54 protein-coding genes and 3 tRNA genes (1 of these 57 running past the window's edge) are annotated in these 57,671 nt (G+C 43.6%); 38 read left to right on the top strand and 19 right to left on the bottom strand.

Annotated features, from left to right (window positions below):
• Together U5K35_RS18055 and U5K35_RS18050 are read left to right on the top strand one after the other, a co-directional pair.
• Positions 1–64, top strand: partial view of a response regulator transcription factor gene (locus U5K35_RS18055; RefSeq protein ID WP_322572917.1) — the 3' end only. The gene continues 632 nt to the left of window position 1, outside the view; only the last 64 of its 696 coding nucleotides appear in the window; its start codon lies beyond the left edge, outside the window; it ends in the stop codon at positions 62–64.
• Positions 65–71: 7 nt separating this feature from the next.
• Positions 72–1,463: a HAMP domain-containing sensor histidine kinase gene (locus tag U5K35_RS18050; RefSeq protein WP_322572916.1), complete on the top strand. Its 1,392-nt coding sequence runs from the start codon at positions 72–74 to the stop codon at positions 1,461–1,463.
• Here the strand turns inward: U5K35_RS18050 and U5K35_RS18045 are convergent.
• The gene (locus U5K35_RS18045) at positions 1,455–2,066 is read right to left on the bottom strand and encodes an MIP/aquaporin family protein (RefSeq protein WP_322572915.1); all 612 of its coding nucleotides are present in this window, start codon (positions 2,064–2,066) and stop codon (positions 1,455–1,457) included. The genes U5K35_RS18050 and U5K35_RS18045 overlap by 9 nt on opposite strands.
• Positions 2,067–2,347: 281 nt before the next feature.
• On the opposite strand from U5K35_RS18045, the gene hemH reads away from it, so the two are divergent.
• From hemH to hemF, 6 genes are all read left to right on the top strand, one after another.
• Complete coding sequence (gene hemH / locus U5K35_RS18040) at positions 2,348–3,487, top strand: ferrochelatase (RefSeq protein WP_322572914.1); 1,140 nt, start codon at positions 2,348–2,350, stop codon at positions 3,485–3,487.
• Positions 3,488–3,490: 3 nt separating this feature from the next.
• On the top strand, positions 3,491–4,753 hold the full coding sequence (gene hemA / locus U5K35_RS18035) for a glutamyl-tRNA reductase (RefSeq protein ID WP_322572913.1): 1,263 nt from the start codon (positions 3,491–3,493) through the stop codon (positions 4,751–4,753).
• Positions 4,746–5,660, top strand: coding sequence for a hydroxymethylbilane synthase (hemC, locus tag U5K35_RS18030; protein WP_322572912.1), 915 nt, complete (start codon positions 4,746–4,748; stop codon positions 5,658–5,660). The genes hemA and hemC overlap by 8 nt, the downstream gene beginning before the upstream one ends.
• 27 nt (positions 5,661–5,687) lie before the next feature.
• A complete protein-coding gene (locus tag U5K35_RS18025; RefSeq protein ID WP_322572911.1) occupies positions 5,688–6,425 on the top strand; it encodes a uroporphyrinogen-III synthase in 738 nt (245 codons plus the stop codon).
• A gap of 46 nt (positions 6,426–6,471) precedes the next feature.
• Positions 6,472–7,515, top strand: coding sequence for a uroporphyrinogen decarboxylase (gene hemE, locus U5K35_RS18020; protein ID WP_322572910.1), 1,044 nt, complete (start codon positions 6,472–6,474; stop codon positions 7,513–7,515).
• A 205-nt stretch (positions 7,516–7,720) separates the two neighbouring features.
• On the top strand, positions 7,721–8,629 hold the full coding sequence (hemF, locus tag U5K35_RS18015; RefSeq protein ID WP_416221672.1) for an oxygen-dependent coproporphyrinogen oxidase: 909 nt from the start codon (positions 7,721–7,723) through the stop codon (positions 8,627–8,629).
• A 279-nt stretch (positions 8,630–8,908) separates the two neighbouring features.
• Here hemF and U5K35_RS18010 read toward each other — a convergent pair whose 3' ends face one another.
• The 3 genes from U5K35_RS18010 to cutA all read right to left on the bottom strand — a co-directional run bounded on the left by U5K35_RS18010 (position 8,909) and on the right by cutA (position 10,459).
• Complete coding sequence (locus U5K35_RS18010; protein WP_322572908.1) at positions 8,909–9,271, bottom strand: nuclear transport factor 2 family protein; 363 nt, start codon at positions 9,269–9,271, stop codon at positions 8,909–8,911.
• Positions 9,272–9,363: 92 nt separating this feature from the next.
• The gene (locus U5K35_RS18005; RefSeq protein WP_322572907.1) at positions 9,364–10,095 is read right to left on the bottom strand and encodes an enoyl-CoA hydratase/isomerase family protein; all 732 of its coding nucleotides are present in this window, start codon (positions 10,093–10,095) and stop codon (positions 9,364–9,366) included.
• A 1-nt stretch (position 10,096) separates the two neighbouring features.
• A complete protein-coding gene (gene cutA / locus U5K35_RS18000) occupies positions 10,097–10,459 on the bottom strand; it encodes a divalent-cation tolerance protein CutA (protein ID WP_322572906.1) in 363 nt (120 codons plus the stop codon).
• A 164-nt stretch (positions 10,460–10,623) separates the two neighbouring features.
• On the opposite strand from cutA, the gene U5K35_RS17995 reads away from it, so the two are divergent.
• The 5 genes from U5K35_RS17995 (at position 10,624) to U5K35_RS17975 (ending at position 15,380) form a co-directional block, all read left to right on the top strand.
• Positions 10,624–10,707 (top strand) — tRNA-Leu (locus U5K35_RS17995).
• A 43-nt stretch (positions 10,708–10,750) separates the two neighbouring features.
• Positions 10,751–12,049, top strand: a complete 1,299-nt coding sequence (gene tig, locus U5K35_RS17990; protein WP_322572905.1) for a trigger factor — start codon at positions 10,751–10,753, stop codon at positions 12,047–12,049.
• Positions 12,050–12,100: 51 nt separating this feature from the next.
• A complete protein-coding gene (clpP, locus tag U5K35_RS17985; RefSeq protein ID WP_416221671.1) occupies positions 12,101–12,715 on the top strand; it encodes an ATP-dependent Clp endopeptidase proteolytic subunit ClpP in 615 nt (204 codons plus the stop codon).
• Between the two features lie 30 nt (positions 12,716–12,745).
• Positions 12,746–13,996: an ATP-dependent Clp protease ATP-binding subunit ClpX gene (gene clpX, locus U5K35_RS17980; RefSeq protein ID WP_322572903.1), complete on the top strand. Its 1,251-nt coding sequence runs from the start codon at positions 12,746–12,748 to the stop codon at positions 13,994–13,996.
• Between the two features lie 91 nt (positions 13,997–14,087).
• Complete coding sequence (locus U5K35_RS17975) at positions 14,088–15,380, top strand: HAMP domain-containing sensor histidine kinase (RefSeq protein ID WP_322572902.1); 1,293 nt, start codon at positions 14,088–14,090, stop codon at positions 15,378–15,380.
• On the opposite strand, the gene U5K35_RS17970 is transcribed toward U5K35_RS17975, so the two are convergent.
• From U5K35_RS17970 to aroC, 5 genes are all read right to left on the bottom strand, one after another.
• Positions 15,371–15,946: a sigma-70 family RNA polymerase sigma factor gene (locus U5K35_RS17970; protein WP_322572901.1), complete on the bottom strand. Its 576-nt coding sequence runs from the start codon at positions 15,944–15,946 to the stop codon at positions 15,371–15,373. The genes U5K35_RS17975 and U5K35_RS17970 overlap by 10 nt on opposite strands.
• Before the next feature lie 177 nt (positions 15,947–16,123).
• Complete coding sequence (locus tag U5K35_RS17965) at positions 16,124–16,831, bottom strand: CPBP family intramembrane glutamic endopeptidase (RefSeq protein ID WP_322572900.1); 708 nt, start codon at positions 16,829–16,831, stop codon at positions 16,124–16,126.
• Positions 16,832–16,854: 23 nt separating this feature from the next.
• Positions 16,855–18,027 carry a LysM peptidoglycan-binding domain-containing protein gene (locus U5K35_RS17960; RefSeq protein ID WP_322572899.1) on the bottom strand — a complete coding sequence of 391 codons (1,173 nt, stop codon included), beginning with the start codon at positions 18,025–18,027 and terminating at the stop codon, positions 16,855–16,857.
• Positions 18,017–18,358, bottom strand: coding sequence for a tetratricopeptide repeat protein (locus U5K35_RS17955; protein ID WP_322572898.1), 342 nt, complete (start codon positions 18,356–18,358; stop codon positions 18,017–18,019). Before U5K35_RS17955 ends, U5K35_RS17960 begins: the two co-directional genes overlap by 11 nt.
• Entirely contained in the window at positions 18,355–19,536 is a 1,182-nt protein-coding gene (gene aroC, locus U5K35_RS17950) for a chorismate synthase (RefSeq protein ID WP_322572897.1), read from the bottom strand. The genes U5K35_RS17955 and aroC overlap by 4 nt, the downstream gene beginning before the upstream one ends.
• Positions 19,537–19,776: 240 nt before the next feature.
• Between aroC and U5K35_RS17945 the strand changes: the two genes are divergently transcribed.
• The 6 genes from U5K35_RS17945 (at position 19,777) to U5K35_RS17920 (ending at position 25,910) form a co-directional block, all read left to right on the top strand.
• A complete protein-coding gene (locus tag U5K35_RS17945) occupies positions 19,777–20,514 on the top strand; it encodes an ABC transporter permease (RefSeq protein WP_322572896.1) in 738 nt (245 codons plus the stop codon).
• Positions 20,511–21,245: an ABC transporter ATP-binding protein gene (locus U5K35_RS17940; protein ID WP_322572895.1), complete on the top strand. Its 735-nt coding sequence runs from the start codon at positions 20,511–20,513 to the stop codon at positions 21,243–21,245. The genes U5K35_RS17945 and U5K35_RS17940 overlap by 4 nt, the downstream gene beginning before the upstream one ends.
• A gap of 23 nt (positions 21,246–21,268) precedes the next feature.
• A complete protein-coding gene (locus U5K35_RS17935) occupies positions 21,269–22,192 on the top strand; it encodes an MlaD family protein (RefSeq protein WP_322572894.1) in 924 nt (307 codons plus the stop codon).
• A 145-nt stretch (positions 22,193–22,337) separates the two neighbouring features.
• Entirely contained in the window at positions 22,338–24,092 is a 1,755-nt protein-coding gene (locus U5K35_RS17930) for a peptidylprolyl isomerase (RefSeq protein WP_322572893.1), read from the top strand.
• A gap of 95 nt (positions 24,093–24,187) precedes the next feature.
• Positions 24,188–25,309 carry a bifunctional diaminohydroxyphosphoribosylaminopyrimidine deaminase/5-amino-6-(5-phosphoribosylamino)uracil reductase RibD gene (gene ribD / locus U5K35_RS17925; RefSeq protein ID WP_322572892.1) on the top strand — a complete coding sequence of 374 codons (1,122 nt, stop codon included), beginning with the start codon at positions 24,188–24,190 and terminating at the stop codon, positions 25,307–25,309.
• 4 nt (positions 25,310–25,313) lie between these two features.
• Positions 25,314–25,910: a riboflavin synthase gene (locus U5K35_RS17920; protein ID WP_322572891.1), complete on the top strand. Its 597-nt coding sequence runs from the start codon at positions 25,314–25,316 to the stop codon at positions 25,908–25,910.
• Positions 25,911–25,933: 23 nt separating this feature from the next.
• Here the strand turns inward: U5K35_RS17920 and U5K35_RS17915 are convergent, their stop codons facing one another.
• The 4 genes from U5K35_RS17915 to U5K35_RS17900 all read right to left on the bottom strand — a co-directional run bounded on the left by U5K35_RS17915 (position 25,934) and on the right by U5K35_RS17900 (position 30,414).
• The gene (locus U5K35_RS17915; protein WP_322572890.1) at positions 25,934–28,705 is read right to left on the bottom strand and encodes a putative LPS assembly protein LptD; all 2,772 of its coding nucleotides are present in this window, start codon (positions 28,703–28,705) and stop codon (positions 25,934–25,936) included.
• A 12-nt stretch (positions 28,706–28,717) separates the two neighbouring features.
• Entirely contained in the window at positions 28,718–29,668 is a 951-nt protein-coding gene (locus U5K35_RS17910; RefSeq protein ID WP_322572889.1) for an ROK family protein, read from the bottom strand.
• A 63-nt stretch (positions 29,669–29,731) separates the two neighbouring features.
• The gene (locus U5K35_RS17905; RefSeq protein ID WP_322572888.1) at positions 29,732–30,037 is read right to left on the bottom strand and encodes a septum formation initiator family protein; all 306 of its coding nucleotides are present in this window, start codon (positions 30,035–30,037) and stop codon (positions 29,732–29,734) included.
• 304 nt (positions 30,038–30,341) lie between these two features.
• Positions 30,342–30,414 (bottom strand) — tRNA-Lys (locus tag U5K35_RS17900).
• 212 nt (positions 30,415–30,626) lie between these two features.
• On the opposite strand from U5K35_RS17900, the gene U5K35_RS17895 reads away from it, so the two are divergent.
• From U5K35_RS17895 to U5K35_RS17865, 7 genes are all read left to right on the top strand, one after another.
• On the top strand, positions 30,627–31,025 hold the full coding sequence (locus tag U5K35_RS17895) for an HIT family protein (protein WP_322572887.1): 399 nt from the start codon (positions 30,627–30,629) through the stop codon (positions 31,023–31,025).
• A gap of 3 nt (positions 31,026–31,028) precedes the next feature.
• Positions 31,029–31,463 (top strand): type II 3-dehydroquinate dehydratase, encoded by a 435-nt coding sequence (gene aroQ / locus U5K35_RS17890; protein WP_322572886.1) that lies wholly within the window; start codon positions 31,029–31,031, stop codon positions 31,461–31,463.
• A gap of 3 nt (positions 31,464–31,466) precedes the next feature.
• Positions 31,467–32,948: a lipopolysaccharide biosynthesis protein gene (locus tag U5K35_RS17885; RefSeq protein WP_322572885.1), complete on the top strand. Its 1,482-nt coding sequence runs from the start codon at positions 31,467–31,469 to the stop codon at positions 32,946–32,948.
• Between the two features lie 85 nt (positions 32,949–33,033).
• Positions 33,034–33,390 (top strand): four helix bundle protein, encoded by a 357-nt coding sequence (locus U5K35_RS17880; protein WP_322572884.1) that lies wholly within the window; start codon positions 33,034–33,036, stop codon positions 33,388–33,390.
• Between the two features lie 40 nt (positions 33,391–33,430).
• On the top strand, positions 33,431–35,137 hold the full coding sequence (gene recN / locus U5K35_RS17875; protein WP_322572883.1) for a DNA repair protein RecN: 1,707 nt from the start codon (positions 33,431–33,433) through the stop codon (positions 35,135–35,137).
• Between the two features lie 49 nt (positions 35,138–35,186).
• Complete coding sequence (locus U5K35_RS17870) at positions 35,187–36,128, top strand: hypothetical protein (RefSeq protein WP_322572882.1); 942 nt, start codon at positions 35,187–35,189, stop codon at positions 36,126–36,128.
• A 61-nt stretch (positions 36,129–36,189) separates the two neighbouring features.
• Positions 36,190–36,768, top strand: a complete 579-nt coding sequence (locus tag U5K35_RS17865) for a flavodoxin family protein (protein WP_322572881.1) — start codon at positions 36,190–36,192, stop codon at positions 36,766–36,768.
• A gap of 84 nt (positions 36,769–36,852) precedes the next feature.
• On the opposite strand, the gene U5K35_RS17860 is transcribed toward U5K35_RS17865, so the two are convergent.
• The 3 genes from U5K35_RS17860 to lhgO form a co-directional block, all read right to left on the bottom strand.
• Positions 36,853–37,173, bottom strand: coding sequence for a hypothetical protein (locus U5K35_RS17860; RefSeq protein WP_322572880.1), 321 nt, complete (start codon positions 37,171–37,173; stop codon positions 36,853–36,855).
• Positions 37,174–37,195: 22 nt separating this feature from the next.
• A complete protein-coding gene (locus tag U5K35_RS17855; protein ID WP_322572879.1) occupies positions 37,196–39,877 on the bottom strand; it encodes an FAD-binding and (Fe-S)-binding domain-containing protein in 2,682 nt (893 codons plus the stop codon).
• A gap of 362 nt (positions 39,878–40,239) precedes the next feature.
• Positions 40,240–41,442, bottom strand: coding sequence for an L-2-hydroxyglutarate oxidase (gene lhgO / locus U5K35_RS17850; protein WP_416221670.1), 1,203 nt, complete (start codon positions 41,440–41,442; stop codon positions 40,240–40,242).
• A 218-nt stretch (positions 41,443–41,660) separates the two neighbouring features.
• Between lhgO and U5K35_RS17845 the strand changes: the two genes are divergently transcribed.
• Positions 41,661–42,170, top strand: coding sequence for a TlpA disulfide reductase family protein (locus tag U5K35_RS17845; protein WP_322572877.1), 510 nt, complete (start codon positions 41,661–41,663; stop codon positions 42,168–42,170).
• Between the two features lie 76 nt (positions 42,171–42,246).
• Positions 42,247–43,557: an adenosylhomocysteinase gene (gene ahcY / locus U5K35_RS17840; RefSeq protein WP_322572876.1), complete on the top strand. Its 1,311-nt coding sequence runs from the start codon at positions 42,247–42,249 to the stop codon at positions 43,555–43,557.
• 532 nt (positions 43,558–44,089) lie between these two features.
• Here the strand turns inward: ahcY and U5K35_RS17835 are convergent.
• Positions 44,090–44,629: a YceI family protein gene (locus U5K35_RS17835; protein WP_322572875.1), complete on the bottom strand. Its 540-nt coding sequence runs from the start codon at positions 44,627–44,629 to the stop codon at positions 44,090–44,092.
• A 265-nt stretch (positions 44,630–44,894) separates the two neighbouring features.
• On the opposite strand from U5K35_RS17835, the gene U5K35_RS17830 reads away from it, so the two are divergent.
• Positions 44,895–45,137 carry a hypothetical protein gene (locus U5K35_RS17830; RefSeq protein ID WP_322572874.1) on the top strand — a complete coding sequence of 81 codons (243 nt, stop codon included), beginning with the start codon at positions 44,895–44,897 and terminating at the stop codon, positions 45,135–45,137.
• Positions 45,138–45,172: 35 nt separating this feature from the next.
• On the top strand, positions 45,173–46,204 hold the full coding sequence (locus tag U5K35_RS17825) for a universal stress protein (RefSeq protein ID WP_322572873.1): 1,032 nt from the start codon (positions 45,173–45,175) through the stop codon (positions 46,202–46,204).
• A 103-nt stretch (positions 46,205–46,307) separates the two neighbouring features.
• Here U5K35_RS17825 and U5K35_RS17820 read toward each other — a convergent pair whose 3' ends face one another.
• The gene (locus U5K35_RS17820; protein ID WP_322572872.1) at positions 46,308–47,231 is read right to left on the bottom strand and encodes an alpha/beta hydrolase; all 924 of its coding nucleotides are present in this window, start codon (positions 47,229–47,231) and stop codon (positions 46,308–46,310) included.
• Between the two features lie 351 nt (positions 47,232–47,582).
• Between U5K35_RS17820 and U5K35_RS17815 the strand changes: the two genes are divergently transcribed.
• The 8 genes from U5K35_RS17815 (at position 47,583) to U5K35_RS17780 (ending at position 56,824) form a co-directional block, all read left to right on the top strand.
• Positions 47,583–47,656, top strand: a tRNA-Arg gene (locus U5K35_RS17815).
• Positions 47,657–47,957: 301 nt separating this feature from the next.
• Positions 47,958–48,398: a hypothetical protein gene (locus U5K35_RS17810; RefSeq protein ID WP_322572871.1), complete on the top strand. Its 441-nt coding sequence runs from the start codon at positions 47,958–47,960 to the stop codon at positions 48,396–48,398.
• Positions 48,399–48,514: 116 nt separating this feature from the next.
• The gene (locus tag U5K35_RS17805) at positions 48,515–48,856 is read left to right on the top strand and encodes an efflux RND transporter permease subunit (protein WP_322572870.1); all 342 of its coding nucleotides are present in this window, start codon (positions 48,515–48,517) and stop codon (positions 48,854–48,856) included.
• A 29-nt stretch (positions 48,857–48,885) separates the two neighbouring features.
• Positions 48,886–49,935 carry an efflux RND transporter permease subunit gene (locus U5K35_RS17800; protein ID WP_322572869.1) on the top strand — a complete coding sequence of 350 codons (1,050 nt, stop codon included), beginning with the start codon at positions 48,886–48,888 and terminating at the stop codon, positions 49,933–49,935.
• A complete protein-coding gene (locus U5K35_RS17795) occupies positions 49,886–52,873 on the top strand; it encodes a CusA/CzcA family heavy metal efflux RND transporter (RefSeq protein WP_322572968.1) in 2,988 nt (995 codons plus the stop codon). The genes U5K35_RS17800 and U5K35_RS17795 overlap by 50 nt, the downstream gene beginning before the upstream one ends.
• A gap of 32 nt (positions 52,874–52,905) precedes the next feature.
• A complete protein-coding gene (locus tag U5K35_RS17790; RefSeq protein WP_322572868.1) occupies positions 52,906–54,138 on the top strand; it encodes an efflux RND transporter periplasmic adaptor subunit in 1,233 nt (410 codons plus the stop codon).
• A gap of 642 nt (positions 54,139–54,780) precedes the next feature.
• A complete protein-coding gene (locus U5K35_RS17785) occupies positions 54,781–55,533 on the top strand; it encodes a sulfite exporter TauE/SafE family protein (protein ID WP_322572867.1) in 753 nt (250 codons plus the stop codon).
• 520 nt (positions 55,534–56,053) lie between these two features.
• Positions 56,054–56,824, top strand: a complete 771-nt coding sequence (locus U5K35_RS17780) for a formate/nitrite transporter family protein (RefSeq protein WP_322572866.1) — start codon at positions 56,054–56,056, stop codon at positions 56,822–56,824.
• A gap of 392 nt (positions 56,825–57,216) precedes the next feature.
• On the opposite strand, the gene U5K35_RS17775 is transcribed toward U5K35_RS17780, so the two are convergent.
• Positions 57,217–57,671: rhodanese-like domain-containing protein (locus U5K35_RS17775; protein WP_322572865.1), on the bottom strand; the 455-nt coding region annotated here is incomplete at its 5' end.

Raw genomic sequence — 57,671 nt, 5'->3', positions numbered from 1 at the left:
AGCATCAGATATGATTAAAACCTACAGAGGACTTGGCTACGGGATGAACCGTGAAATGCTATAACTGAACAATGAGTATTCGCTCTAAACTTGCCTGGACGTTTATACTGCTGCTTATTTTCGGAATTACAGCAATAAGCAGCTATTCCATTCTTTTTATTCGTAACTATTTGTTGAGTGAGGGGGAATTACAGATTGTAAACGATACCGAATGGCTGGCCATAACCATTCAAAATCTTCGTATTGACGAGGACTTTGAGACGAACTTAAACGAAGCAGCCCGCACATCCGGCTATCAAATTGCAGTTTACGATGAGGACGGCCAACTCTTTGCTGAAGTACCCTATTTCACCGAGCGAACGGCTCCCGGGCTTATTGATGGTTTGACATCATCGTTTGAGCAGGCTCAGAACGGTGTGCTTCTTCAAAATCAGGCAGAAAATGATTACCTAAGAGCTTTTTTTGAATTAAACAGCGACCTCAATCCGGCGAGCTATTTACTGGTTAGTATCCAGAAAGATCAGATCTATGAGCCTATCAAAACGATTCGGTGGATTATCTACACCGGTATGTTTATTTCGATCGCGTTGGTCATTCTAGTAAGCATTCTTTTTTCACGCTACATTTCAAGGCCTATACTTCAACTTGAGTCGGCCGCCCGCGATATCGCCGAAGGTAATGTGGAGCGTACGCTGAATTTGGACAGAAAAGATGAGTTTGGTCAGCTTGCCGATTCCTTGAATCGAATGGCCGAGAGATTCAGGGCTGATAATGAAGAGATGAAAAAGCTCTACGAAAAGCAGAGCCAGTTTTTTGCTGATATTACCCACGAAATCAGGAATCCGCTCCATACAATTACGGGATCGCTTGAAATGCTGGAGATGGATTCGCTGTCGGAAGAGAAGAAAGAGCACTACTTAAAAACAGCTGCCCGTCAGGCCGAGAGAATTAATAGGCTCTTTGTAGATTTGAAAACTCTTCAGCACTACGATTCCGACTCCTATTTTATCGAAAAGCAGTCTTTCGATATCCAAAAAGTTATCAATCAGGTGATAAGCATTTACCGGCCTCAGGCGGATAAAAAGAGCATTGAGATTAACTATGATGGAAAATCAGGGGTTGTTTATGCCGATCCCGATAAAATTGAACAAGTGCTGGAGAATCTGATTTCCAACGCTGTGAAATACACAAATGAGGGGAGCATTGATGTGAAAGTTGAAGAGGCTGAGAATGGATATCAAATTCACGTTATTGATTCCGGAATCGGGATTTCAGAAGAGCATTTAAGCAGGCTGTTTGATCGATTTTACAGAACCGATAAAGCGCGTTCTAGAGATAAAGGCGGTACCGGCTTAGGTCTGTCCGTGGTGAAAAGCATACTCAGCGCCCATAACTCAGATATATTTGTAAAAAGCACACCCGGCTCAGGTTCAGATTTTTGGTTTACGCTGCCATCAGGTTGAAAGCTTGCGATGCACAAAAGCAGCTGAGAGCCCGCCTAACAAAGGCGTTAATAAATAAACCGGCAAATGGTAATAAGAGTAACCGTGGTTAATTGTATCCGCGGTGATATAACCGAGATTCAAGGCCGGATTAAGGCCAACTCCGGTATAAGGTTCGGTAATGTAGTAACAGGCTGCAAGTACCCCGCCTGCAATAATGCCGTAAATTGGATTTCTTCTGCGTCTGTTTGGATAGATGAAGTACAAAAAGACCAGGATAAAAAAGAAAGAGAAGATAAACTCCACTGCAATAAATCCGCTTAATGTTGTGCTGGGATCAGGTTGTGTTACGAAAGTAGTTCCGGAAATCCACCAGACAAATGCAGAGGCTGCCAGAGCTCCAACTACCTGGGAAAATATATTAGCTGAAATTTTTGAGGAAGGAATTTCATCCGCTGCCCACGCCGCAAGTGTAACAGCCGGGTTGAAATGTCCGCCGGTAAGATCCGCTCCGATATATATGAAAGCAGCCAAAATGAGTCCAATGGCAATTGGATCACCCGAAATACCTAAAGCTACTACCAATAAGAAGGTGCCGAAAAACTCTATGAAATATTTGAGCATGCAATGGGGTTTATTAGACCTACGTCCGAATCTACTTGATAGATGCCCAACATAGCAAATAAAAACTGTTCTTATTTGTTAAAAAATTGTTGGAGAATGCGATACAACTAAGTGTAGTAGCAGACCAAGGCAGCTTTTTTTGGAATAATACCGTCAGTAAAAACAGTAAAGTAATTGAAAAACAGAGGCTTCAGGTCAAAAGGGGGATAGCTTCGAATGATTGACTCTTCACGAACGCTTCACAAAAAAACAGTTATTTTGATGATTGTAACCCCCCATAAATGATAACAACAGGTAAAATGCGTATTGGTGTAGTTTTAATGAACTTGGGTGGACCAACCCATGAAAACAACGTGAGAATCTTTCTCCGGAATCTGTTTAAAGACGAAGATATAATAAAATTAGGGGGTGGAGTTGCTCAAAACCTGTTTGCCAATGTAATTTCAAAGTTTCGCGCACCATCCGTTGCAGAAGATTATAAAGAGATAAACGGTTGTCCAAATGGATGTACCGGAAATGAGCACTGTTTTAACAGGAAAAATAAAGAAGTTTCCAATTGCTGCTCACCTATTAACGGACTAACTGAGGCTCAGAGACGCGGACTGGAAAAATATTTCAAGAATATATTACCGGAGCATGAGGTGAAGGTTTATACCTGTATGAGGTATTGGCTGCCGTTTGCCGATCAGATTATGGATGATATGGTTGAAGACGGAATCACACATACGGTTCTTATGCCGCTATATCCACAGTTTTCCTGGACAACCACGGGAAGCAGTTTCCGTGATTGGGAAGACACCCTCAAGGAAAAATTTCCGGATGGAGAAAAACCCTGGAAAGAGTTTCATGTCAAAAATTATTACAAGAATGAATCTTATCTGAGTGCCATCAATGAACGTATTGATGAGGCTTTGGATGAGATGGATGATGAGACACGCCGAAAAACGCATATTATTTTCAGCGCGCACGGAACTCCGCTGTTAGAGGTACGGAGCGGAGATCCTTACACTGTTGAAATCAAAGAGACGATGGAAGCCTTGATGGAGCGCAGGGAAGAGAAACACTCTTACTGGCTTGGTTTTCAGTCTAAGGTAGGTCCTCAAAAATGGACTCAGCCTAATACTGAAGAGCTGGTGAGACGACATCTGGAATATGGCATTAAAAATTTTCTGATGGTGCCTATTGCATTCGTAACAGATCATATCGAAACTCTATATGAGCTTGGCGTAGAATTGGTAGAAGATCTTGAAGAAGAAGGTTTTGAATTTGAAAACCTGAAGGTTATGAAAGGTTTGAACGATCATCCGGGCTTTATAAAAGCACTGGCAGAAGAGACGCTGAATTCATTAAAGCATGAGATCTCTCCGGATGCGGTTCAATGGGATAGTGAAGAAAAATCAAAGGTTGAAGTAACAAAATAGAGGATGATTCATCCAACGGTTCAGGATTTTGTAGTAGTCGGGATAAATCACTGGGATGCTCCGGTCGAGATACGGGAGAAGTTTAGCCTCAGCAATAAGGGGAAGGAACTTCTGCTTGAAGGAGCTCATCGCGAGGGAATAGATAGCCTGTTTTTAGTCTCAACGTGTAACCGTACAGAGATTTTTGCTCAAAATGTATCTACGCGGGAGTTGATTCGATTGCTCACCAACTACTCTAACGGCACACTCGATGAGTTTCATCGCTACGGCTTTGAGCATGAGGGCGATAGGGCAGTGCTGCATCTTTTTAAAGTGGCCACGGGGCTCGATTCACAAATTTTGGGTGACCTCCAAATTGTAAAACAGGTTAAGGAAGGGTATGAGTATGCGGCTAAGCAGGCAATGGTATCCGGTGAATTTCACCGTTTGATGCAGCATGTTTTTAGAGCGCACAAACGATCCCGAAACGAAACGACTCTTGGACAGGGTGCAGCTACTGTAGCTTATGCGGCAGTTCAGTTTGCAATGAGGACATTTGAGAATCTCAAGAATAAAAATATTCTGCTGGTAGGGACCGGTAAAATTGGAAAAGTGACCTGTAAGAATCTAGTAAACCTGGGTGCAAGCAAGCTGACGCTGATCAACAGGACAAGAGACCGGGCTGAATTTGTGGCAGACAGGTTTAATCTGGAGGTGGCAGATATGGATCGTCTGCCTGAACAGATTGCGGATGCTGACCTTGTTATTGTTGCTACAGGCGCGGATGCCCCCATCATACGTCCGGAGCACATGCAGCCTTCGATGGAGAATCCGAAATTTAAGGTGATGCTGGACCTCTCTGTGCCAAGAAATATCGACCCTAACGTTGCAACACTCGACTTTGTGGATGTAGCGAATATGGATATGCTGGGTGATGTTACCGATGAGGCGTATAAAAAACGGGAGCAACAGGTTCCGTCTGTTAAAAAAATCATCAACGAAGAGCTTTCTGATTACAAGCTGTGGCTGAATGAACAGCGCGTTGTGCCAACAATAAAGGCGCTTACCAAAAAATTTGACTCAATCCGTGAAGACGAGCTGAACTTTTTCAGGAATAAAATTTCCACGGGCGACTACGATAAGATTGAGAATATGACTCGCCGAATCGTCAACAAAATTGCGGCGTACAGTATAGAGCATTTACGAGATCACCACGAATCAGAAGAGGTTGCTGAAATGGTAGCTGAGATGTTTAAGCTCAAAGCCAAAAACGGCAATCATGAGTGATAAGATTCGAATTGGTACAAGAGACAGTGAACTGGCAACCTGGCAGGCAAAACAGGTTCAGACTAAGCTGCAAGAATTTGGACATGAAGCTGAACTGATTTTTGTAAAGTCGGAAGGAGATCTCGATTTGACGACTCCGCTGACGGAAATGGGTGGTAAAGGTGTTTTTACCAAAGCATTGGATGATGCACTGCTTGAGAACCGGATCGATATTGCGGTTCACTCGTTTAAAGATCTGCCTACCGAAAATCCATTGCCGCTTATCGTCAGTGCAGTGATGGAGAGAGAAGACCCGCGCGATGCATTGGTTGCTCCCCGGGGAATTGAATTTTTAGATGACGAAGTGGCCGGTGCCGTAATTGCAACCAGCAGTAACCGCAGGAGAGCTCAGTGGCTGCACCGCTATCCAAACCACGAGATAACGAATATTCGAGGCAACGTAAATACACGCCTTCGTAAAGTGAACGAGCATGGTTGGAATGGAGCAATCTTTGCAGCGGCCGGTTTGAAACGAATTGGCCTGGATAACAATATTTCTGAGTATCTGGATTGGATGGTTCCGGCTCCGGCGCAAGGTGCTATGGCCGTTATGATCCGGGAAGAGGATAAAAACATGATGGAGGTCACTTCTCAGCTCAATCACGAGGCGACGGCATTATGCACGGGTATTGAACGAGAGCTGCTCAATGAGATGGAAGCAGGATGCAGCGCTCCGGTAGGTGCATTTGCGGAAATAATTGATGGAAATGTACATCTTTCAGCGATTGCGCTAAAAACAGATGGATCCGTTCAATATGATATTGAAATGTCGGCACCGGTAAGCGATGCGAAAGGGATAGGCAGAGAAGCCGGGAGAAAATTACTCGAAATGGGTGCATCTGAAATTGTAGCCGAACTTCGCTCTTAATTGCATTCATCTGAAACGGCAAATCCTATGAAAAAGCGTCATAAGATTTTAGTTACTCGGGAGCTGACAGATGAGCAGCTACATCTTGCCGATGATTTGGGTTTAGAGGTAACTGTTGAACCTGCCATTCGTTTTGAATTTCGGAAGAATTGGAGCTCTGTTGTGAGCTCCATCGAAGAAGCTGAATCACCGATCTTTGCATTTACCAGTCAGAACGGAGTGAAAGCTCTGCAAAAATTGATGGAGCAAGGTTACACACCCCCGGCCAATGTTGTATTCTATTCTGTGGGTGAAAAGACGGCATCCGCTCTGCAAGAGTTGGGATTCACTGCTGTTGTTCCGGAATTGAACTATGGAGAACAGCTTGGCGAAAAGATTGCTTCTGATTTGAATCAATCCGGTTTGAAAGGAGCCGTTGTTTTTCATTTTTGTGGAAATCGCAGGCGTGAAGAGATGCGACAGACTTTGGAAGAATCCGGTATCGATGTGAAAGACCTGGTTGTCTATGAGACAATTTTAAATCGCATGAACATTAATGGAATTAACGCAGAGGGTGTTCTTTTTTACAGTCCCAGCGCCGTTGAGGCGTTTCGAAAAAGTGGCGGGTTTAGAAGTGAAAATCTGCCGGAACTGTTTGCGATTGGCCATACAACGGCGCAAGAACTGAGTATCGAATCGGGACGCAATGTCCACGTATCACCAGAAACAAATACCGAAGATTTTCTGACATTTACATCCAGAGTTTTAAATGAAATTAGAAATTGACCATTGATTAGGTTGATTAATAGTAATCCAGTAACAAATTAAATTCATGTCTCACAGTTTCCCTGAACTTAAAAACGACCTTTTTCTCAGAGCACTTAAAGGAGAAGAAGTTGAACGGCCTCCGGTTTGGATGATGCGGCAAGCCGGCCGCTATCTGCCACAGTATATGGTTTTGAGAAAGAAGCATACGTTTTTTGAGCGGGTTGAGACTCCGGAATTGGCGTGCGAAATTACCATTCAGCCGATTGATGAGCTGGAGCCGGATGCTGCCATCATATTTTCCGATATTCTCACTATCCCACAGGCACTCGGCATTGACGTGGATCTTGTAAAAGGAAAGGGACCGGTGCTGGAAAACAATATCCAGACTGTGGATCACGCATTTTCAATCTTAGCTGAAGATGTGCCACAAAAGCTCGATCACGTAATGAAGGCGATTACGCTGACCCGCCATGAGCTGAATGGAAGAGTTCCGCTGATTGGCTTTGGCGGTGCACCGTGGACTCTTTTCTGCTACATGGTTCAGGGTGAAGGCTCCAAGAATTTTGATAAGGCGAAATCATTTCTCTATCAGCATCCCGACGCATCCAGGCATGTAATGAAGGAGCTTACAAAAGCTACAATCGACTATTTGCAGGCGCAGGTTAAAGCCGGCGCACAGGCAGTTCAGGTTTTTGATTCCTGGAGCGGCCTGCTAAGTCCGGATGATTTTAATGAGTGGGCGTTACCCTATTTGATGGAGATCACTCAGTCGATCAAGGATGTGCCTGTGATACTGTTCGCAAAAGGTTCCTGGTATGCACTGGAGAGGCTGAGTTATAAAAGCGGTGCTTCTGCACTTGGGATCGACTGGACGATTTCACCCGAGTATGCACGAGAAAAAACCCGAAATGAAATCACGTTACAGGGCAATTTCGATCCCACTCAACTACTGGCACCTATTCCGGAAATTAAGAAACAGACGAAGCGCATGATTGATCGATTTGGCGTTCAGAAATATATCGCGAACCTGGGACACGGAATTCTGCCTCACGTACCCGTTGATCACGCCCGCGCTTTCGTAGATACCGTTAAAGAGTATCAACGATGAGTTTTTTATTGGTGAAAATCCAAAAGTCCCCTCTTGAGAGGGGATTGAGGGGTGTGTTGGTTGAGTTTAGATATTTGAAATAACCTGTGATTAAATCAACGCCTCGTGTACATCCCCCCAGTGAAAATGCTGAACGCATTTCCACATACCCCCTTCAAAGGGGGACTTATTAAATCCCGAATTAATAATGTCACAAATGTCCTCAATCAAACAATCCTTCACCAAATACATTTACAATCTCCAGGACGAAATCTGTTCTGCGTTGGAAGAAGTGGATGGTGTAGCTAATTTCCGGGAAGACAAATGGAACCGGGAGGGTGGTGGCGGAGGCCGAACCCGTGTGATTGAAAAGGGAGATGTTTTTGAAAAGGGAGGAGTGAATATTTCAACGGTTTATGGAGAGCTGCCTGATCCAATTAAAAAGCATTTTAATGTTGAGAGCGGCTGGTTTTGGGCCGGTGGAATCTCGCTGGTTATTCACCCCAAAAACCCGATGGTTCCAACCGTACACGCTAACTTTCGATACTTTGAGCTTTATGAAGACGAAGATATGGACAAGCCGGTGGATGGCTGGTTTGGCGGCGGGGCGGATCTGACACCGTACTATCTGTTTGAAGAGGATGCGGTTCACTTTCATACTGAACTTAAAAAAGCCTGTGACAGGCACGGTGAGGATCTCTATCCAAAGTTTAAAAAGCAGTGTGATGAATATTTTTATAACTCACATCGGGGCGAAGCCCGTGGAGTGGGTGGGTTATTCTTTGACTATCTCCGGGAGGATGAAGAGCGATCCTTGAAAGATTGGCACTCATTTACCGAAGATGCCGGCTCAGCTTTTTTGGATGCCTACCTTCCGATTTTGAAAGACAGAATTAAAGAGCCCTTTAATCGTGCGCAACGGTACTGGCAGGAGGTCCGAAGAGGCAGGTATGTTGAGTTTAACTTAATTCATGACCGTGGGACACTGTTCGGTTTAAAAACCGATGGCAGAATTGAGTCGATACTAATGAGTTTGCCGCCCCAGGTACGATGGGATTATGATCATTCACCAAAGCCGGGCTCTAAAGAGGCTGAACTGTTGGATGTTTTGGAAAATCCGAGAGATTGGGTGTGAGAAAGAAAGTTCTCTCTTGTGGAAGTAGTGTCGAGAGTGCAGGCGCGTTTGATCTAAATGTACATCGCGGGAGTACTCCTGAAGCTTTAGCGAAGGAGGGAGTACAGTCCTCCCCAGCCTAAAGTGAACTGGTACTCCACCTCATAGGGTAATTGAATTCGTAAACATCCCCCTTAGTCAACCACTGAACGTGTTTGACTACTGCCCCCTTCGAAGGGGGACTTTAAATAAAAAAAGCCCTCCATTTCTGAAGGGCTCTTGAAATTAATTCAGCAGTAATTAATTCTGCTGTGTTCCGTAGAAACGTTCTCTCACAATTTTGCCGTTTTCCCAATCCTGGGTGGCAACTTGTTCGAGTTTCATTCTGTTTCCGCCTTTAAACGTTACGTCCATCCAGCTTTCCACCGATGTTTTTCCGGATTCTTCGTTAGCGGTAATTCCAACTACTTCCATTCCGTTGAAAGATTCAACGCTGTCGAAAAACTCATTTTCACGCTTTCTGTTTGCGTCTTTTCCTTCAACGGCGGTTCCGTCTTCCAGAATCATGGTCACATCATCCGCGTAATATTTTTCAAATGCGTCTAATGCGGTTCCGCTTTGTACATGCTTATATACGTCTTTAATTTTTTCTTTAACACTCATAGTATTTATTTAGTTTAATGTAAAATTGTTTACAACTAAAACAACTAAAATGAGTGGCAGGAAGTTCAGGCAGTTCGTAAAAATTTTGAAAATTACTGCTTCCGCTTCAGGAAATCTGTTACCCTTGAAATATGCTCCTCACTTTCCCAAAATTGAGTAAAGGGTTCCAGCTCATCCGTAATTTTACGGTGATCCTTCCGCTTCATGTATTCAATAAATGTCCTGTCGTTGAGGGTCAGCTTTTCAACCAAATCGTTTAATGATGTCTCAAACTCATCATCGGCAAAGATATCCTGAATCAGTCCGGATTGCAGGGCTTCATTTGAATCAATGACTTTCTGAGAGGCGAGCCAGTAATCAGCCATACTTTTGCCAACTACTTCACTTAAGCGGGTTAATCCACCCCATCCGGGCGGGAGGTAGAACTTTCCCTGAGTGAACCCAAAACGGGCAGAAGCTTTGGCAATCCGGAAGTCAAAACTGAGCATGGTTTCCCAACCTCCGCCATATGCATGTCCGTTTACGGCGGCAAGGGTCCAGCATTTCAGATGTTCAAATCTGTGCAAAATTTCGAGCATTCGGGAAGACATCTTTCTGGCGCCTTCAGCATCATCAATGCTGTGAAATTCTTTTAGGTCGCCTCCCGAAATAAAACGGTTATCTTTTCCGGTTAAAATAAACAGACGGAGATTATCATCTTGTTCAATTTCATCAAGGATAGACTCGAGCCGGTCCATGACTTCAAAGTTGATGGCGTTCATCGCCTCGGGACGGTCTATCTTAGCGGTAGCTGTAAACTTTTCCTTAATAAATGTTACGGGCATTTCAGGAGTTTTTGAGTTTTTCCTCGGAAGAGAGAGGGGGTTTTACTGAGTTTGTCAGCCAGTCAATGTAGTCCTGATTTCCTTCCTGCTCGGAAATTTTCAATGAAATAACGCATGGCACTTCATATGAATGAATCTCCTTCACTCGTTGAGTGAGTAATTGCACATTGCTGTAACTTGTTTTTACAATGAGTATGCATTCACGTTCTGTAACCACTTTATCCTTCCATCTGTAAACGGAGCTCATGTTGTCGATAATATTTCCACAAGCAGCAAGTTTTTCTTCAACCAGGGTACGGGCAATTTGTTCAGCCTCACTGCGATCTTTGGTGGTGATATAAATAAAACGAAGGTTTTTAAACATGATGAAAGTAATCTTAAACTGAGTTTTACTTAAGCTATAAAAACGGGTAAAACTGTACCCGTTAGAACAATTAATAAAGTACTTCGAAATTGTTGAATTCAGAAGAAAAAAACGTTAACTTTTTAGGCTCTGATTCAAAATCATATTTAATCAGAAAGTTAGTTGCGAGAGTGGCGGAATTGGTAGACGCGCTAGATTTAGGATCTAGTACTTTAACCGGTGTGGGGGTTCGAGTCCCCCCTCTCGTACTTCCAATCTTACAAATTATCTGAAAACTAAATCATACAACACGTGGACATTTCTGTTCAGGATATTACATCCGTAGACAAAGAGATTATCGTAAAAGCAACAAGGGACGATCTCTCTTCTAAATTTGACAAAGCTTATAAAAAATACCAAAAACAGATCCAGATGCCCGGATTTCGACCCGGTCGTGTGCCTCTCGGTCTTGTGAAAAAGCGATTTGGCAAAGAGATTGAGATGGAGGAGATCAACTCATACGTACAAGAAGTGTATGAGAAAGAGATTGTTCCGGAACATGAGCCGGTCGGTGAGACCAAGATGCTCGATATGAACTGGGAAAATGATGAGCTTGAAGTAAAATTCCAGGTTGGAAAAAAACCTGAGTTTGAGTTAACCGAACTCGAGAAGGTTGAAGTGGACAAGATGGTTCACGATGTAACAGACGAAGAAGTTGAAGAGGAGATTGAAAGAACGCTCGAGCGCCAAGGCAACTGGAAGGAGACAGACGAAGAAATTACCGAAGAGTGCCAGGTAACCGTAGATGCCGTTTCATTGGATGAAGATGGCAATCCTGTTGAGGGCGAAAAAGATGAAGATCAAAAACTAGATCTGAGACAGGAAGGCGCAAAGGACTTTCGCGAAAAACTGGTTGGCAAAAAGAAAGGCGACGTCGTTAAAATGGAAATTGGCGAAGACGATGAAGTCGACCGTTTTGAAATCCATGTCAAAAAAGTGGAAGTAATGGATAAGGCTGAACTCACGGATGAGTTTGTGAAGGAGCAGTCTAACGGCGAAGCGAAAAATGTAGACGAGTTTAAGAGCTTCATCAAAAGTAAGATGCAGGAGTACTACGATCAGTCAGCTGAAGATATGTTTAAGCAGGATGCGATCGATGCTTTAACTGAAAAGCACGACATTGAAGTGCCTGAAGTGATGCAGGATCAAATTCTGGACTCTTACGTTGAGTATGCCAAGCAACAATCCGGAGGGCAGCTGCCTGAAGATTTTGACTTTAGCGAGTACAAGGAAAATATGCGTGAGCAGGCAGTTCGCGAAGGTAAATGGGCGTTTATCAGCGAGAAGCTTCAGAGCAAATTTGATGATATCGAGATCAAACCGGAAGACATTGATGAGTTTATCGGTATGGAAGCCGCTAAGCACGGAATGTCAGCTGATCAGTTGAAAGGATATTATGCTCAAAACCCGAATCAGCTCGAAAGTCTGCGTACAAGCATTCGGGAAAATAAAGTTTTTGATAAATTAAATGATGTCGTTAAAATAAATGAACTCTCTAAAGACGAATTTCGTAAGAAGAGAGAAGAGAAACAGGAAAAAGACGACAAATAAATTCACGACTAAATCATGAGTACCAAACAACCCCTTTTTGAAATTCCCGATATGAGTCATTCAACTCCGGTACAGAATAATCTAATACCCATGGTTGTGGAAACAACCAACCGCGGTGAGCGTGCTTATGATATCTATTCTCGTCTGTTAAAAGACAGAATCGTTATTCTTGGAACGCCTGTCAACGATGCAGTAGCAAGTACGATTGTTGCTCAGCTTCTGTTTTTGGAATCACAGGATCCCGAAAAGGATATTAATCTCTACATCAATAGCCCCGGTGGGGTAGTTTCTGCGGGGATGGCAATTTACGACACCATGCAGTATATCAAGTGCGATGTGGCTACTACTTGTGTGGGAATGGCCGCTTCTATGGGAGCCGTCCTGTTAACTGCCGGAGCAAAAGGGAAAAGAAATGTACTTCCTCACTCCAGAATTATGATCCACCAGCCATTAGGAGGAGTGCAGGGGCAGGCAAGTGATATCGAAATTGAGGCACAGGAAATTCTTCGCTTAAAGAAAGAGCTTACCGGAATCATAGCTCATCATTCGGGTCAATCAGCAGAGAAGGTTGAAAAAGATTCAGATCGTAACAAATGGATGACCGCCAATGAGGCACAAGAATACGGCTTGGTTGACCGTGTCATGAAAAGAGAAGAGAAGAAGTAGTTAAGGTTTTAATTAAACGTTGCAGCGGCCATGAGTAAAAAGAATAAAGATCAAGTTACCTGTTCATTCTGCGGAAGAACGAACAACGAGGTGAGCTCCATGGTTGCAGGACCTGATGTTTACATCTGCAATCACTGTGTTGAAGATGCTTCCAGTATTATAGAAAGTGATCTGGCAGCTCTGAACAAGCGAAGAGAGAAGAAGTATAAGCCGATGCTCAAGCCGCTGGAGATTAAAGCAAAGCTTGACGACTATGTGATTGGTCAGGATGATGCAAAGAAAGCTCTTTCCGTGGCGGTTTATAATCACTACAAGCGAATTTCTGCCGGCGCAGATGCAGGTTATGACGACACTCGCATCGAAAAAAGTAACATTTGTCTTTTGGGTCCTACGGGATCAGGGAAGACGCTACTGGCCAGGACTTTGGCTGATGTCATTGATGTGCCTTTTACTATCGCTGATGCCACCGTTCTTACGGAGGCAGGTTATGTGGGTGAAGATGTTGAAAGCATATTGAGTAATCTATTGCAGGCGGCTGACTATGATGTAGACAAAGCAAAACGTGGAATCGTTTATATAGATGAAATTGACAAGGTTTCCCGGAAAAGTGATAATCCATCCATCACAAGAGACGTATCAGGTGAGGGTGTACAACAGGCTCTTCTCAAAATTTTAGAAGGAACTACCGCGAATATTCCGCCAAAAGGAGGCCGAAAGCATCCGGAGCAGAGCTTCATTCAGTTGGATACATCTGATATTCTTTTTGTATGCGGTGGCGCATTTAGTGGTTTGGAAGAGATTATCTCCAGAAGGTTATCCGTCAGTTCCATGGGTTTTCATTCTGAAGATCAGGTTATAATTGATAAGGATGATCCAAAGATATTTACCAAAATTGAGCCTGAAGATCTTCAGAAGTTTGGCCTTATTCCGGAACTGATAGGACGACTGCCAATTATCTGCGGTTTGGAACATCTATCTGACGATGCGATGATAGAAATTCTGCTTAAACCAAAAAATGCCATCACCAAGCAGTACAAAAAACTGTTTGACATGGAAGATGTTGAATTGGTTTTTGAGGATGATGCTCTTCAGGCAATCGTGGAGCGTGCAAGAGATCGTAAAACCGGCGCACGTGGTCTCAGGTCCATTTTAGAGGATGCTATGCTGGATGTGATGTTCACCTTGCCTTCCATGAAAAATGTGAAAAGGTGTATTGTTACGAGAGAGACCATCGAGAAGAAAGCTCCACCGGTGTACGAAAAGCAGAAGGCATCTGCGTAAGTTTTACTGCTAATTCTTCTGTGGTTGGTTTGGGAGTGTTCTTTTTTAGATATTGAGGCCTGTTACTTAAAACCCTGCACTCAGCATTTTAATGCGAAAATTGCTTCCCTTAAACCGACTCAAGCTTATCCTGGTTGTACTGCTTATTATTTTGGCAGGGGTTTCCTTTTTTTATAACCAGTTTCTGCTTAATAAAATTATGGAGCAGGAGAGAACCAGTATCGAGTTGTGGTCTAAAGCTTTTGAATTCTACAACCTACCTTCTCATGATCGAGCCAGTAATGATCTATTTACAGTAGCTGACGAGCTGGAAAGATATCAAAATGTGCCGGATAGCCTTTCCCGGATGATTCTGGAAGCTGAGGCGAATGAGTCGAATGCAGGATTCGTGTTTTCGCAAATCATCAGACCCGATCTGTTTAACATACCGGTGATTGTTGTAGATGAGCCGAACTTTATCGTATATGCAAGAAATCTGGATGACCCGGACATTTCAGTTACAGAGTTTATTGATAGATACTCTGTGAGTACTCCTCCAATTCCCATCTCGTTTGGAGAGGAGCCTAAAATCAGAAGAAGATATGTTTACTACGGTGAAAGCCCGACCATACAGTACCTTCGATACTTTCCCTATGTTCAATTTGGTATACTGGCTTTGTTAATGGGTATGGGTTTTACAACCTATCGAAGCATTACCCGGTCTGAACAGTCAAATTTATGGGTGGGAATGGCCAAGGAAGCTGCTCATCAGCTTGGCACGCCTTTGTCGAGCATGTATGGATGGTTACAGCTACTGAAGGATCGTCACCAGGAAGATGAACAGACCCTGTCCATAGCATATGAAGTAGAAAAAGATGTGAGCCGTTTAAGGGGAATTGCGGAGCGATTTAATAAAATTGGTTCACACCCAGAGTTGAAGCGCGTGAGTATAGATCCGATCATTGATGAGGTAATTGCCTACATGGAAAAACGTCTGCCTCAGCTCGGGAAAAATATAGAGGTAAAAAAATCAATAGAGACCAATGCGAAAGCGAATCTCAATCCTGAAATATTTCAGTGGGCGATTGAGAACCTTATTAAAAATGCTATGGACGCCATTAAATCAAGCACAGAAAACGCTTATGTTTCTATTGTAGTTACTCAGGACGGAACTCAGCTATATATCGACATAGAAGATTCGGGTACGGGAATAGATAAAAAGAATTTAAGTGATGTTTTTAAACCCGGATTCAGTACAAAGAAGAGAGGGTGGGGATTGGGTTTAAGCCTGACAAAAAGAATTATCGAGGATTATCACAATGGGAAAGTGTTTGTGCTAAACTCAGAAATCAATAAGGGAACAACAATCAGGATTGTCATTCCAGTTTCTGAAAATCAGTCTTGAGTGTAACCCCTTTTAGTAGCGTAATCCATTAGTTGGGCCTTGAGCAAATTTCTGCCCCTGTGAAGTCTGGACCGGATAGTTCCAATCGGAACGTCGAGCATGTTTGCGATCTCTTCGTAGGTAAAATCTTCTACATCACACAAGAGAACAACTGTTCTGAAGTCTTCAGGTATTTCATCCAAAGCGTTTGAAATATCATCATCAATCAGCTCGCGGAACATTTTGTCTTCCATGTCGGAAGTTTCTGTTCGCTCAGCTCTGATGGACTCATAAAATGAGGCGACCTCGTCGTAATCCACTTCCTGAGGTTTCTTGGATTTTTTCCGGTAGTTGTTAATGTAGGAGTTTTTCAGGATCCGGAATAGCCAGGCTTTTGCATTCGTGCCCTTTTCATAGCTATCGAAAAAACGGTAGGCTTTTACAATAGTATCTTGCACAAGATCTTCTGCATCGTTGGGATCAGAGGTGAGCCTTAATCCAAAATTGTACAAGGCATCAAGATGAGGGATAATCTCCTCATTGAAATCGTCTTGTTTTCTTAATTCTTGCTTTGTAAGTGAAGACATCCCTTCCTCGACAGAACGAGTCTGAATTAATTGAAAATTGTGTTTCTACCCGAGTGATCCAAACCCCAGATATTAATATAACTCTTTTAAAATAGATTCTCTCAAGGATTCATTCCAATTGAAAGAATTGATCGACCGTGTAAATTAATCTTAAGACCCGTGGGTATTTTTTATTGATCACAAATTAATTACAACGATTAAATCATAAATTGCATGAGTCCATGCAGCCAATCCAAATCCTCTAATAACATAAATAAGATTTAGCGCTAAGCCAAACAGAAACCTAAATAAAAAGGAGCTTAACAGCCATGAATCGGCAAAATCACCTACATAGTGTACTCCGCTAAATATTAACGCAGCAGCGACTATAGAAACACCTGTTGAGTAATTTTTATTTTTAAATATTTTATCAAATACGAAAATCAAAAAGCTAACGAGAATAACTCTGAAAAATAACTCTTCGTATAGACCCGCTCCAAGTGACAGGGCTATGAGTTGGAGCTTATTAAAATCAGCGGTGAGACCGTTTGCGGATTGCAGTAAAATAAAATCAACAACACTAGATACAATTATGGCCACAAGAATGGCGTAAAATGCAGCCTCTCCAATCATCAGCAGAAAGTAATTTTTTCGTACCGATTTTAGTTCATCTCTTTTTTTATAGACAATGATACCACCGATTATTGCTGCCGCGATCAGGGTTGTAGAGATGGCATCCCATCCGAAATATGTAAAAAATGATTTGAACCAAACATCCACGGATATTCTGGCAATGTTTCCCCGTGGTTGAGAGATAAGAATCAATATCTCATAAAGCAGCAACAATGGAATTGAAATTAAATAACTGTATAGAAGTCCGTTGGTCTGTATAAAGTATTTTTTCATAAATACAGAGAGGTAGAAATGAGTTACTGATCCAGATAAATTGTAACTCTTGCCTGTTCAATAGAGCTAAAGTTTAACATTTCGTAGGCTGCAGACGAAAGTTTCAACCCGTCACCGGAGTGGCGATCATTTATCTTCACAAAAATCCCATGATTGTTCGTAGGGTTTTCGATGTAAATAACCTTGCCTAACGCTATGTTTGGATGAGCGGCGGTCAACTGATTCGGGTTGTAAAGCTCACCGCTTGTGGTTGGATTGGCTATATCGCTATTTGAATATCTAAACACGGAGACACTGCCCAGGTTTTCGAGATCCGTTTCGGTTCGATAAGGATTCTGGAATGACCTTGTTGGGGGAAACAGGACTGTTACACGCTGTCCGGGACCAATCTGGCTCATGCTAAGAGTTGGGTTTAATACCGAGAGCTCACCTTCGCTCATATCAAATTTTTCAAGAAGCGTTTCACCTGTTTCGCCGGATTGAACACGGTACTGCACAAATTTTCCCTGCGGTGTCGATTCAGTATCACCTTCAGTTACGGAGGGTGCAGAAGAGCGGTCGGATGGAACCGTAAGTCGCTGGCCCACCCTCAGCATATCACTTTCAAGATTATTTAACTGTTTGAGTTCTTCTACCGTTAAACCGTGCTGATTGGCAATTCTGTAAAGTGAATCACCGCTGCGAACAGTATAATAGGTGTTGAGTGAGGAGTCGTCACCTTGCCGAACAATAGATTCGCGCTCCTCATCCAGAGGTTCGGTTTGGGTTAATTCTTCAGATTCAAGCTCCTGATCTTCTTCAGGCAAATATATTGTAAGCTCACTTCCGAGAGAAAGATTTGTTGTTTGAAGATCATTCCACTGCTGAATTTCGGCAATGGTTACACCGTATTGTCTTGAAATCGAGAATAGAGTTTCTTCAGTTTTAACGGTATGAGTGATCTGATTTTCAGCTTTAGGAGGTGCAATCCTCAGTACCTGACCAACCGAAAGATTGTCACTGTCAAGGTTGTTCCAGCGCCGTAAATCACCAACTGTAAGATCGTATTGACGTGCTACACTAAAAAGTGTTTCTCCGGCTTGAACGGTATGAGTTGTAGCCGGCTGTTGAGCTTGTGCAGCATCAGGCAAAAGAAGAAAAGAGAAAATAAAAATCGTAAGGATTACAAAAAACGTTGATTGAAGTCTAACTGTCATAGTCCGTTTCGATCTTAAGGGTTTCAAAAGCTTCCAATAATTCAGATTTTGTTCTGCTGTTATTTTTTTCTTCAGCCAGCTGTATGCCTTGTGTAAATAACTCGCCTGCTTTTTGAACATTGCCTGTCTGCTGATATAGTTTACCTAAATGATAGTAAACGCCCAAGTAGTCAGGTTCTTGTTTTAAAATCGATTCAAATAGCAGAATCGCTTTTGTTACCTGATCTCGTTTCAAGAGTTCCAGCGCCAGGGCAAACTTGGAAAAGGAATCTTTAGGATTCTTCTTAATGTTTAACGCCAGCCTTTTGATTTTTTGCTGTTCGTCACTCATGCATTCATTTTTTTGAAACGGGATTGAATTTCTTCCATTGAATCACCGCCATACTTTTGGAGTATAGCGTTGGCAAGAACCGGTGCTATAACACTTTCTGCTACAACAACAGCACGTGGCAAGGCACAGACGTCTGAGCGTTCGTACCGTGTTTCCTGTTCCTCTTTTGTATCTAAATCCGCTGTTTTCAGCGGTTTGATCATGGTTGGAATCGGCTTCATCACACCTCTTAAAATGATGGGCATTCCGGTAGTCATTCCGCCTTCTATACCGCCGGCACGATTTGTTCGTCTTGAGAAGTGATCCTCGTAGATAATTTCATCGTGTACTTCATGACCTCTGCTTCGTCCTGCTTCAAATCCCAGACCAATTTCAACTCCTTTCATTGCCTGAGTGCTTACAATTGCCTGGGCGAGCTGGCCGTCAATTTTTCTGTCCCAGTGAACATAGCTGCCCAATCCTGCAGGCAAACCGGTTACAATGATTTCGTAAATCCCGCCAAGAGAAGTGCCTTCTTTTCTGCGATGTTTGATCTCTTCTCTCATCTCACCGCTCAATGTATCATCGAGGCAGCGGACATCTGATTTATCAGCTTCTTTGTAAATATTTTCTGCGCCCTGGGATATGAGCGGGTCCGCGATGGATCGAATTTCATCCCAGCCTTTATAACCGACAGATCCTATTTGAATGACATGTCCGCCAATTTCTATTCCAAGCTCTTTTAAAAATGCGCGGGCTACAGAGCAGCAGGCTACACGCATGGCTGTTTCGCGGGCGCTGGACCGTTCGATTACCGGACGGATATCGTCAAACCCGTATTTTTGTACTCCAACTAAATCAGCATGACCCGGACGGGGGAGGGTAATTCTCTCAACATCTCCGCGGCTTCCATCTTTAGCCATAACTTTTGGCCAGTTGCTGTCATCCTTTTCAAATGCCCGGTTTATCATTGAAAGAGCGATGGGTGCTCCCGTGGTTTTTCCAAAACGAACACCGGATTGAATGATGGCTTTATCTTTTTCAAAAGCCATTCTTCCACCTCTGCCGTATCCTTTCTGGCGGCGAACAAGATGTTGTTCTATAAATTCTTCGCTGAGTTGAAGGCCGGCGGGTGCCCCTTCTAAAATTCCTGTTAGTCCGGGTCCGTGAGATTCACCGGCTGTAAAGTATCGAAACATCTATTGTAGGGGTTAATCAGTTAAAATCAGTTGCCTGAAGATACAATTTTTTTAGTACTAAGTGTTCTGCTGTACAACTTCAGTTTCTGTAATTGTTGTTCCTCATTATATTATAAACGAGTGAACATGGTCTGAAATAACAGCACATTTGGAGTAAAAGTTTTGTAATATTAGTGCCTTTAAAACTTATCATGTGAAGCCGGCTTTAATTCTGCCGGTTAATGTTAGTTAAGAGTATAAATGCACTATCTCAATGAACTGGGAAAATATAGTTCACTGCTTTATCAAGCACTAAGGTCTTCTACTGAGTTTAGCACCTATCGTAAGAATCTATTTCAGGAGCTTGTAAAAGTCGGTTACGATTCTGTTCCCATTATAATGCTTACGGGTATTTTTACAGGATCGGTGATGACGCTGCAGTCAGCTTACCAGCTGCAATCTGCGTTTATACCCCTTTCCACTATTGGTGCAATTGTATCAGAATCCATTTTAATCGAATTGGCTGCAGTTATTTCCAGTCTGGTATTGGCAGGTAAAGTAGGTGCCAGGGTAGCTACTGAACTTGGAACGATGCGAGTGAGTGAACAGATTGATGCATTGGAATCGATGGGCTTTAATTCGGTTTCTTTTTTAGTGGTACCACGAGTTCTGGCCGGTATCTTAATGTTTCCGATTCTATATATAGTGGCAAGTGTTTGTGGTATAACCGGCGGTGTGGCTGCAGGGTTTTTCTCGGGCCAGGTTCCTCCTGCCGACTTTTTGCAGGGTGCGAGAATGTATTTTTACCCGTGGAACGTGGCCTTCGGGTTTACCAAAATGATTGTTTTTGGGTTTATTATTACTTCTGTTGCTTGTTATAAGGGATATTTTGCACGTGGTGGAGCAGAAGGAGTTGGGAAAAGTACAACAGACGCCACAGTTTTGGGGTGTATTCTTGTTCTGCTGGCAGACTTCATATTAGCGGCACTGTTATTATGATCGAAATTCAACAACTTAAAAAGTCATTTGGCGATCTTCTGGTATGGCAAGATGTCTCATTCAAGATTCATGATGGTGAGACTGTTGCCATAATTGGCCGGTCGGGTTGCGGGAAATCCGTGCTCCTTAAGCATATAAATGCTTTGTTAGAACCGGATGCAGGTGAAGTTCTTATTGACGGGAAAAATATTTTTGATCTGGACTATGTGGATAAGCGAATAATGCGACAGAAATTTGGCGTATTGTTCCAGGGTTCGGCACTTTTCGACTCCATCAATACGTTCGAAAATGTAGCTTTTCCACTTCGGTATTTTACGAAACAAACCGAAGAGGAAATCAGGGACAACGTTATGCAGTCTTTGGAATATGTAAATCTTGAAAGTGCAGCCGATAAGCAGACTGCGGAATTATCCGGCGGTATGAGAAAGAGAGTGGGTATTGCCCGCGCTATCGTTCTCAAACCGGAATATATCATGTATGATGAGCCAACCTCGGGACTGGACCCGAAAACGGCCGAAGAAATTAATGAGTTGATTAATAGTATGTCGGATACTTTAGATATCACTTCAATAGTGGTGACACACGATATGCATAGCGTATTGGAAGTAGCTGACAGGGTTGCTTTTCTGGACGAAGGGAAGTTAAGTTGGTCTGGTTCCGTTCAAGAAATGAAAACCAGTGATCACCGCGAGTTGATGAGCTTCATAAGAGCGAGTGAGTACCAAATTTAAGTTATGAATAAAAGGAATGAAGAATGAAGAATGAAGTAAAAATTGGACTCACGGTCTTGCTGGCGATTATTGTTGCGATCGTGGGTTTTCGGTTTATGAGAGATGTTCCCGTTTTCAGGCAAACTCTTGAGATATCAGCTGTTTTTGACAGGGTAGACGGTATCAACAGGGGGAGTTTGGTAAATTTAAAAGGGGTTAAAGTCGGATCGGTTAGCAGGGTTCGTTTAACGCCCGAAAATCGTGTCAGGGTAACCATGCAGCTAAACGAAGATTTGCAGATACCTGAGGATTCAGAAGCTCATCTTACTTCACTCGGTATTGTAGAGGGTAAGTCGATTGTTATTCAATTAGGGGATTCAGAAAGTAATGTTAAATATGGAGGTGAAGTTGACGGAGTCTACATCGAAGGGGTGACCGAAGTATTGGGCAGCAAGGGAGAACAGCTTGCAGGTGATGTCTCCGAGTCGCTATCTGAACTGAATCAATTTTTACGTCAGCTTAACGCTACACTGGATGATGAAACCAGAACTTCTGTAGATCAAACCCTGAGAAATGCAGATGAAACAATGAAAATTCTCTCCGAAACATTGGAAAACAATCAGAAAGATATTGACAATGCGATAAAGTCTGCTTCACGAACCATGATGCAGCTCGATACACTTACGACAGATAATCGTCCCCGCGTTGATAGTTTGTTGGTATCATTGGAAGAGAATGTAAGTGAACTGCATAAAGTACGAACCGAATTAGAACAAGCAACAGCCAATCTGAACCAAATACTGGATAAGGTGAATCGTGGCGAGGGTACAATGGGCAAACTTGTAAACGATCCGTCTTTATATGAAAACCTGGACCAGTTGACGAAGGAAATGAATGATTTGATGAAGGGAATTAATGAAGATCCCGGCCGTTATTTGAAACACATGAGCATCATCGAAGTATTTTAGAGCCGGTCAATTTGATATTACAATCTTAGCAATGAATTGCGGTTCGTAATGTGTTATCGTATATTTTCAGGCTCAAAAAAATGTTTTTTTCACATAAATTTAAATTGAAGATTTAGAGGTTTTTCGCATGGGTGTAATGGAAAAAATGAGGAACAGTACAGCGTCTATTTTATGGATACTGATTTTCTCGTTTGGAATATTGTGGGTTTTGGCAGATACGCAGGTATTTGATGCGATGGCTGTAGGCCCCAGAAATTTAGGAACGGTAAATGGTGATGAGATCTCGCTTGATGAATACAATCAGCGTGTAAGCTTTTACACGGATCAATTCAGCCAACAGTCCAACCGGCCAATGTCACCCGAAATGAGAGCGATGTATGAAAATCAGGCGTGGGAAGATCTGGTTGCTGCTCGTCTTATTGAACAGAAAATTTCTGAACTTGGGATTACTGTTACAGACAGTGAGCTCATGGATATGGTTACCGGTGAAAACCCCGCTCCGTTTATCCGCCAACAGTTTCAGCAGGAAGACGGTACGATAGACCGCATTGCTCTGAGAGCTGCGATTGAAGCACCTGAAAACAGCGAAATCTGGATTATGATTGAGCAGCAGCTGCGTGAAAACAGACGACAGGAAAAACTTAATAACTTCATCTCTTCTGGTATGCAGGTTAGCTCACTGGATATCCGCAATGAATATATCCGTGCAAATTCATTTGCAGATATTGAATTTGTGAGATTTCCCTACAGCGAAGTCTCGAACGATGAAATTACTGTTACCGACGATGAGCTTAGAAATTATTACAACAATAACTCTTCTCGTTTTCAAAGAAGCGAGACCTATAGCTTTCAATTTGTAAGCTGGGATAAAACTCCGACTTCTCAAGATACTACGAATACGATACAAGAAATTGAGGACTTAAGACCGGCTTTTGAAGACGCCATGAATGACTCACTTTTTGTTTTGCGGTATCAATCAGCTATACCATACAGAGGTGGTTATGTAGCTATCGAAGACATTCGCGAAGACTATAGTCCGGTTATTGACCTGGAAGTTGGAGAAGTATCGGATGTAGTTATGATCAACGGAGATCCATTCGTATTTAAGAAAGTAGATCAGCGTGGAAATGAGATTAAATTTGCCGTGCTTTCCTACAGAGTTCAAGCTGATCCTATCGCGACAATTGATAGATTGGCTGAACAGGCAGAAGAGTTTAAATTTTACGCTTCTTCAGAAGGCTTTGAGGAAGAAGCTGAACGCCGTGGTCTAGAGGTCAGGCAGGCTACTGCAACGAAAGACAATCCATTTATTCCGGGCTTGGGAGCCAGTCAGCAAACACTAAGAGCATTGGAAAGTCTCGGTGTTGACAGAATTTCAGACCCGATTGAGTTGGATGATGTATTTATTGTTGCTCGACTTGTTGAAAAAACACCCGAAGGAACCCGGCCATTTGAAGAAGTTCGGCCACAGGTTGAAAATGCTGTACGTACTCAGAAACGCAAGGAAGTAATGGCCAATCGAGTTAGTGAGATGTTGCAATCAAATCAGGATTTAGAATCACTGGCTTCAGCGTCTGAAAAAGATATTCAATCGGCGAATGATCTGCGAATGAATGGATCGACCATTCCCGGAGCTGGACGTGAATTGCGCGTAATCGGAGCTATTTTTGCAATGGAGCCCGGTCAGACTTCCGGTGCCATTGAAGGTGAAAATGCAGTCTTTGTTGTTCGGGTTGTTGATCTTGATAAAGCTGATCCCGCAAATATGACCGCTGCAGATCGAGCCGAAATTAGAAACAGATTGGAGCAGGAAAAATTTATGGCATTTAATGAAGTGTTTATCGATAGATTGCGTGAAAATGCAAGTATCAAAGACAATCGCAGTCAGATTCTTCGTTAAGAGTTAACATTTATTATTGATCTTAAAAGGGTAGGGGAATTTCTCTTACCCTTTTTTTATTGATAGATTATTCAGTTGATAAATAAACGATAGTAATGGCTACCCAACAGGATAAAGTTTTTATGCAGCGTGCGCTCAGTTTAGCTGAAAAAGGATTGGGCTTTGTTTCACCCAACCCTATGGTGGGCTGTGTAATTGCTTCAAAAGAAGGGGACATTATCGGTGAAGGTTTTCATGAGAGATATGGGAAAGCGCATGCTGAGGTTAACGCAGTCCGTTCTGTTGAAGACTCTGATAAGCTTAAGGGTGCAACCGTATACGTAACGCTGGAACCCTGCTCTCATCACGGCAAAACTCCTCCGTGTGCAGATATGCTTGCAAAACTTCCCATCTCAAAAGTTGTGGTTGCGATGAAAGATCCCAATCCGAATGTAAACGGGAAAGGGCTGGAAATCCTGCAAGAGAATGACATCCAAGTGGAGGTTGGCCTGTTACAGAAAGAGGCGGAAAAGCTGAATGAAAAGTGGCTGCACGCCTTGGAGGTCTCAATGCCTTTCATAACACTCAAGATAGCTCAAACGGCGGACGGTTATGTGGCCGCACCGAATGGGGATTCGAAATGGATATCATGCAAGGAGTCGAGAGCTTTGGTTCATCGATGGAGGAGTCAGGATGATGCCGTACTTGTTGGCAGAAATACTGCTTTATACGATAATCCACAACTTACCGTGCGACTGGTTGAGGGAAGACAGCCAAAAAGAGTGGTATTGGATGGGCCTTTTGAGCTTCCGAAGAATTTAAATCTTTTTTCAGACTCTTTTGAGGAGAAAACAGTAATTGTTACTCACAATAAAAAGAAGGCGAAAGAGGATGCCGATCCTATGCTGAAAATGCTTCAAAGTAATTATTTCCGGGGTGAGATCGTGACTGTAGAGAAGAATGATTCAGGACATGTGAACCTAAGGGAAGCATTCCATAAGCTCTATGATTCAGGCATCCATTCCGTTTTAGTTGAAGGCGGCCAGCAACTATCCAGTGCGTTGCTCGGGCAGGGACTTGTAGATCGTTTACAACTGTTTATCGCTCCAAAGATTTTGGGCGGAGGAACCAAGTCCATTATTAATTTAAACATCAACAGAATGGAAGATATTCGGCCATTCCGAGACTTTGTCTGGCATCAGTCAGGTAAGGATATGTTATTAACAGCAAATTTATAGATTTATGTTTACAGGAATTGTATCAGAAATTGGTGACGTTACAGAAATAAAAAAGATTAAAGGCGGACAAGAACTTTCCATTAAATGCTCATTTGCCAAAGATGTGCATGTGGATGAAAGCATTGCCATAAACGGGGTTTGCCATACAGTTGTATCTCACACGGATAAAGTGTTTAAAGTTCAAAGTGTGGAGGAAACACTGCGGAAAACAAACTTAGGTGATCTTATTGAAGGCGGTCCCGTTAATCTGGAGAGATCTTTAACTCTTGAGAAAGCCATTGAGGGACACATTGTTCAGGGACATGTGGATACAACAGGCACCATCAAAAAAATAGAACAGGACGGGGCAGATTTACTCATTACCATCGATTTTCCTGAAGAGCACAAAGATTATATTGTAGGCAGGGGAAGCATTTCTATTGATGGCATCAGCTTAACAATAGCCCGTAACGAAGGCAATGAGTTTACGGTTGCCATTATACCTTACACGTGGGATGAAACCAATCTCCACGCCAAAAATGTGGGCGACCGTGTAAACCTCGAGTTTGATATATTCGGCAAATATATCGTTCAGTATCTTCGGAACCGGGAAGGGAAGTAAACTGCAACTAAATCTCTGTTCTGTTAAAACCGTGGACTTCTTCCGGTAGGCGATGAACTTCTCTCCAAGTTGTTTAACAGGGGCAGTTTCTGGAACAGTCCCTGAATTTGTGAGCTGGAAAGCGATAGCCTGAAGAAGTAGTACTGAAAATCTCCGAATGGATTAAACTGGAATGACAGGTTCCAGCAAATCATATCTCTCTGTAGGCTGAACTGAGATGGAGTCAACTCCTTTTCGATAAAGTCATATCCAATTCTTGTACTTACATTCCATTTAGGAGTTAGGTTAAATTGAATATTATTTGCATTCAAAACGGCACTTTTTCTGGCATCCTCCCCAAACCGGTAGGTCCACCGATAACTAAAGTCGAGCCCGACGCTCCAGGGTGTGTCGGTTCTCTGTATAGGCTGTAAGTTAAAACGAGAGTCTACCGGGCTGAAAAAAGTTTGATCCAAAGGATCGTAGGGACGATAGGCAGGTGTGGTAATTCTCGGGCCTCTGCTTCCTCCATTAAAACTGGTTGAGAGGTTCAGGCTGTAACTCAACGGCTGCAGAAATTTGTTACTGTCTTCCCAAATAAACGTGTTGATCTCCCTTCCATTTTCATCCCTGGTGTAGACAGAATAGTTGGCATTGGCTGAAATTCGAAGGCCGTCAATTACTCTTGACGAGAGAGACATGTTAACTCTACCAAAGTTCAGGCTGTCTGCTGCAAAGTTATAACTGGAATTGGCTGATAAATTGTCGATCAGCCGTAAACTTGTGGATTGGACTTCTCCGGTAGAGTCTCGCTTAACCTGCTTGGTTTCAAAAATATTGGTAATCCTAAAAGACATGGTCCGCTGTTCTCCTGATCCGGGACCTCTAAATATTTCATCTTCAAAGATGGAATAGGTCTGAGTATTGCCTTCAGCATCAGATTGAACCTCCCGATAGTAACCCCAAAAATCATCGGAGAAATCCGGACTGAAACTAAAACTGATATCCGGTCTCACCGTGTGCCTCAGTCCCTCAAAGTTACCAATGCTCAATTGGGATACACCATAAAATGTTGTGTTGAAGCTAAGAGATGTGGAAAAATCGCGTGCAGCTTCAAATCCTCTCACACGTTCCGTCTCAATACGATTTTCCTGCTCATTCCACTCTTTTCTGATTGTGGTTGGATACCAGTATTCAGTCAGGTTTATGTTAGCATTAATATTCAAAAATTGACTGGGAACAATCTGGCTTGCCGTGATTCCTGCTCGCTGTTCAAATCCATACTGGACATGCCGGTCATTATCGGTGGCCTCTCTGTATTTTGATGGATCAAACAGAGCTTCCAGCCAATTTATATCAGTTGAATCAGCATCTTCAGGTGTAAAGTCAAACTCAGATTTGAAGTTATTTCTATAGCTGATTGAGATTCGTTCGTACCATTGCTCTTCTTGAAGTCCGGGTTGATCAGACTTAAATGGAGCGAACTGGCGGGCTGAAAAGGTGAACTCCGGCCCTGTCAAACGAGTTTGATTTGTGGCGAATTGCTGATTCAGATTAGAAGTGGCACTAAAATTGTAGATATTTTCAGGATGACTGTACCGATAGGATAAGCGCGAAGTGGTGCTGGTTCTCGCTCGTTCATCCGGATCAAAAGAGTTTCGCTTGAAGTAATTCGAAGTTTGCAGGTTTATGTTTGCCGTCAGGTTTGCATAGGGCGATAGCTGCTGATTGTGCGACAGAGATAGCCGTTTACTTGTGGTTTCTGTAAAATCGGGATCGGTGGGCTCGAGTCCTCTTTCACGAGAATAACCAAGAGTCAGGGATCCATCGTACTGTCCGGTATTTCTGTATTGAAGACGAGTCTCATTAAAAAAGGTGCCGGATGTAAACAGGTCAAAAGATGTCTGGGCTGTAAAATAGTCGTTGAAATATTGAAACCAGCCTAGATTTTGCAAGCCGATACCGCGGGCAGAAGTGTTTTGATAAACATAAGTGGGTTCCAAAAGGCCGGATTCCCTGCTTTCGATACCGGCCGGCACATACCCAAAAGGAAATACGAGCGGATATGGAATATCCAGGATGAATAATCTGGCGTTGGTAAAGAATACCTCCTCTTCATCAACAACCTTCATGCGGTCAGCCTGTATGTAATAGTACATGTGATCGGGCGGACAGGTGGAGTAGATTCCATCTTCGATAAAGACCTCATTGCGCGATACATTTTTAACTTTTGTACCAATCAGGTATCCATCATCAACTTCTATTTCAGCTACCTCAAATTTACCGCGCTCTGTTTCATAGTTGAAGAGAACCCGTGTACTTCGTATTTCATCCTGTTGTCTTCGAAGTACAGGATATGAGAGGGTATCCTGAGGGTTCTCAGCCCTGGCTTCAACCTGATTCAGATTTAAATTAAGCTCTATTTCACCTGCACTCAGCTCACCATTTGTATGCTTTACGTTACTCGAGCCGTACAAATTGGCGATACGCTGGTCTCCGAATTTAAATGTAAGTGAATCCTGGGCCTGAAAGTTGACGGCATCAGGGGCTGACTGCCGGTCGGCTTGACGGTTTTGCGGAGATTGTGGGGTTGCTTCTCCCGGAACTCCTTCACGTGCATCATGGATCAGCGTAGTGTCTCTTTCAGCCGCTGTTCTTGTCGTGTCGGTAATTGCAGGAGGGATGGTGTCTCGAATGGCTGTTTGCAATGTGTCAGAAACAGCCTGAGCAGATACGTCAATCCAAAGCGGCAGGATAATTAGAAGGATTACCCCGAACCGAACAAGCTTGTGATTTGTAAGTGGGCTGTTTTGCATGCATAAAGCTAATCAACGGAGTTCTTCGAATGCAAGACTGGCTGCTCCCAGCAAAGCCGCATCGTTACCGAGTGATTCGTGGATAATTTCAAAATCTTCCCGGAATGGTGGCATTAAATATTTAAGGGCCGTTTGCTTAGCCGGTTCAAGAAGCCATTTTCCTGCTTGTGAAACTCCACCGCTTACGATGATTTTTCGAATGTCTAAAATATGAATGTAATTGACGATTGCATATCCAAGTTTTTCACCTGCCTGCCTCAAAATGTCAATTCCCAGCTCATTTCCATCTTCTGCGGCGTAGTAAAGATCAACGGGCTCAAGTTTCGAAAAATTTTTCTTAAACTTTTTATATAGCGGATTTTCCGGATTTTGCCGAATCGTATCTGCGGCAAAGCGGCTCAAAAATCTCTGTCCGAGATATGCTTCTACGCCTCCGCGAGTATTGCTATTGGATAGCGGGCCGTGATAATTGATAATTACATGCCCCAGCTCAGCGGCCATTCCTGTAGTGCCACGGTAAATTTTGTTATCGATAATAATACCACCGCCAACTCCTGTACCAAGCGTTACCATAATGAAATGGTTGAAAGGTTTGCCCGCACCAAAATGTGCTGAACCTAAAGCGGCCAGGTTAGCATCATTTTCAATCACACAATTAAGGCCCGTTCTGTTCTTAATTTCATTGGATACGTTTTCTACTTTCCATCCGGGCAGGTTTGGCGGGTTCTTTACAGTTTTACGGTCCAGACTTACCATGCCGGGCAATCCCATGCCAACTCCAATTGGCTCGGTGTCTTGGTCTTCAATTAAATCTTTAATGGCCAGGGCAATTCGGTCAAAAACATGCTCTTTGCCCAATTCTGCATGAGTAGGAATAGAGCTGGTTTTCAGAAATCCTTTGTTTTCGTCAACCAGTGCTGTCTTGATGTTAGTGCCTCCTAAGTCAATCCCGATGGATGTCATAAAACCTTATTTTTTGAATGAGAGGAAAGCTTAAAAATAGTGAAAAATGAGCAAAGGAATAGCCTATTCAGCTGATTTTATACGGTAAACTTTTTCATCCGGTTTTCTCATGCCGTACTCTTCCCTGGCAATTTTTTCAAGCAGGTCAGGATTTTTTTCCAGCTCTTCTATTTTCTTCTCCAGCTCAGCAGTTTGTTGCCTGTATTCTTCTGTTTTTTCAATGAGTTCATCTTTTTTCAAATTGAGCTGAACTCTTGTAAACACACTGTATGTGTCTATAAAAAGAAACCAGATAGCAATAAAGCCAACAAATGCTCCGGCTAAAATAGAGCGTTTCCAGCGAAGTGGATTTAAATAATGGGTTTTCATAGCATTAGATAGATATTTAAATCAAATTAGGTTAAATATCGTGCAGATACAAAAAGTTTGAATTACCACTCTAAAAGATTAGCTCAAAATTTACTGCAATGGATCTAAACTTTGTTTGGTGGGGCTTTTTAGGGATTGAAAAGTTGGACAACGCGCGGGAATAGGATAATAATGCACTCACCCGCTGGACTCTTTTTTGTTATAGATGGAAATTAAAGCCAAAAAAATAACCCCAGCCGGGTATCAGCCGACTGAGGTTAATCAAGAGAGAGTCATTAAAAAATTTGTAACTCATAAAGAGTCGTGAATCGGGAGGGGCTCGAACCCTCGACCCACGGCTTAAAAGGCCGTTGCTCTACCAACTGAGCTACCGATTCAGCAAATGTTGCAAGACTTCAAAGATAAGGATTCAAGGAAGATAAAATCAAACCAAATCGTAAACTTTTAAGTAAAAAAATATATTGCGTGAATACGGCTTTTCAAGAGAGCTAAGATCGTCTCTTTAATTGTGGAATGAAGTTGTTACATTTGTGTAAACAGAACATGAAGATTGAATAATTCGTTTTATTTTCAAAAAAGGGAATAAACTATGGCTACCATTTTTACAAAGATTATCAACGGTGAGATTCCGTGTTATAAAATAGCCGAAAATGATTCGCATATTGCTTTTTTAGATATTAATCCCATAGCTGAAGGTCACACGCTAGTGGTTCCAAAAAAAGAGATCGACTACATTTTTGATCTGCCTGATGAGCTTTTGGCCGATACTATGCTCTTCGCTAAAAAAGTTGCAGCGGGTATTGACAAAGCGTTAAACCCTATTAGAACGGGCGTGATTGTAGAGGGGCTTGAAGTTCCCCATGCACATATTCATCTGGTGCCGATCTATAAAGAGTCGCAGGAAGTTTCCCTGAAGAGGAAAGTGGATGTGTCGGAAAACAGAATGAAAGAGCTGGCCAAGCTGATTTCAAAAGCGGTGGAGATCTGACGGATGAAAATTCTTGTATTGAACGGTCCGAATCTGAATCTGCTTGGAAAACGCGATCCGGCCGTATATGGATCTGAAACGCTGACCGATATTGAGAATAGGCTTAACGAACAATTCCCGGATATAAAATTTGAGTTCATTCAAAGCAATCACGAAGGTGAGTTGATCGATGCGATTCATGAAGCCAGGGACGGATCTGTTGATGCACTGATCGCCAACTGGGGCGGATTCACACACTCATCGGTTGCCATTCACGATGCGCTGGAACTTCTGGAAATTCCCAAAGTGGAAGTACACCTGTCAAACATCCATGCGCGTGAGGAATTTCGCGAGCGATCCATCACCGGAAAAGCAATGGATGGAATTATCACCGGGTTTGGAGTGGACAGCTACCTTCTGGGCGTGGAAGCCACTCTGAAAATCCTGGCAAAAAAATAAACTGTGCAGAAGCTAAAGGAACTCTTTTCCGATACTCTCATCTACGGCATCAGCAGCGTGCTGGCGCGGTTCATCAACTATCTGCTTGTACCGCTTCATACCGGTGTTTTCAATACAGCACAGTACGGAGTGATCGGTCTGGTATATGCCGCCATTGCGTTTCTGAATGTGGTATTTACTTTTGGAATGGAGTCTGCCTACCTGCGATATGCGGAAAAACGCGAAGAAGCTCCTGCCGTATTTAAAACACTACAGACCGGCCTGTTAATTTTCGCCTCTCTTCTTTGTCTGGGCCTCTACCTGGCTATGCCGGCGTTGCTGCCTCTGCTTAATCTCGGAGAGGAGACATCGGTTATCTTTTTGATGATGCTCGGGATTCTCTGGTTTGATACGCTCTCGATTGTACCAATGGCGGAGCTTCGTCTTACCAGAAGAGCCTATCTTTTTGCGGTTTTGAAGACGCTTAATGTGCTGATAAACCTTGCTCTTAATTTCTATCTGATTCTTTCCCTTGGCTGGGGAATAGAGGCAGTTTTCTTTGCAAATCTGGCCGGGTCGTTTGTAATGACCGTTCTGGTCTGGATTTTCACGGCTGATCTGCTGAAGGGATCGTTCAGCAAGAAGTGGATGAAAGTTGCCTTTGAATTTGGGTGGCCGTTTGTTCCTTCAGGAATTGGGTTTGTAGTTAACGAAATGCTCGACCGGTTTTTGCTGAATGGAATGGATCCGGCTAATGCTGAGCGACTGTATGGAGTGGGGACAACCCCCGAGGATATTGTTGGAATCTACAATGCGTGCTACAAACTGGCCGTGTTTATGCTGCTGCTCGTTCAGATGTACCGGATGGCGTGGCAGCCGTTTTTTATGCGTCACGCAAAGGATGGAGAGTCACGTGAATTGTTTGGTCAGGCGTTTATCTGGTATAATGCATTTTCAGCCTTGCTCTTTCTGGGAGTTGCTCTGCTCAAAGAACAGATTGTAGCGATCCCTATTCCCGGAACGGAAGCGACACTGATTGACAGCGCGTATTGGGGCGGACTTGAGATTGTGCCCTTTCTGTTGCTGGCCTACTGGTTTCATGGGTGGTATATCAACTTTTCATCGGGAGTGTTTATCAAGGAGAAAACCCGGGTGTTCTACAAAATCACCCTGATGGGTGCGGCGATTACGATCATTGCCAACCTGATTTTGATCCCATATTTCGGTATGACGGGTTCGGCGGTCGCAACGCTATTCAGTTATGGGGCGATGGCAATCACACTCGGGCTCTACAGTAAACGAGTAATGGAGGTGCCGTATCGCCTGCCGGAGAGCTTTGGGTTGATGGCGGTGATGGCGGGGCTTGTCTTTCTCGAGCCGGTGGTCATGGATCTCATCAACGATGGCTGGCTGCTGTCAAAAATACTCATCACATTCATCGGCCTTATTTTTATTGCGATCTATTTGAAAGTTCTGCTTCCGGGTTCTGAAAGAGATTCATTGTAAGGATTTCTAAAAATTCACCTCTTATAAATAGAGCATTCAAAAATTTTGAATGTTGAATTTTGAGATTTGAATTAATGGAGATCAAATGGGAAAATCAGAAAACATCATCGTAGATAAGTCATTTAAATTTTCACTCATGGTTATTAAACTGTACAGTGAACTCAAAAGAATTAAAGAGTTCGATATTGCAAGACAGTTGTTGAGGTCAGGTACGAGTATTGGTGCAAATGTTGAAGAGTCAACCGCAGCCTTTTCTAAAAATGATTTTAATTATAAAATGGGTATTGCTTCCAGAGAGGCGAGGGAGACACGTTATTGGTTGAGACTCATTCATAAAAGCAAAATCTTTGAAGTGCCCAATGAATATTTTAACGAAATCAATGAAATAAACTCTATTTTAACCTCGATTGTTAAAACTACTTCTGAATCTCTCAGAAAGTAAATTCAACATTCATCATTCCTCATTCAAAATTCTTTAGGCCATGATCAAATCCCTATACATAAAAGATTTTGCCCTGATCGACGAACTCGATGTTCAGTTTGAAAAAGGCCTCAATATTATGACCGGTCAGACCGGTGCGGGTAAGTCGATTATTATTGGTGCCCTGAATATGATTCTGGGAGAACGCGCCGATACCGAAGTGATTCGGCAGGGAGCACAAAAGGCGATTGCTGAGGCCACCATCTTTGTAGGGGAGAATGAAGAGTTGTTTGAGCTGCTGGAAGAGAGTGCCGTAGAAGTTTCCAAGGAGTTGATATTACGCCGTGAAATTCGTCAAGCCGGCAGCCGGGCATTTATTAACGATACACCGGTAAACATCTCAGTGCTGAAGGAGGTGGGAGATCAGCTTGTGGATCTTCATGGCCAGCACGATCATCAGATGCTGTTAAAAGAGGAGAATCATCAGGGTGTGATCGATCAGTTTGATTTAGTGCGTCCGGTGTTGAAAGCATACCGTGCTGAATACAAGAGAATGTCGGAGTTGCAGAAAGAGCTTCGGGATTTGAAACGACGGGAGCGGGATCTGAATGAAAAGATGGAGCTCTACCAGTTTCAGGTGAAAGAGCTGGAGGCTGCTGAGCTGGATGCTCACGAAGAAGAAGAGCTGGAATCGGAGATGAATCTGCTGGATAATGCAGAAGACCTGGATCAAAAAGCTGCCGCTATCTCTGAAATTGGGAATGGAGATGATGTAAGTCTGATGAATTTGCTCAATACGGTCAAGCTTCATCTGGAGGATATGGCACGAATTGAGCCCGAATTCCAAACGTATCTGGATGAGGTGGCCACGGCCCGAATCAGCATTCAGGAGGCCGTGCAGTTTGCTGAGCGTTACCGGGATGGAATTGAGTTTAATCCGAAGCGTCTGGAGACTCTGCGACAGCGTCAGTCAGAATTGAACCGGCTTCAGAAAAAATATCAGCGGGATATATCAGGACTGATTAAGTATTACAACGAAATCAAGGCTGAACTGAATGTAGCTGAAAATTTTGATCTGGAGATCGAGCGAATTCAGAAGAAAATATTTGATCAGGCTGAAATTTTGAAAGAGAAGGCGGTGGATCTGCATGAGATCAGAATTCAGGTGGGCAATCAGCTTTCAAAAGATATTGCGGATGCGCTGAAGAATCTGGGAATTGAGCACGGACGGTTTCAGGTAAGCGTGGATTGGATGGAGTCGGGTTCCGGCTGGATTGAGATAGGTGGGGCTCAGGTTGATTGCACATCTAACGGTTGTGATGAGGTTACTTTCTACATTTCCACCAACAAGGGCGAGTCTCCAAAACCGTTGGCTAAGATTGCATCGGGCGGTGAGATCAGCCGGGTAATGTTGTCGCTGAAGTCGATTCTGGCGAAGGAGCACCATCTGCCTGTGATGATCTTTGATGAGATCGATACGGGAATCAGCGGGCACATCTCTGAAAAGGTCGGGCGCGAAATGAGGAAACTGTCGGAGTATTGCCAGATTGTGGCGATCACGCATCAGCCTCAGATTGCGAGTCAGGCGCACAAGCACTACAGAGTGGAAAAAGTGGAAGAGGGAGAGAGGACTATCACGAAAATTATTTCACTTTCTGAGGAGGAGCATATCCGTGAAGTGGCCGGTTTGATGAGCGGAGAGGAGATTACCGAGTCGGCACTGAGCAGCGCTAAGGAACTGATCGATCGAAGCGGGATGCGGAATTGAATTGTGGAGTGATAAGTGAGAAGTGAAAACGCAAAAGTGAAAAGTGAAAATGGGAAGAAATCGAATCTCAATATTTAAGATAACTTCAGCTTTAGTTTTAATTGTACTATTGGCAGGTACACTGTCAGAAGTATCCGCACAAAATCATCCAAGTATTATTGAGGTGGGTGAGTTTCGTTATGGATTGCCAAAAGCATTAATTGAAAACACGGATGCCTTAGTTGAGCTTCAGACTATTGAAGCAGAAGATGGTACTGTGCGAAAGTTTTATTTATTGGATGAAGAGACCGAAACATACGTGGGGTTTACGTATCCACCTTTCAGAAATGAGTATGTACATGGAGTTCAGGTGACAGGTTATGATGAAAATGAAGAACTGTTCGGCGGAATAAAGTTAGGCATGCCAAAACATGAAGTATTTGAGAATATTGGTCCTGCTACAGATTCAAGTTTTGTAGAAGTAACAGGGGGTACCTTTTATCGTTTTGAAGGAAAAAATTACTCAATTGAAGTAGATAGCGAAGATAGACTCTACAGCGTGGCTTTGCAGGGTATCGATAGCTATTTAATTGAACAAGGTTGGCCAAGAAATTGGTTTAGGTATCAAATCAATACAATTGAGAATGTAACATCAACTTATATGACGGATGTTTCTGAAACAGATCCAACAATATTTGCGAACACAGATCCATTTCGTCCAAGAGTTGAATTTACAGGGGCAATTAGGGAGGTGCCTGACAGGAGGAAAGAAATTATCGATATTTGGTTAACTCAGATGGGACAAACTGAGCAGGTAAAAAAACTATTTCAAAATGAGTTCGAAGTTCGTGAAAACGGTGAAAACTATTGGGTTGCAATTCAAAATAGTTTAATTCAACCTCTACTTAAAGAAACGGAAAGGGGCAAGTATCCAACGGACCTTTTCTTAAATATGATTGGTGAACTTGATGGTGAGCCGGTGTTTGTCTGTAATGAGTTTGTTGTCTTGTAGGATTCTTTTATAAACTTTGGACTTGAGTTTTGGTGTCTTCGTGGCATCTAATAAAACTATCATGATTCGACTGACTATCACATCTATTCTGTTCTTTTTTGTTACACAGACTGCATTGTCTCAGCAGGTTCTGATTGTTTACCATTCTGAAACAGGGAATACCGAACGGATGGCTCGGTCGGTTGCTGAGGGCGCACGTTCTGTTGAGGGAGCTGAGGTTTTACTGTTATCTGTGGATGAAGTGACAAACGATGATATGATTGAATCGGATGCCATCATCGTGGGGAGCCCTGTCTACAATGCGAATGTAACTCCGGAAATATCAAAGTTTATAGCATCCTGGCCGTTTGAGGGTCAACCGTTAAAAGATAAAATTGGTGCTGCGTTTGTGACCGCTGGCGGGATATCGGCAGGCGAGGAGCTCGTTCAAATGAATATACTGCAGAGTATGCTGATATTCGGGATGATTGTGGTTGGCGGACCTGATTGGACGCAGCCTTTTGGGGCTTCTGCCGTAACCGGAGAGTCGCCATTTGAAGTAAGTGAACCGGATGAAATTGCAGATCAGTTTAAGGAAAAAGGATTTCTGCTGGGCGAACGGATTGCAAAGATAGTGTTGAAGATGAGAGAAATGGAGTAGAATGGGTTCTCGCAGAGTTTCGCAGATTTAGGTCGCTGAGTTGCGCAGATAATTTCCGTGTTTTTCCGTGCTTCCGTGGCTACATCAGTTCATTAAAGAGTATTTCACAATGATTAAAGACACCGCCCTTAGTACTGCTGGATTTTGTTTATCGAGAAGACATCTTGAATCACTCATTAAAAGGCTGTGACTTTCAGTATTCGGACAATCTTTAACTTGAATCAGTTTGAAAACATCAGAAATGTTCGTATGTATCGCTTCCCACATAATCACGGCCGGATGTTTTGCCTTTTTTCCAACTCCGTCGGCAATCTGATGGCGGCAGGAAAAACCTTCTGAACAAATTTCATATTCGCCATCCAAATCCCTGAGTTGTGGGAATAGTGTCTGCTCGCCCACTTCCATAGACACCTCATATTTATCTTTTTCATATCCAAAGCTTCCCGGCCATTCCGCAGCATCCGGTTTGTAACTCCACCGGATCAAATCCGAGCAGCTTAAAACTTTGAATGAGCGGCTCATTCCCAACCAGCGCCTTGGTATGGCAGTGTCCGTGGATGAGTACTTTTTTATCTTTTCCCGGCTTGTCAAACTCTTCTGCAACGAGCTCCGTTGCCAGAAACTCCTCCCACAAAAAAGTGTGGTCAGAGATAAGCTTAGCATTCGGGAGTAAGTCATCACTGCAGAGGTCGGTATACTCATCACGGAGAGTCAGTATTTCACTTGGCTCCAATCCAACAATGGGTATTTTTTGGTCCGCAAATGTAGTAAGCCGATGAATATTCTCCTCACAAATCTCTTTCGCTTCATCCAGAAACCCTTTGGAGATCTGCGGGCGACCGGTCGGAAAAATTCCCGGCACAATCACGCTGTACCCAAGCCGATTCAAAACATGACACGCGGCTTTTGCAATCTCCGGTTCATGATAGTTTGAGAAAAGATCGACCAGCAACACCACCTGTTTTCTGCCCGGCTGAACAAATTCGTTTTCTCTTTTCTGATACCATCTGTAAAAAGTCTGAGATGCAAACTCCGGCAGATTCCGACGTTCATCAATCCCGGCCACTTTTTGAAGCAGCTTCTTCACCGGTTTCTGGCGATTTATGAAGTTGGTCAGCGGGGCAAAGAAGGAGGCGAGTGGATAGAACTTCTCCGGGTGACCAAAAAATGTTTCGCCCAGTGAAGATCCATTTTCTTTATGCCAGCCGTTCATGAACTCAGCTTTCATCTTGGCCATATCCACATTGGCAGGACACTCGCTCTTGCACGCCTTGCAGCTGAGGCAAAGACTCAAAGCCTCCTTCAACTCCTCAGATTTAAATGCATCCTGTTGCTTCCCGGAGAACAACTGACGAAATAGGTTTGCTCGTCCACGTGTGGTCTCTTTCTCATTGCGTGTTGCATGGTAGGAAGGGCACATGGTTCCTCCACTTTCCGCCAGCTTTCGACAGACACCCGCGCCGTTGCAGAGTTCTACGGCCGAATCAAATCCATTCTCTTTTCTCCAGTTAAACGTTGTTTCAACACCCGGCTTTTTGTACTTCGGTGAAAATCGAAGATCGGTATCGATCGGTTTGGGATCGAGAATTTTGCCGGGATTGAAGCGGTAGTCGGGATCCCACAACTCTTTCACCTGACGCAGCAGCGGCATCATCTCCTTACCTAAAACCGTTTCGATGTAAGGAGCCCGAGCCCGGCCATCGCCGTGTTCCCCGGAAAGGGATCCCCGATATTTCTTCACCAAATCCGCCACTTCCTGTGCGATCGACTTGAGTGTTTTCAAACCTTCCTCAGTCATGGTATCCACAACAGGCCTTAGGTGCAGTTCTCCTACCGATGCATGAGCATAAAAGACGCAGGAGGTGTTGTGGCGCTCCAGAATTTCCTGAAACTCTTTCACATATTCCGGGAGATCCTCAACCCGGACGGCAGTGTCTTCCACAAATGTAGGTGATCGGTTTTCAGAACCAAGCCCCATCAACAGGCCGAGACCCGCTTTTCGCAGATCCCAAACCCGGCGCATTTTATCTTCATCTGTAACGATGGGATGTGTATAGCCAAACTCAGATTTCTTGAGATTCTCAGCCAGTTTCGCAGCTCTCTTTTGCAGCTCGTCGGGATCATCTCCTTCAAACTGAATGATCAGAATACATTTCGGATCACCCTTCAGGAAGAAACGGTTTTTGCGCTGTTCGATATTTCCTTTTGTTGCGTCCAGGATGATGTCATCCACCAGTTCAACTGCAGCGGGTTCATGTTTCACCGCTTCTACCGTGGTAAGCATCGCTTCATGCAGAGTTTCAAACTGTGGAATAACCACAATTTTGTATTTGGGCAAGGGAACCAGGTTCACTTTTGCAGATTCGGTCATGGCCAGGGTTCCTTCACTTCCGCAGAGCAGTTCGGCGAGATTAAACGGCCGGCCTCCGGGCGTAATCGGATCCATCTCACAGATGCGATCGAGAGCGTATCCCGTGTTTCTCCGAATGATATCCGGATGAGGGTAGTGCTTCAGGATTTCTTCCTTATGCTTTTTCAAAAGCTCCAGCATGCCCCGGTAGATCTCCCCCTCAAGCGTATCGAGCTTCAGCTTTTGGTTGAGTTGTTCATCAGATAACGGTTTGAAAGTGACCGCTGAGCCGTCACTTAGCACGGTATCTATTTCAAGGATATGCTCGCGTGTGGTTTTATGTTTGATGGAGAATGAACCGCATGAGTTGTTACCGATCATCCCGCCCAGCATACAGCGATTGGTTGTGGCTGTATCGGGTCCGAATTGGAGGCCATGTTTTGCGGCTTCCCTGTTGAGCGTGTCGCGAATAACTCCCGGCCGGACTCTTGCAAAACTCTCCTCCGGGTTGATTTCCAGAATGTTGTGCATGTGGCGGGAGGTGTCCATAATGACGCCCGCTCCGGTTGTCTGACCGGCAAGGCTTGTCCCGGCACTGCGCGCGGTGATTGTAAAGTTTTCTGCTTTTGATCTGCGAACCAAAGTCTGAATATCATCCAGGGATTTTGGGAAGTAGACTCCTTTTGGAATCTCTTCATAAAGGGAGGCATCGTTTGCGTAGAGGCGACGGGTGAGGGAGTCGGTTTGAATAGTCGGCAAAATGGTACTCTTTTCGAATGAGATTTACATTTGAGCAGGAAGCGGATTGTTCCTGATTTTGAGTGTACACGGAAATTGGATGCTATTCAACTATAAGTTGTCAAGGAGTATTGGAATCAAGTGTAATTATTGCTATCCCCTCCTGTGTAAGGAGGGGCAAGGGGAGGTAGCTTTTCAGTCTTTAAAACGATATGGATTATGAAAATCAGCTACTGTTGGTAAGACTATAAAATATATACTTGTTTGAATCTATTTTTTGGAAAATGTGAGAAAAAATCCGGCTTTCAACCACCCCTCAATCCCCTCCTTACACAGGAGGGGAAACATACTTCAATTATCTGATGTCTGAAAGATAACAGGTATCAAACCAGCTCAAAATTTTCCTGCACTTTTTTCACGATCTCATCTCCGATGGACAATCCCGCTGTTGCTGCCGGGCTCGGAGCATTCAGGACGTGCACTTCGCGATCGGTTGTTTCGAAGTAGAAATCATCCAGGATATCACCGTTGGGTTTGAGCGCCATGGCCCGAACGCCGGACGGAGAACCGGTCAAATCCTGAAGTTCAATAGAGGGAATCAGTTTTTGAAGATTTTTGAGAAATCCGCGTTTTGAATAGGATCTGTACATTTCATCCAGCCCCATCTTCCAGTGCTGTGATGCAAGTTTCCAGAATCCCGGGAAGTTCGCAACGTCAATGGTGTCCTGAAAATCGAATGAGCCTTTTGTGTAGCCTTCACGTTTGAATGCAAATACCGCGTTGGGTCCACACTCCACACCGCCAAGCACCATTTTGGTAAAGTGAACACCGAGAAAAGGAAACTCAGGATTGGGCAACGGGTAGATCAACCCTTTTACTTTATGTTCTGCGTCAGGTGTGAGTTCATAGTACTCACCGCGAAACGGGACGATTTTAATCGGACTCTGAACCCCGGTCGAACGAGCCACCCGATCTGAGTGAAGTCCGGCGCAATTTATCAAATAATGGGTTTGGTATCTGCCGGAAGAGGTTTGGACATTAAGAGTACCGTTTTTTCTTGATACGTTTTCTACACGGCTGTTAAGTTTTACCTGATTTCCACTCTCTGTAACTTTATCTGCAAGCTTTCGGCACATGCCAACAAAATCTACAATTCCGGTGCAGGGAACATGAATGGCTTTTACTCCGCTCACGTAAGGTTCAATCTCCAGCATCTCATCCTTGTCGATAACCTTGATTCCCTCGATCTCATTCTGAAGACCTCTCTCATAAATTGCATGCAAACTCGGGATTTCTGACTCTTCAGAAGCGACAATAATTTTTCCGCAGATTTCGTAAGCTACATCATTCTCCTCGCAAAATTGAACCAACTGGTGCCTTCCGTCCACACAGTTCCTGGCTTTGTAGCTTCCCGGTTTATAGTATATACCGGAGTGAATCACACCCGAATTATGACCGGTTTGATGGGGGGCTACCCGATCTTCTTTTTCAAGAACCAGAATTTTGGCATCGGGGTAAGAAAGGGAGAGTTTGTAAGCGGTTGAGAGGCCAACAATTCCTGCACCTACTATTGTAAAGTCAAATATCATGGGAAAATTTTATCAGTTTATAAACGTAGAAAATATAAGAATTGTTAGATCGAGACTCACGTTAGGTTATTCTGATAAATTAAACAGTAATAACATCTTTACTGATTTGTGTAGCCGGCAAATATTTTGACAGATAATCATTATATTTCAGGCTTGACAAAAACAGCTTTCTTAATTGAATGAACCTGAAGCAGTGCTTCAAAAAATCTACATCTATGACTTTTAACACTTTTATAAAACTGATTTTTATAGCAATCCTGTTTGCTTCCTTTACCGCTTGCGGAAGTTCGGATGACTCCTCAAATGAAGCGATTGTAGAAAATGCTGTGTTTACCGACTTAGACGGTAATCAGGTTAGCATTAAGGATTTTGAAGGAAAATTGGTCTTAATCGATTTTTGGGAATCGTGGTGCGGACCATGCCTGCAGGTTTTTCCAACCATGGACGAGCTGCGGGAAGAGTACCCCGATCAGTTTGAAGTACTTGCCGTTACGGTTGGATTAAATGAAGGTCCTGAAGATGCAAGGAAATTTGCAGCAGAGCATGACTATGATTTTAACTGGCTTTACGACGAGACAGGAGTGTTTACTAAACTCGGAGGTCAGGGCATTCCATTCAAGGTTTTTGTAGATCCCGATGGTAATCTTATTTCGATTGAAATGGGATCATATGGCCGTGAAGGCGACTACAATAAAACGAAAAAGCTGATTCAGGAATATTTTTAGTGAACAGCTGAACAATCATCAGAAAAATGCTGTTTAGAGATCAGCAAAGACTTTTAAATACAAACAAATGAACAACATGGAGCAACAAGTAGAAAAGTTACCTTATAAAGTAAAAGATATTTCATTGGCTCATTACGGGCGGCAGGAAATTGATCTTGCAGAAGCAGAAATGCCCGGATTGATGGCCCTGCGCGAAGAGTATAAAGATGAACAGCCACTGAAAGGAGCCCGCATTGCAGGCTGCCTTCACATGACGATCCAAACCGCTGTTCTCATTGAAACGCTGATCGAACTGGGTGCCGATGTAACATGGTCATCATGCAACATCTATTCTACGCAGGATCACGCAGCAGCCGCCATGGCCGAAGCCGGAGTTCCTGTGTACGCATGGAAGGGAATGACGGAAGAAGAGTTTGACTGGGCTATTGAACAAACCCTGCATTTTCCCGACGGACAGCCCCTGAATATGATTCTGGATGATGGCGGTGACCTCACCAACATGGTTTTGGATCGCTATCCTGAATTGATTGACGGCATCAACGGAATTTCTGAAGAAACCACTACCGGCATTCTTCGTCTGATCGAGCGTGAACGAAAAGGCACGCTTACACTGCCCGCAATTAATGTGAACGACTCTGTAACCAAATCGAAGTTTGATAATAAATATGGTTGCCGTGAATCTGCCGCAGATGCCATTCGTCGCGCCACAGATGTGATGATGGCCGGGAAAGTGGCTGTTGTTGCAGGTTATGGTGATGTGGGTAAAGGTACTTCCGCTTCCATGCAAGGCGCAGGAGCCCGAGTAATTGTTACCGAAATTGATCCAATTTGCGCGCTTCAGGCTGCAATGGACGGTTTTGAAGTAAAAACCATGGACAACGCCGTTGAAGAGGGCGATATTTTTGTAACGGCTACCGGAAACAAGGATATCATCAAAGAGCGTCACTTCAAAAAAATGAAAGACAAGGCGATCGTTGGTAACATCGGTCACTTCGACAATGAAATCGACGTTGCATGGTTGAAAGAAAATGCGAAAGAAGAGAACATCAAACCACAGGTTGATATCTTCACAATGAATGACAGCGGCAAGCAAGTAGTGCTGCTATCCCAGGGAAGATTGATGAATCTCGGTAATGCAACCGGTCATCCTTCATTTGTGATGAGTAACAGTTTTACCAACCAAACACTTGCTCAGATTGCACTTTGGAACCGTCCGGAAGAATTTGAGCCGGGAGTACACGTGCTGCCCAAATCGCTGGATGAGAAAGTGGCTCGTCTGCATCTGTCCAAGATTGGTGTAGAGCTTGAGACATTGACTGAAGAACAGTCTGAATATATCGGAGTTCCAATCAAAGGACCTTACAAGTCTGATCAGTACCGATATTAATCAGAAAACACTTTCTGAATATTTTAAAGGCGTGGGTGCACAACTCACGCCTTTTCTGTTTTAAGGAGCTTTTGAAAATCAATTATTGCCAAAGGAGTTCCCCCTTAGAAGGTGCAGTGTGTACACAAACTTTTCTATAGAATATCAATTATTTTTTGGAGATCCTTCCACTGCAAACCCGACAGAAAAAAAAGAAGTCGGGGTTTTCGGTCGGGAAGACAGACCATAAATGGAACAGAGACGGTGTATGCATAGATGTTTTTTGCAGCTGAGCTGCTTTCTTGTCGTTCCGGAGCAGAGCACCGTGACGAGGGAAAAGTATTCAAAAACCTCCGTCTGCCTTCCGGATCCCATTCCGAAATCTCGGTATCGGGAGTAGGCAGGGGAGGTGATTGCTTCCGTGCTTCCGTGGCAATAAAGAATCTTTCAAAAGAAAGAGATTTTGATGATTAAAATTTCAGAACCCAAAAAGTTATCCTTCATTCCCACCTTTTTGGGCATGGCGGCTGATCTAACCACTAAATATGGGATTTTAGCTTTTGGTGAACTGAACATTCAGGTTCAGTTTTACCTCATCTGAAACCACTACGCTTCCGGCTTCAGTTACCGCGCTCCAGGTCAACCCAAACTTTTTTCGATTGATCTTGCCTGTTACTTCAAATCCTGCTTTGGTATTTCCATAAGGGTCAACCACGGTTCCGCCATACTCCGCATCCAGTTCAACCTTTCTGGTGTTGTCGCGGATTGTGAGGTCGCCAATTAATTTGTACTCGCCGTCGCCGGTTTTCTTAAAGGAAGTAGACTCAAATATCATCTTTGGATATTCAGCTGCATTAAAGAAATCGTCCGATTTGAGATGTTTGTCACGATCTTCGTTGCCGGTTTCGATACTGTTGATTGAAGCTTCAAAGGTGATCTGCGCATCTTCAAAGTCTTCATTGTCAGACTCAAGTGAAGTGTCAAATTCTTTAAACTTTCCGGTAACGGTTGATATCACCAAATGCCTCACCTTGAAAGTTATTTCAGAGTGAGCCGTATCGATTGTCCATTTTGTTAAAGTTTCTGTACTCATTGTTATGCTGAATTGTTAAATTGATATATAATTGTTTAATGTTGAATTAAATATAATTAGTGTTGGATTCCCGTCAAAATTAATTTAATGTTAAACTAAATATCACCTGGGTGAATTCTATCAGGTTGTTTTCACCCACTAATGTTACTTTGAAATAGGTATAAGGAAATCCCTTAGTAAGTATTCAGTCAAATTTGTATATGATTTTGAAGGATAAATCGTTTTTTTGTGAGTAGACTTGCTGTAAAATCAAACAGGAGGAGATATGAATAACATGATGAATGGTAATTCAGAATCGGTACTTCAGGAACGAGTAAATCGCCTGAAAGATGAGGGATATCGTGGATTTACAGTCATATCAGCTAAAAGAAGCGATAAATGGGACGGAGTAAAAGTTACCGTAAAAAACAGTAAGGGTAAGGAGTTGAGTGCTGAAGGGGAGACAGTTGACGAAGCTTACGAAAATGTTATAGAGCTCATCGACATTGCGATAGATGATAAAGTGTAACGGTTAATACGATATAAACAGCGTGTTGGAGTAGTATGGAAAAGTATAGAAAAATTTTGGTGCCCACAGATTTTTCAAGCGGAGCTGAGGCTGCATATGCAATAGCAAAGCAGTTAGCTCATAAGTTTGCCGGAAAAATAGATTTGATGCATGTTCTGCCAAGCGGTGAATATCTGAGGGAAACATTGAAAAAAATACCGGTAGCCGTAGATCCGGATGAGAATGTGATTCCGGATATCGTCCAAGAGACAGAAAGAAAATTAAATTCGGTACTGGAGGAGATCGAAGATCCTATTCGAGGTAAAATACATATCGGGAAGAATAGAAAAGCTTCCGATTCAATTATTCATTATGCAAATGATGAAGAGTATGATCTCATTGTGATGGGCTCTAAAGGTGAAGATGAATCTTTTTTGAAAAGAGGTTCAACCACACTGCGAACACTCAGAAATTCCAAAGTGCCCGTTCTGGCCATAGATAAGGGGACCACAGCGGGAGATGTCAAACGCATATTGCTACCAACTGATTCATCACAACTCTCATTAAGCTCACTGCCACACGCCGTAGCACTGGCTCACGCATTCGGTGCGGAAGTGTCACTTTTCTACGTGATGGAACTGCACGGGGGAGTGACCGAGGATTCTGATTTTAACCCCGAGACTCATCAGAAAGAGAAAATATACGAACAGTTAATGAGCCGGCTGGATTATTATCTGCAGGACCGGAAACCAGAAGGTATAAAGTTAGAAAGAAGTGACAAGTCATTTCTGGATAGTTTGAAAGCGGGCACCGCAGATTCAGAGAAATTCATACCCTTGAAAACGGTCGTCATTGCCGGATACTCTGTTCATTATGAAATTGAAAAATATGCAGATAAAAACTCAGATCTGGTTGTGATGGCTACTCACGGACACAGTGGGTTTGCCCATCTGTTCCTGGGGTCAATGACAGAAAAGGTTGTTCAAAATCTGTCAAAACCGGTTATGACTACCCGGCCAACGGAAGCTGAGTTTGACCGAGCTGAGAAAAGCAGTATCGGAATGGTGCCTTACGATCCGATTCCGTAAATTTTTTACTGATTATTCCGATATCGAACCTGCCCGGGTGACGTTATCCTAATTTAAGGTGCGTTTCAAAAGATGATTTATGGGTAATTGAAAGACGATGAAACTATCGTTTTAGATGATTTTGTATCCATGAAAGAATATCATCCATCACTTCCTCCCGATTAATTTCATGAACCATTTCGTGACGGCCTCCCGGGTAAATATTTATATCCACAGACTCAGCTCCTGATTTTTCCAACAACGATTTGAGCTGTTGAACCCCTTTACCCATATCAGAAACCGGATCCTGATCACCAGACACCAGAAGCATGGGTACTGATTTGCTATATCCTGAAAATGGTTCATGCCGGTGAAGTGTTCTTAATCCGAGAAAAAGATCACGGTAAAATCCTACCGGATAAATAAAACCGCAATCCGGATCTTTTACATATTGATCGACGATCTCCTCATCACGGGTCAGCCAGTCAAAATCAGTACGATTTGGTTTAAAAGCTTTATTGTACTTGCCGAACGTCAGAAAGTCTATGAGCGGACTCTTCTTATCCGGTCCCATGGTTCGACTTAGTATTTTTGATAAAAAGATCCCGAAATGAAGCAGTAAGGGTGGTTTGCCGTTACTCCCGGAATAGATGATACCATCGGGTTGAACCGGCTGAAGCTGCATCATTCGCTGGGTGATGAAAGAGCCCATGCTGTGTCCGAAGATAAATACGGGCAACTCCGGATATTTCTGCTTGATAGTAAAGTAGACCCGATGGGTTTCGTCTACAAGTGTGTGAAACGCGTCTTCTGACGGTACGATCCCAAGCCTGTCGTTTCTTGATTTACCATGTCCTGGATGGTCATGACCGATAACTGTAAATCCTTGATCGGTTAAAAATCTGGCAAATTCATGAAACCGATCAACGTGTTCCGCCATGCCGTGTACGATTTGAACTGCGCCAATAGGTGGACCGTCAGGCTGCCATTGCAGGCAGTACAGATCCATATCATTGGAAGCTTTGATGATGAAGGATTCCTTTTTCATGATTACGTTTTAAATAGGATTGTGAAAAATATCGATGATAAAGAGGTTATTCCATGCTGTTTATAATACAATATGGATTAAGAGCGTGAAAGAGAAAAACTATCCCGGTATGGTTGTATCGAAGTATAAAAACGGTTAACTTTTAATTCTTGAAAATTTGAGAATAAACCCTTCGCTCAATAAGCAGAATCGGTTTATTTAAGTAATAATTTTTGATGCGCCCGTAGCCTGCCTACGCTGAAGCTTTGGCAAGTGGGCTCAATTGTCACGACGGCTGTCGGGATGACTTCAGATCAGAAAGATTTGATCTGGAAATGAACAACGATTTATTTATTTACTGATATAACAAATGCGCCCGTAGCTCAACTGGATAGAGCGTCTGACTTCGGATCAGAAGGTTGAGGGTTCGAATCCTTCCGGGCGTACATAGACGTACTAACACCAAGCCATAAGATATTTACTTACAATATCTTATGGCTTTTGTGTTTTTAAGACCGGCCAACATACGGCAAACATTTTCACTTAAATGCGCTCTATTGCGTAATTGAAGTTTTAATCTTAGCACACCCCGGTTGGGAACACCTATTTGTTCTTCTCAGCTCCACTATAGCCAACTCCCAAAATCATACCTTGCCCTCTCTTTTGATTCCGCTGTCATAATATTAATAAGCAAAGCACCACATATTCATGAAAATGAGTTCTGAAATTTACTTAACTTAAGGTGTAATGAATTTTATCCGCTCTCATATAAATAGAATTAACTGGCTCACCACAGGAGGCTTCATCCTGTCATGGCTGCTAATGGCTATTGTGCTTCCGGTTAATATATTGGGTTTTGCGGACTCCCATTCCATCTATTCCGTATTTAATGCCGATGAAGGTTGTTTTGAATTGGTGGTTGATCACCATGAAGATGCCGAAGGGTTTCATCTGATGGATGAAGAGAATGATGCTCATTCCTTTCACAACTCCTGTTGTTTTGATGATCTGGCGCTGACCTTCAAAAAGCAGGAAGCCGATTTCAACCTTCCGCTGAGTTATGATAATGAAGGGATTGAATCCAACTTTCATTCTGAACGATTTCTCCGTCCTGTTACCCTTCAGGAGTACTCTTTACCCCCTCCGGCTGTCTATCAAGAACTCCGGATTACCCGCCTCCTTATTTAATACCCTTCTCTTGGCAGAGTTTTATCTGTCCTTCTCTTCTATAAAAATTGATTTCAGGGATTCGTACGCCTGATTCATTTCATTCATTTATCACAAAATTTCTATATCACTCGGATATGATTAATAATATCATTCGCTACTCTGTGCGGAACAAGCTCATTATAGGGCTGCTTACGATCGCTTTGGCCGCATGGGGTACCTATTCACTTACGCAGGTTTCCATCGATGCCGTACCGGATATCACCAATAACCAGGTGCGGGTTATCACAACTTCGCCAAATTTAGCAACGCAGGAGGTCGAACAGTTTATCACCTTTCCGGTGGAATTGGCCATGGCTAACCTTCCCGGTGTGGTGGAAATGCGGTCGGTGTCTAAACTGGGACTTTCCATTGTGACCATTGTCTTTGAAGAAGACATGGGAACCTATCTCCCCGGCAACTGGTCTCAGAACAGCTGAAGAAAGCAGAAAAAGAAATACCCGCCGAAATGGGTACGCCTGAGATGGCCCCTATCACTACCGGCCTTGGGGAGATCTACCAGTACATTCTGGATGTGGAACCGGAATATGCCGATCAGTATGATGCCATGGAATTGCGCTCTATTCAGGACTGGATCGTGCGGCGACAATTGTCCGGGATTCAGGGTGTGGTTGAGATCAACAGCTGGGGCGGTTTTCTGAAGCAGTACGAAGTGGCCGTCAATCCGGAAAGGCTACGGAGCATGAATATCACGCTGACAGAGGTTTATGAAGCCCTGGAAAGCAACAATGAAAACACCGGCGGCAGTTACATCGAAAAAGGTTCGGAAACCTATTTCATTCGCGGACAGGGACAGGTTCGCTCTCTCGATGACATCCGAGAAACAGTGATCAAAACCGAAAACAACATTCCGGTTACTATAGGCGATGTAGCTGAGGTACAATTCGGTCACGCCGTGCGGTACGGGGCTATTACTGCCAATGGTGAAGGCGAAAAAGTAGGCGGACAGCTCCTGATGCTGAAAGGAGAAAATACCGCCGAAGTAATCGAGCAGATTAAAGAACGCATTGCGCAGGTAGAGCAGTCACTGCCCGAAGGTGTGAAGATTGTCCCGTTTCTGGATCGAAGTGAACTTATCAGTGAAACGACCGCTACTGTTTCGGAAAACCTGATCCTCGGCGGACTGATCGTGATTTTTGTATTGGTGCTGCTGATCGGAAATTTCCGGTCCGGCTTGATCGTGGCATCGGTGATCCCGCTTTCCATGTTATTTGCTTTAGGAATGATGAACCTGTTCGGAGTCTCAGCCAACCTGATGAGCCTCGGAGCCATCGACTTCGGGATCATCATTGACGGGGCTGTGATCATCGTTGAATTTACCTTGTATCAGCTCACTTCAAAATCCAATGTGCTGAACAAACTGACCGGAGCTGAACGAGCAGCGAAGGTAGATGAACTGACGATCCAATCTTCCAGCCGGATGATGCGCTCGGCCATATTTCGGGCAGATCATCATCCTGATTGTATTCATTCCTATTCTATCGCTGACCGGCATTGAAGGCAAGATGTTTACTCCGATGGCACTGACTTTTGGTTTTGCGATGCTTGGCGCGATGATCCTTTGCCTTACGTACGTGCCGATGATCTCATCGGTGCTGCTTAAAGGAGATCTGAAGCAACAAAATGGAGTTTCCGCAAAAATCATGAACTTCTTTAACCGCATGTATGAGCCGACCATACGATTTGCGCTTCGCCGTAAGTCACTGGTGCTGGGCGTTGCGGGAGCCTTATTCATTGCAGCACTCATTCTGTTTTTGAGGATGGGCGGTGAATTCATTCCCCAGCTGGATGAAGGCGATTTCGCCATTCACCCTCTTGTAAAGCCGGGAACCTCCCTTTCCCAAACCATTGAGACTAACACGCGCCTGGAGAGCATTCTCGTAAACGAATTTCCGGATGAGGTAAAGCAAGTAGTATCCAGAATCGGAACAGGGGAAGTGCCCAACGACCCCATGTCGATGGAGATGTCGGACATCATTATTATCCTTCACGACAAGGAGAACTGGACCAAAGCGGAAACCAAAGAAGAACTGGGCCAGAAAATGCAGGAAGCCATGAGCGTGGTGCCCGGCGTGAGTTTTGCATTTTCTCAACCCATCGAAATGCGTTTTAATGAACTCATGACCGGCGTGCGATCCGATGTCGCCATAAAGATCTATGGGGATGATCTGGATGTGTTGTTTGAGCAAGGGAATGAAGCGGCCGGAATCATTGGCGGCATTCAAGGGGCAGCCGATATTAACGTGGAGCAAATTACCGGTCTTCCCCAAATGGTGGTGGAATATGAGCGAAATAAGATTGCTCAGTATGGTCTGGCCATCGAAGATGTAAACCAGGCAATTCAAACTGCATTCTCCGGTGGCAAAACCGGTGTTGTGTTTGAAGGCGAACGGCGATTTGATCTGGTTGTACGATTACAAGAACCTTTCAGAAAAGACATTCAGCATTTGAAAGACTTGTACATCAGCTTGCCGAATGGAGAGCAGGTTCCGCTGGAGCAGATAGCAAAAATTGGCTATCAGGAAGGACCCGCACAGATTTCCCGGGATGACACCCGCCGCAGAATTGTAGTCGGGGTGAATGTACGTGATCGTGATGTGGAGTCGCTGGTGAATGAAATACGCACGGAGCTGGAAGCCAATCTTGCGCTCCCGCCCGGCTATTACATTACTTATGGCGGGGCTTTTGAAAACCTGCAACGGGCCAAAGACCGGCTTTCGATTGCGGTGCCCATTGCGCTTGGTCTCATTTTCCTGCTGCTGTATTTCACCTTTAGCTCGGTCAAAGAAACCCTGATGGTATTTACTGCTATTCCGCTGGCAGCTATTGGCGGTGTATTTGCGTTGTGGATTCGTGGCATTCCGTTCAGTATTTCTGCAGGCGTCGGTTTCATTGCCCTGTTCGGGATCGCGGTGCTCAATGGAATTATACTCATCAGCTTTTTTAAACAACTCAAGGAGGATGGCGTGACAGATATTGATCAACGAATTCTGCAAGGAACACGGCAACGATTGCGGCCTGTACTTTTGACCGCAATCACAGATGCGCTCGGCTTTCTGCCTATGGCGTTATCAACCTCAGCCGGAGCGGAAGTCCAGCGCCCGCTGGCTACGGTAGTCATTGGAGGACTTATATCGGCTACCCTGCTGACTTTAGTGGTACTTCCGGTTTTATATCGCATCTTTGACGAGAAGACCACCTGGAGTTTCAGGTCTCCCAAAATAGCCGCACCCGTAATTTTGTGTATCGGTTTGATGCTTGGAGCCAATACGAATGCATTTGCACAATCGGATTCACAACTCACGCTGGATGAAGCCATTGAATCGGCGCTGCAAAACAATCTGAATATACATGCGGCCTCTGAGCGGGTTCGAAGTCAGCGAGCCCTCAGTCGCTCCCGGATTGATATCGGTGATACCGAATTCTTCTACTCCCGAAGCGAATTTGATCCGGATCAAAATATTGGGGTGGAATCCTTTGGCATCAGCCAGGAACTTCCGTTTCCCACCGAGTTTATCAATCAGCGCAAGGTGGGTAATGCCGAGGTTGACCTGCAAAAAGCCGGACTGAACCTGACCAAAGCTGAGCTCATTAAAAGAGTTCGAAAGGCCTATTACCAAGTTGCCTTCGGGCATCAACAAGTCCAAATACTGAATGAGCTGAGTGACATTTATCAGCAATTCATTGAGGCTGCACAGCTCAGATACGAAACCGGGGAAGCCGGAAAACTGGAACTGACCGGTGCACGGTCCCGCTTCCAGAATATAGAGGCCGAACGAATGAAGGCCGAATCGAACCTGGGACAGTATTACTCAGAACTTCGCAGATGGACCTATGCCGCTGATTCGATTCAGGTGGAAGAAGCCTCACTGGAACAGCTTGCTCAGGAATTCCTCAACGGTATGAATGGAAGTAGTCCAAATGCAAATCCCGGACTTAGTTATCTGCAAGAGCAATCAGAAGTAGCTGAAGCCGAACTGGGCCTTCAGCGCTCGCAGTGGCTTCCCGACCTCAACCTGCAATATAAATGGCAGGAAGTGGCCGGAACCGATGGATTCTATGGCTTCCATGTTGGATTGAAAATCCCATTGTGGTTTACCGCGCAGCATCAGCGGTCGAAAGCGGCAAGGCTGGAATCAAAGGCCCTGTCGATGGAGGTTCAGGATTACCGGTTTGAGCTGCAATCCCGCACCGATCAGCTTCGGTCTGAATTAAAGCAGCTTAAAGTCCAGGTGGAATTCTACCAAAACCAGCAGAATGACTTAGCCGAAGAGCTGATGAAGACGGCACAAAAAAGTTTCGAAGGTGGCGAGATCAACTATGTAACGTATGTAAACTATCTGGATGAGGCCTCCGAAATCAAACAAAATTACCAGCAGGTACTGCTTGAATACCTGCAACAAGTTGCCGAATGGCAATACCTGAACGGACAATAAAAACGAATTTCAAATATCTAAAAAACACCCTCATGAAATCATTCAACTACATTACCCTTGTATTTAGCCTCTTTGGATTATTGTTCCTATCTGCCTGTGGCGGAGGAGAACCTGCCCACGATGAAGATCATGCTGAAGAGGAAGAGCACTCAGAGAACACTCTTTCGGTTGAACTCAGCGAGCAGCAAATGGAAGCTGTAGGCATTGAGATCGGCGGGTTTTCGTATCTGCCACTTAAGAACACGGTAAAAGCCAACGGGATGCTCGAACTTCCCCCACAGAATAAAGGAACCATCAGTGCGCTGGTAGCCGGACAGGTTTCGAATATCAATGTGATCGAAGGAGATCGCGTAGAGGCCGGGGATGTGCTTGCCATTATTGAAGATCCGGGCATTATCACCATGCAACAAGAATTCATCGAAGCCAGCGAACAACGTGATTACCTGAAGCAGGATTATGAGCGCAAGAAAAGGCTGCTGGATGAAGGCGTAGGTTCTCAGCGGGAATTCCAGGAAAGCGCCTCACGCTACCGCTCAAATGAAGCCCGAATTTCAGGCTTACGATCCAAGCTCGAACTGCTTGGACTGAATCCTCAAAAGGTTCTGGAAGGAGACATCAGCTCTTCCGTGCCTGTTCGTTCTCCGCTGGATGGGTTTGTTCGTGTAGTAGAAGTCAATACAGGAAGCTACATCACGCCCGGAAAGCATATGTTTGAGGTAGTGGACAATAGCGAGCTGCATATCGATCTGATGGTTTATGAAAAAGATCTGCACCGGGTAAAGGAAGGTCAAAAGCTTTATTTCAGGTATGCCAATCAGCCCACTTCTGATTTATATGAAGGTGAGATCTTTGCAGTTGGAAAAGCGTTTGAACAAAACCCCAAAGCCGTACGCGTGCACGCTCATCTGATGGAAAAACAATCCAACCTGCTACCGGGCATGTACGTGGAAGCGATGATCGTAACCGACAATGAAACGGTTCTTTCGCTACCGGAACAAGCAGTTGTTTCAGATGGAGGGCAGTCTTATATCTTTATTGTTGAAGAAGAAGAGCACGCTGATATTGAGCAGGCATCGGACTCCGGGGAGCAGGAACATCATGGAACCCATTTAAAAGCCGTACCCGTAATGACCGGAACGATTGAAGAAGGTTATGCCGAAATTCGTCTGCTTGAAGAAATAACTGAAGAAAGTCAGGTAGTTACCAAAGGAGCTTTTTTTGTGTTATCAGAGATGCGTAAAGGTGAAGGAGGGCATCACCATTGATGTTTATTAGAAAGGCAATCCTCCACAGGTTTAAATGATTTAATAATTTCCGGCAAACAAAACTTTCATTTCCCTTCTGTTTACCCACTTAAAGGAAAACTAAAATCTACGCCTAATGATCAATAAAGTGTATTTAAACGCAACAGAGTGAAGAATTTTGCTTTCTTCCGGGCGTACAACATTAAAGCCGTAAAAATATAAATTATATAACTTTACGGCTTTTTTATTTTGGATTGGTCCAACATAGGGAAAACATTTTCACTTCATTCAATCCTATTGCCAATTTAAAGCTTACCTGATGTTGGCTAAAGTAACCCCGAAATTCAAGCACCATGATTATATCATTGATAACGAGGTCAGTTCTTCGAGATCATTTTTTCGAATGAGACTTTGAAAGAGAAGAGTATTACGACTTATCCTTAGCGTATACGTTTACCGGTAAGATCTATAAAAGAGAAATGGTGGTACTTATCCTATTTTACCTATTATTTTTTTACTATTGATGGGATTAGAAAACTTTGGAATTATTGATTCCATACCTTCACTCCCTGCATGAAACATTTAAGACAACTCAATGAATCTGCTTTAATATACTGCGCAACTGCGCCTAATACTTGAACACAGTTCTGTAAATAATAAAACATGCTATATACCATCGTTTTTTTCATTATTGCCATTGCTTCTTTTGTATTTGCCATGCTGGGGTTAGGCGGTGGCATGGTATACGTGCCGGTACTTAATTGGGCAGGTTTTGACATGGTTAAAGTAGCCATCCCTCTGGGTTTGTTACTGAACGGGTTGAATACAGCCCTGGTGCTGATTCCTTTTGCCCGAAAAAAAATGGTAGACTGGAAAGGCGGAGCCGTGATGGCTGTTACTGCTCTTATTGCAGCGCCATTGGGGGCAATGACCAGCGAATACGTACCCGTTCAGACCCTGAAAATTTTGTTTGCGGCAATGGTTCTTGCTGCTGCTTTACGGACACTGTGGGCTTCCAGATTACCTGAGCCTCAAAAAATGATGTCTTTGAAGAAACGAAGTATTATTGGTTTTTTCGTAGGGTCATTTGCCGGTTTTACGGGCGGAATGTTAGGTCTTGGCGGCGGTTTTATCGTGGCGCCAATTCTGATGATGATGGGCTACAAAACCAAGGAAGCCGCAGCCACCACAGCCATGGTAGTCACATTTTCCTCGGCATCGGGCTATTTGGGCCACACAGCCAGTGGTGAAATGAATTGGGAGCTGACTGTAATTGTGGTTATTGCCGTAATCATTGGATCACAATTGGGAGGGCGGTATATGACCCAAAAAGCTAAATCAAAACATGTGAAGGTAGCTTATGCGGTTGTATTACTGCTGATTGCCTTCAAAATGATATACGAAGTAATTGCATAATAGGAATATGAATTTTGCAATCTGTTCGAGGTAAAATGTGTGTAATAATATTATCAAGTAGACTTCATGATCTATTTGTAAATAGTATTAAACTGTAAATATCACGATTTATGCTTGAGAGATAAAAACAAAAAAAAGGATATATATAGAGTTAATAGTGTCCAAAACGACTCTGAAATCAGCAACAAATGCTGATTCTGACTGTTCAGGAAAAGTTTATCTATGTTTTGATAATCAATCCTCTATTGCCCCGTCCTTTAGGGCGGGGAACGAAGAGTCTCTTAAAATCAGGGCTTTAGCCCTTCACAGGGTTGCTTATTAGGGCTGAAGCCCTTTTCCAATGACATCAATTTAGTCCCCGGCCTGAAGACCGGGGCAATAGACTAAATCTTATTTATTGTTTAGGACGCTATTGATATAGAGTTATTCATTAAAACAGGATCTATTTTTTTAGTAGTCGGGAAGAATCGGTTTTTCGCAGGTTAAAAAGTATCTTATCAAAAAAAATACTTAAATAGATATGAAGCCTACGACAGAAGTCTTGCAATCAATTATTGAGAAAGCTAATAACGAGCTTAATAGGGATTATGTAGGCCTGTCGATGTCCAGTTTTTCTGCCGGCCTGGATATTGGTTTCGGACCGTTACTGATGGGGGTGTTCCTGACTCTGTCGGCAAGTGGTTTCGGAGAATTGACTACGGAAATTCTACTTGCAACCGCTTATTCTGTCGGTTTCATCTTAGTTATCCTGGGGCGTTCCGAGCTTTTTACTGAGCATACAACTCTTGCAGTTATGCCGGTAATTGATGGTCAGGCGTCTGTTAAACAGCTATTAAAGCTCTGGGGTATTGTCTACCTCGGCAATATTGTTGGAGGTTTAGCTTTCACGGGCCTGGCCGTGCTTTTGATGCCGGGACTGGGAGTGGTAGCACCTGAAGCGTTTGAAACGATTGGATTGAAACTTGTAACCAACCCTCTTCACTGGCTTTTGATTGCAGGGATATTTGCCGGATGGTTAATGGGGTTGCTGGCATGGCTTGTTACGGCGGCACAGGAAACAATTAGCCGGATCTTTATCATCTGGATTATTACCGCAACAATCGGAATACTGCATCTGCCGCACTCGATCGCGGGTAACGTCGAAGTACTATTTGGGCTGTTTACCTCTACTGAGATAGGGTTTATGGATTACTTGTTGTTCCTGATAATGGCAACAATAGGTAACATTCTGGGTGGAACAATATTTGTAGGTCTTCTAAAGTACGGCCATGTAACTAGAGGCGCTGAATAGAGTATAGTTTACACCTTGCTCAGTCTGTTTCAATTTGATCATTGATTTTATGCTCCAAAAGTGAGGCTGTCCAAAAAGGCACAATCCCTCCGGCACCGCTTAAATAATTTAGTTATTTCTTCCGGACTCACCCTATCTCCCTCTCTAAATAATAGAGAGGGATTTAATGTCTAAATTATTTAAGCTTGTTCGTACCTCGATTTACTTTTTGGACAGCCTCAGCATCTTTTATCATAATTTTAAAACCGAACTCAGGTCATCAGTATAGGATCACAACCGGGAGGGCGGTATATGACCCAAAAAGCTAAATCAAAACAGGTGAAGGTAGCTTATGCGGTTGTATTACTGCTGAGAACCTATTCCCCCGATTGAACTACGATTTATGATCTGTACTACTTATTGTCTAATTCTTTAATAAACTCACGGGCCCGGTCACCTCTCAAATGTTCAGCCAGCCCAAGCAGTCCTTCATTTAAATATTTTGCATCAAAACCTTTGCTTTTCAGATACATCATCGCAATGATAGCCCGGTCTTTATGCGGACATGCCGCCACAATGGTTTTACTTTTATCTAATTCCTCAATACGATCGGGAATTTCCGGCAATGGCATTGCTATGGCATAAGGCATCGCCCACGATTGTTGCTCCTCTTCAAACCGGATATCAAGAAGAATGGCGTCGCCGGATATAAGTAAGTTCACAATGTCTTCACTGCTCACCTTCATCTCTTTTCTGGCCTCATAATCAAAAGAGGTAATGTAGTTGTCAAGTGTGGATTGAGCTGAAACGGAACCTGATGATATGCCCATAATGATGATGACTATAGTAAAATTAAGGATTAGCTTTG

It is taken from the genome of Rhodohalobacter sp. (assembly GCF_034521535.1).
In the GTDB taxonomy this organism is placed as follows: Bacteria; Bacteroidota; Rhodothermia; order Balneolales; family Balneolaceae; genus Rhodohalobacter.
The sequence above is the reverse complement of the archived record's forward strand: the minus strand, read 5'-3'. Positions and strand labels throughout refer to the sequence as shown.

Excerpts from the sequence above, each read along its gene's own strand:
- U5K35_RS17845 (WP_322572877.1), top strand. The coding sequence starts at position 41,661 with ATGACTTTTAACACTTTTATAAAACTGATTTTTATAGCAATCCTGTTT.
- U5K35_RS17935 (WP_322572894.1), top strand. The coding sequence starts at position 21,269 with ATGAAGAATGAAGTAAAAATTGGACTCACGGTCTTGCTGGCGATTATT.
- U5K35_RS17915 (WP_322572890.1), bottom strand. The coding sequence starts at position 28,705 with ATGCAAAACAGCCCACTTACAAATCACAAGCTTGTTCGGTTCGGGGTA.
- ahcY (WP_322572876.1), top strand. The coding sequence starts at position 42,247 with ATGGAGCAACAAGTAGAAAAGTTACCTTATAAAGTAAAAGATATTTCA.
- U5K35_RS17955 (WP_322572898.1), bottom strand. The coding sequence starts at position 18,358 with ATGAGTGACGAACAGCAAAAAATCAAAAGGCTGGCGTTAAACATTAAG.
- U5K35_RS18025 (WP_322572911.1), top strand. The coding sequence starts at position 5,688 with ATGAAAAAGCGTCATAAGATTTTAGTTACTCGGGAGCTGACAGATGAG.
- ribD (WP_322572892.1), top strand. The coding sequence starts at position 24,188 with ATGGCTACCCAACAGGATAAAGTTTTTATGCAGCGTGCGCTCAGTTTA.
- hemH (WP_322572914.1), top strand. The coding sequence starts at position 2,348 with ATGATAACAACAGGTAAAATGCGTATTGGTGTAGTTTTAATGAACTTG.
- U5K35_RS17785 (WP_322572867.1), top strand. The coding sequence starts at position 54,781 with ATGCTATATACCATCGTTTTTTTCATTATTGCCATTGCTTCTTTTGTA.
- U5K35_RS17865 (WP_322572881.1), top strand. The coding sequence starts at position 36,190 with ATGATTCGACTGACTATCACATCTATTCTGTTCTTTTTTGTTACACAG.
- U5K35_RS17800 (WP_322572869.1), top strand. The coding sequence starts at position 48,886 with ATGGGTACGCCTGAGATGGCCCCTATCACTACCGGCCTTGGGGAGATC.
- hemA (WP_322572913.1), top strand. The coding sequence starts at position 3,491 with ATGATTCATCCAACGGTTCAGGATTTTGTAGTAGTCGGGATAAATCAC.
- U5K35_RS17945 (WP_322572896.1), top strand. The coding sequence starts at position 19,777 with ATGCACTATCTCAATGAACTGGGAAAATATAGTTCACTGCTTTATCAA.
- U5K35_RS17820 (WP_322572872.1), bottom strand. The coding sequence starts at position 47,231 with ATGAAAAAGGAATCCTTCATCATCAAAGCTTCCAATGATATGGATCTG.
- U5K35_RS17830 (WP_322572874.1), top strand. The coding sequence starts at position 44,895 with ATGAATAACATGATGAATGGTAATTCAGAATCGGTACTTCAGGAACGA.
- clpP (WP_416221671.1), top strand. The coding sequence starts at position 12,101 with ATGAGTCATTCAACTCCGGTACAGAATAATCTAATACCCATGGTTGTG.
- U5K35_RS17780 (WP_322572866.1), top strand. The coding sequence starts at position 56,054 with ATGAAGCCTACGACAGAAGTCTTGCAATCAATTATTGAGAAAGCTAAT.
- recN (WP_322572883.1), top strand. The coding sequence starts at position 33,431 with ATGATCAAATCCCTATACATAAAAGATTTTGCCCTGATCGACGAACTC.
- cutA (WP_322572906.1), bottom strand. The coding sequence starts at position 10,459 with ATGTTTAAAAACCTTCGTTTTATTTATATCACCACCAAAGATCGCAGT.
- U5K35_RS17960 (WP_322572899.1), bottom strand. The coding sequence starts at position 18,027 with ATGACAGTTAGACTTCAATCAACGTTTTTTGTAATCCTTACGATTTTT.
- U5K35_RS17810 (WP_322572871.1), top strand. The coding sequence starts at position 47,958 with ATGAATTTTATCCGCTCTCATATAAATAGAATTAACTGGCTCACCACA.
- U5K35_RS18010 (WP_322572908.1), bottom strand. The coding sequence starts at position 9,271 with ATGAGTGTTAAAGAAAAAATTAAAGACGTATATAAGCATGTACAAAGC.
- U5K35_RS17860 (WP_322572880.1), bottom strand. The coding sequence starts at position 37,173 with ATGGAAGTGGGCGAGCAGACACTATTCCCACAACTCAGGGATTTGGAT.
- aroC (WP_322572897.1), bottom strand. The coding sequence starts at position 19,536 with ATGTTTCGATACTTTACAGCCGGTGAATCTCACGGACCCGGACTAACA.
- U5K35_RS17975 (WP_322572902.1), top strand. The coding sequence starts at position 14,088 with ATGCGAAAATTGCTTCCCTTAAACCGACTCAAGCTTATCCTGGTTGTA.
- U5K35_RS17880 (WP_322572884.1), top strand. The coding sequence starts at position 33,034 with ATGGGAAAATCAGAAAACATCATCGTAGATAAGTCATTTAAATTTTCA.
- U5K35_RS17970 (WP_322572901.1), bottom strand. The coding sequence starts at position 15,946 with ATGTCTTCACTTACAAAGCAAGAATTAAGAAAACAAGACGATTTCAAT.
- U5K35_RS17825 (WP_322572873.1), top strand. The coding sequence starts at position 45,173 with ATGGAAAAGTATAGAAAAATTTTGGTGCCCACAGATTTTTCAAGCGGA.
- aroQ (WP_322572886.1), top strand. The coding sequence starts at position 31,029 with ATGAAAATTCTTGTATTGAACGGTCCGAATCTGAATCTGCTTGGAAAA.
- U5K35_RS17920 (WP_322572891.1), top strand. The coding sequence starts at position 25,314 with ATGTTTACAGGAATTGTATCAGAAATTGGTGACGTTACAGAAATAAAA.
- U5K35_RS17940 (WP_322572895.1), top strand. The coding sequence starts at position 20,511 with ATGATCGAAATTCAACAACTTAAAAAGTCATTTGGCGATCTTCTGGTA.
- U5K35_RS17790 (WP_322572868.1), top strand. The coding sequence starts at position 52,906 with ATGAAATCATTCAACTACATTACCCTTGTATTTAGCCTCTTTGGATTA.
- U5K35_RS17905 (WP_322572888.1), bottom strand. The coding sequence starts at position 30,037 with ATGAAAACCCATTATTTAAATCCACTTCGCTGGAAACGCTCTATTTTA.
- clpX (WP_322572903.1), top strand. The coding sequence starts at position 12,746 with ATGAGTAAAAAGAATAAAGATCAAGTTACCTGTTCATTCTGCGGAAGA.
- U5K35_RS17965 (WP_322572900.1), bottom strand. The coding sequence starts at position 16,831 with ATGAAAAAATACTTTATACAGACCAACGGACTTCTATACAGTTATTTA.
- U5K35_RS17930 (WP_322572893.1), top strand. The coding sequence starts at position 22,338 with ATGAGGAACAGTACAGCGTCTATTTTATGGATACTGATTTTCTCGTTT.
- hemC (WP_322572912.1), top strand. The coding sequence starts at position 4,746 with ATGAGTGATAAGATTCGAATTGGTACAAGAGACAGTGAACTGGCAACC.
- hemE (WP_322572910.1), top strand. The coding sequence starts at position 6,472 with ATGTCTCACAGTTTCCCTGAACTTAAAAACGACCTTTTTCTCAGAGCA.
- U5K35_RS17895 (WP_322572887.1), top strand. The coding sequence starts at position 30,627 with ATGGCTACCATTTTTACAAAGATTATCAACGGTGAGATTCCGTGTTAT.
- U5K35_RS18050 (WP_322572916.1), top strand. The coding sequence starts at position 72 with ATGAGTATTCGCTCTAAACTTGCCTGGACGTTTATACTGCTGCTTATT.
- U5K35_RS17870 (WP_322572882.1), top strand. The coding sequence starts at position 35,187 with ATGGGAAGAAATCGAATCTCAATATTTAAGATAACTTCAGCTTTAGTT.
- U5K35_RS17805 (WP_322572870.1), top strand. The coding sequence starts at position 48,515 with ATGATTAATAATATCATTCGCTACTCTGTGCGGAACAAGCTCATTATA.
- U5K35_RS17835 (WP_322572875.1), bottom strand. The coding sequence starts at position 44,629 with ATGAGTACAGAAACTTTAACAAAATGGACAATCGATACGGCTCACTCT.
- U5K35_RS17910 (WP_322572889.1), bottom strand. The coding sequence starts at position 29,668 with ATGACATCCATCGGGATTGACTTAGGAGGCACTAACATCAAGACAGCA.
- U5K35_RS18005 (WP_322572907.1), bottom strand. The coding sequence starts at position 10,095 with ATGCCCGTAACATTTATTAAGGAAAAGTTTACAGCTACCGCTAAGATA.
- U5K35_RS18045 (WP_322572915.1), bottom strand. The coding sequence starts at position 2,066 with ATGCTCAAATATTTCATAGAGTTTTTCGGCACCTTCTTATTGGTAGTA.